The sequence below is a fragment of the Cupriavidus sp. HPC(L) genome, assembly GCF_000307735.3.
Taxonomy (GTDB): Bacteria; Pseudomonadota; Gammaproteobacteria; order Burkholderiales; family Burkholderiaceae; genus Cupriavidus.
Genome location: NZ_AMPR02000455.1, coordinates 1 through 57,297 on the forward strand (window position 1 = coordinate 1; position 57,297 = coordinate 57,297).

Below are 57,297 nucleotides of genomic sequence, written 5' to 3' on the forward strand. Positions count from 1 at the left end.
CTGGGTCCCCGCATGCGCGGGGACGACAGGTTGGCGCTTGCGGTACACTGTGCGGCGCGCGGCCCGTCCATCGTGCTGACCGGCATTCATTGCCGGCGGCGAGCCGCCCCAAGATCCTGTTCGCGATGCGCCGGTTTTTCCTGATCCTGCTGGTCATGCTGTTGCCGCTCCAGTCCGTCTGGGCAGCGGCCGCCGCCTATTGCGGGCACGAACAGCGGCCGGCGGCGCAATGGCACCTGGGCCATCATCAGCATCAACATCGCGGCGAGGGCAGCACCAGCTTCCAGGCTGACAACAAGGCCGATAACAAGGCCAGCGCCAAGGCCGACGCCACCAAGGACACTGACGCCGCAGGCCTGTTCGATCCCGACTGCGGCACCTGCCATCTAGCCTCGCTGCCGTTCGCGCGTCCCGAATCGACCGACGTGCCGGTGTTGCGGCTGCCGCGGACCGTGCTGGTGACGCACGATTTCCACTACACCTCGCTCCATCCCCGCGCCCCCGATCGCCCGCAGTGGCTTCGTCTCGCTTGAGCGGCGAGACGACCGGACCGATCCCTCCCTGATTTCCCGTCTCGCCGAATTCCCTTGGTGTCTTTTCCAGGTGCAATTCGATGCGACGATACATCGTGCCGCTGTGCATGGCGGCCATTCTTTTCGGCCCCGGCCGGGCTGGCGCACAGCCATACCCACAGCCATACCCACAGCCATACCCACAGCCATACCCACAGCCATTCCAGCAGCCATTCCAGCAGCCATTCCAGCAGCCATACCCGCAACCGCCGCTGCCCGCGATCGAACCCTCCGCGCGGCCAAGTGAGGGCGCTGAGCCGCTGAGGCTGGAGACAGCGCTGGCGCTGGCCGCGGCCGGCAATTTCTCTCTTTCCGCCGCAGCCAGGGAGATCGACGCCACCGAAGGCGCGATCCGGCAGGCGCGGACGTTTCCCAATCCCGAAGTGGCGGTCGCCATGGAGGACACGCGGCGCGAGACCCGTGCGACCACGGCGCAGCTCAACCTGCCGATCGAACTGGGCGGCAAGCGCGCCGCGCGGATATCCGCGGCCGAGCGGGGCCGCGACGTCGCCCAGGCGCAGTGGCGCAGCACGCGGGCCGACTTGCGTGCCACGGTGATCGCCGCCTTCTTCGGCGTGGCGGTGGCCCAGGAGCGCGTCAGGCTGGCCACCGCCTCGGTCGACGTCGCGCGCAAGGGCGCCGATGCGGCGGCAAGGCGTGTCGCCGCGGGCAAGGTCTCGCCGCTGGAGGAGACGCGCGCCGCGGTGGAGCAGGCCAATGCCGAGCTCGAACTGGCCGACGCCACGGCGGAACTGCAGTCGTCCCGGCAGGCGCTGGCCGCGCTGTGGGGCAATGCCTCGCCACAATTCACCGAAGTCCGCGGCGACCTCGATGCGCTGCCGTCGCGTCCCGCGCCGGCGCAGTTGCTGGCCGCGCTCGACGACTCGCCGCTGCTGCTGGCAAGCCGTCTCGAAGTGAGCCGCCGGCAGGCGCTGGTCGACGTAGAACGCAGCCGCCGCTATCCGGACATCACCGTCAGCGTCGGCACCAAGCGCGACAACGAGGCCAATCGGACCATGCCGGTGCTCGGCGTGGCGATACCGCTGCCGCTGTTCGACCGCAACCAGGGCAATCTATACGAATCGATCCGGCGCGCCGACAAGGCCGCGGACGAATTCCTGGCCAACCGGATCCGTCTGGCCAACGAACTGCAACAGGCGAGCAACCAGCTGGCCGTATCTCGCAGCTCGGCACAGGCGCTGAAGGAAACGGTACTGCCCGCGGCCCAGCGTGCCTACGACGCCGCGACGCGTGGGTTTGAAGCCGGCAAGTTCGACTTCCTGAACGTGCTCGACGCCCAGAGGACGCTGTTCCAGGCGCGCATTCGCTATCTCGGCGTGCTGGCCCGCGCCTATCAGGCGGCCACCACCATCGACCGCATCGTCGGACGCTAACCAGGACCGATCTCGATCATGGGAATCACATCGAAGCAAAAGGCCGCCATCGCGGCCATTCTCGCGGTCGGCACGCTGGCAACGGCTGCCGTGCTGCTGACCGGCCGCGCCGGTTCTGCGGACCCGCACGGACACCACGGCGACGCGCATGGGCATGGCGCCGAACAGGCATCGGCAGCGGCGGCAACCCCGGCCGCAACTTCGGCCGCGGACAGGCATACCGACCACGACGCCCCGATCGCGCTGACCGACGAACAGATCCAGCGCGCCGGCATCATCATCGAGACCGCAGGCCCCGCGACGATCCAGTCGGGCCTGCAGTTTCCCGGCGAAATCCGCTTCAACGAAGACCGCACCGCGCATGTGGTGCCGCGTCTGGCTGGCGTTGCCGAAAGCGTGCCGGCCACGCTGGGCGAGCAGGTCACGAAGGGGCAATTGCTGGCGGTGATCGCCAGCACCACGCTGTCGGATCAGCGCAGCGAACTGCTGGCCGCGCAACGCCGCATGGAGCTGGCCCGCGCGACCTATCAGCGCGAACGCAAGCTGTGGGAGGAGAAGATCTCCGCCGAGCAGGACTATCTGCAGGCAAAGGCGGCGCTGGAGGAGGCCCGCATCGCCGTGCAGAACGCGCAGCAGAAGCTGACCGCGGTCGGTGCAAAGGCCTCGTCGGCGCGGCTCAACCAGTTCGAACTGCGCGCGCCCTTCGACGGCGTCATCGTCGAGAAGCATCTGGCGCTGGGCGAGGCGGTGGCCGACAACGCCAATATCTTCACGATCTCGGATCTATCGACGGTCTGGGCCGAGTTCGTCGTCTCGGCCAGGGACCTGGATCACGTACGGGTCGGCGAGACCACGCTGATCCGATCGGCCGCGTCGGACGGCAAGGCGGAAGGCAAGGTCTCGTATGTCGGCTCGCTGTTGGGCGAGCAGACCCGCACGGCGAAGGCGCGCATCACGCTGAAGAATCCGAACCTGGCCTGGCGGCCGGGCCTGTTCGTCACCGTCGAGGTGCTGACCGACAAGGCTACGGTACCGGTCGCGGTACAGGCCGATGCGGTGCAGGACGTCGACGGCTACCGCGTGGTGTTCGTGGCCGGCCCCAAGGGGTTTGTCGCGCAGCGCGTCGTGCCCGGACGCAGCGATGGCCAACTGGTCGAAATCCGCGAAGGCCTTCGCCCCGGCACGCGCTATGCCGCGCGCAACAGCTTCGTCTTGAAGTCCGACCTCGGCAAGGACGCTGCCGGGCACCAGCACTGACACCGGAGATCGCCATGTTCGAACGTGTCATCCGTTTCGCCATCGCACAGCGCTGGTTGGTGCTGCTCGCGGTGCTTGGCATGGCGGCATTGGGCGCGTACAGCTACACGCGCCTGCCGATCGACGCCGTGCCCGACATCACCAACGTCCAGGTCCAGATCAATACCTCGGCGCCGGGCTATTCGCCGCTGGAGACCGAGCAGCGGATCACCTATCCGATCGAGACCGCCATGGCGGGCCTGCCGGGCCTTGAGCAGACCCGTTCGCTGTCGCGCTACGGCCTGTCGCAGGTCACCGTGATCTTCAACGAAGGCACGGACATCCATTTCGCGCGCCAGCTGGTCAACCAGCGGATCCAGGAGGCAAAGGAAAGGCTGCCCGCCGGCGTGTCGCCGGCGATGGGCCCGATCTCGACGGGGCTGGGCGAAATCTATCTGTGGACCGTCGAGGCAAAGGAGGGCGCGCGCAAGCCGGACGGTTCGCGCTACACGCCGACCGATCTGCGCGAACTGCAGGACTGGGTCGTCAAGCCGCAACTGCGCAATGTGCCGGGCGTGACCGAGGTCAACTCGATCGGCGGCTTCGACAAGGAATACCTGGTCGCGCCGAGCCTGGAGAAGCTGGCCTCGTATGGCCTGACGCTGGCCGACGTCGTCAGCGCGCTCTATCGCAACAACGACAATGTCGGGGCCGGCTATATCGAGCGCAGCGGCGAGCAGTATCTGGTGCGCGCACCGGGGCAGGTCCGCAGCGAGGCAGAGATCGGCGAGGTGATCGTCGGCAGCGCGCAAGGGCAGCCGATTCGCGTGCGCGATATCGCCGAGGTCGGCATCGGCAGGGAGCTGCGCAGCGGCGCCGCCACCGAGAACGGCAAGGAGGTGGTGCTCGGCACCGTGTTCATGCTGATGGGAGAGAACAGCCGCGCGGTGGCGCAGGCGGTCGGCGAGCGGGTCGAGGCGATCAACCGCACCTTGCCGAAGGGCGTCGGGATCGTGCCGGTCTACGATCGGACCCGGCTGGTCGACAAGGCGATCGCCACCGTCAAGAAGAACCTGCTAGAGGGCGCGGTGCTGGTGATCGTCGTGCTGTTCCTGTTCCTCGGCAATATCCGCGCGGCGATCATCACGGCGCTGGTGATTCCGTTGTCGATGCTGTTCACCTTCACCGGCATGGTGAGCTACCGGATCAGCGCGAACCTGATGAGCCTGGGCGCATTGGACTTCGGCATCATCGTCGACGGCGCGGTGGTGATCGTCGAGAACTGCGTGAGGCGGCTGTCCCATGCGCAGGCGCATCGCGGCAGGCCGCTGACGCGCTCCGAACGCTTCGAGGAAGTGTTCGCCGCCGCGCGCGAGGCACGGCGGCCGCTGCTGTTCGGCCAGCTGATCATCATGATCGTCTATCTGCCGATCTTTGCGCTGACCGGCGTGGAAGGCAAGATGTTCCACCCGATGGCCTTCACCGTGGTGCTGGCCTTGCTGGGCGCGATGCTGTTGTCGGTGACCTTCGTGCCCGCCGCCGTCGCGCTGTTCATCGGCGAGCGCGTCGCCGAGAAGGAAAACCGGCTGATGGCATGGGCGAAGCAGCGCTATGCGGACTGGCTGGAGCGGTCGCTGGCGAACGCGCCGGTCGTGCTGACCTTTGCCAGCGTCGCCGTCGTGCTGTGCCTGGCCATCGCGTCGCGCCTGGGCAGCGAGTTCATTCCGAACTTGAACGAAGGCGATATCGCCATCCAGACCCTGCGCATCCCGGGCACCAGCCTGTCGCAGTCGGTCGAGATGCAGAAGCAGCTCGAAACGACGCTGATGGCGAAATTCCCCGAGATCGAGCGCGTGTTTGCGCGTACCGGCACCGCCGAGGTGGCGTCCGACCCGATGCCGCCCAATATCTCCGATGGCTACATCATGCTGAAGCCGCAATCGGAGTGGCCCAAGCCGGTCAGGACCCGGGAGGCGCTGCTCGAAGCGATGCAGGCGGAGGTCGCGAAGCTGCCGGGCAATCGCTACGAGTTCTCGCAGCCGATCCAGCTGCGCTTCAACGAGCTGATCTCGGGTGTCCGGTCCGACGTCGCGGTCAAGGTGTTCGGCGACGATCAGGCGGTGCTCGACCAGACGGGCGAGCGCATCGCGGCAGTGCTGCGCAACGTGCCGGGCGCGTCCGAGGTCAAGGTCGAGCAAACCACCGGGCTGCCGATGCTGACCGTCGACATCGACCGCCACAAGGCGGCGCGCTACGGGCTCAACCTGAGCGACATCCAGGACGCCGTGGCGATTGCGATCGGCGGCAAGGAGGCCGGCATCTTCTATCAGGGCGATCGGCGGTTCGACATCATCGTGCGCCTGCCAGATGCAGTCCGGCAGGACATCGAGGCGCTGCGCCGGCTGCCGATCGCGTTGCCGAAGGGCGGCGGGGCCGATGCGCGGGTCAGCTATATCCCGCTGGCCGAGGTCGCCACGCTGGAGATCTCGCCGGGGCCCAACCAGATATCGCGCGAGAACGGCAAGCGGCGCGTCGTCGTCAGCGCCAATGTCCGGGGCCGCGATATCGGCAGCTTCGTGCCCGAGGCGCAGGCGGCGATCGACAGCGCGGTGAGGATGCCCACCGGCTATTGGATGAGCTGGGGCGGTACCTACGAGCAGTTGCGCTCCGCCACCGAGCGCTTGCAGATCGTCGTGCCTGTGGCCTTGCTGCTGGTGTTCGTGCTGCTGTTCGTCATGTTCAACAACATCAAGGACGGCATGCTGGTGTTTACCGGCATTCCGTTCGCGCTGACCGGCGGCATCCTCGCGTTGTGGCTGCGCGGCCTGCCGCTGTCGATCACGGCGGCGGTCGGCTTTATCGCGCTGTCGGGCGTCGCGGTGTTGAATGGGCTGGTGATGCTGTCGTTCATCCGCACGCTGCGCGAACAGGGCAAGCCCCTCGACGAGGCGATCCGGCTCGGCGCGCTGACGCGGCTGCGGCCGGTACTGATGACGGCACTGGTCGCCTCGCTCGGCTTCGTGCCGATGGCGATCGCGACCGGCACCGGCGCCGAGGTCCAACGGCCGCTGGCCACCGTGGTGATCGGCGGCATCCTGTCATCGACGGCGCTGACGCTGCTGGTGCTGCCGGTGTTGTATCGCCTGGCACACCGGCGCGATGAGGCTCTGGCGACCGCGGCCGTGTCCCACCCGGCCTGAGCGCGAAGGCGCTCCGTCTTCCTTCTGCGCAAGCCGCCGGCGATCGCCGGCGGCATCTCCGATATCCGTTTCCTGACATCGGCGTCATCCGAGGGCCGCTCGCCATTGTTCGTCCCCATTGAATAGACCTGCCAACGGCAGCCGGATTGTGGGCCCGCGGCGCAGCCGACAGAATGCGCCAACGACGGCAGGGTGCCGCGGCGGAGAACCGAATCATGAAGCTGACGATCAACGACACCGAGCACGACCTGCAGGTCGACCCGGACATGCCCCTCCTTTGGGTCCTCAGAGACGCGGCCGGCCTGACCGGGACCAAGTTTGGTTGCGGCATGGCGCAGTGCGGTGCTTGCACCGTTCACGTCGACGGCGTGGCGCAGCGCAGCTGCGTGTTGCCGGTCTCGGCCGTCCAAGGAGCGCGGATCACCACCATCGAGGGACTGTCCGCGGGCGGCGATCACCCGGTGCAGCGGGCCTGGGCCGAGCTGGACGTGGTGCAGTGCGGCTATTGCCAGTCGGGTCAGATCATGTCGGCGTCGGCGCTGCTGCGTCAGAACCCCGCGCCGACGGACGCGGACATCGACGCGGCGATGTCGGGCAACCTGTGCCGCTGCGGTACCTACCAGCGCATTCGCGCGGCGGTCCATCGCGCCGCCGAGCTGTCGCGGGAGCTGGCATCGTGAAGGCCCCGCTCGACGTTTCGCGGCGCCGTTTCCTGGCCGCTGGCGCGGTGCTCGGCGGCGGGCTGGTGATCGGATTCTCGGTGCCGTCGATGCGCCGGCTGGCGGATGGCGCTGTCGACGATGCCATGGCTGCGGAGCCGGCACCGTGGACACCCAATGCCTTCCTCCGCATCGGTGCCGACGACAGCGTGACGGTATTGCTCGCGCATTCCGAGATGGGGCAGGGCGTCTGGACTTCGCTTGCGCTGCTGATCGCCGAAGAGCTCGATGCGGACTGGACCCGCATTCGCGTCGAACATGCTCCCGCGGCACCGGCCTATGGCATTGCGATGCTCGGTGGCATGCAGGGCACGGTCGGCTCACGCAGCGTGCGCAGCGAATTTCTGCGCTACCGGCAGGCCGGCGCCGCGGCACGCGCGATGCTGGTGCAGGCGGCGGCAGCGCGCTGGCAGGTCCCGGTGGACGTGCTGCGCACCGACAGTGGGGCGGTCGTGCATGACGGCCGGCGGCTGCGCTATGGCGAACTGGTTCACGAGGCCGCGGCACTGCCGGTGCCTGCCGCCGAGGCGCTGCGCTTGAAGAACGCGGGCGATTGGAAGTGGATCGGCAAGGGGGCACGGCGCCTCGATGCCGCCGACAAGATTACCGGCCGTGCCCGCTTCGGCATCGACGTCAAGCTGGACGGCCTGCTGACCGCGGTGGTCGCGCGTGCGCCGATGTTCGGCGCGAAGCTGGTCTCCTTCGACGACAGCGCTGCGCGCGCCGTGCCTGGCGTCCGGCAGGTGCTGGCCGTGCCCAGCGGCGTGGCCGTGCTGGCGGACCATTACTGGGCCGCCAAGCGCGGGCGCGATGCGTTGAAGGTCGAATGGCAGGGCGGCGACAAGGCGCTGGGCAGCGCCGCGCTGATGGCGGACTTCGCGCGGCTGGCGCGCGAGCCCGGGCCGATCGCGCTGGAGGCAGGCGACGTCGACGCCGGCATGGCGCAGGCGCGGCGCACGGTCGAGGCCGAGTACCGGCTGCCGTATCTCGCGCACACCCCGATGGAGCCGCTCAATTGCACCGTGCGGTTCGGGCCCGATGGCTGCGATGTCTGGGTCGGCACGCAGATGCAGACGCTGGCGCAGCGCACGGTGGCGCAGATCGCCGGGGTCGAGCCTGCGCAGGTACGGATCCACACCACGTTTTTGGGCGGCGGCTTCGGGCGGCGGGCGGTGCAGGACTTCATCGCGGAGGCCACGCACGTCGCCCGCGCCGCGGGCGCGCCGGTCAAGACCGTGTGGTCGCGTGAAGACGACGTCCGCGGCGGTTATTACCGGTCCGGCTTCGTGCATCGGATCCGCGTCGGCCTCGATCGCGACGGCCGGCCACTGGCGTGGCGGCACGGCATCGCCGGGCAGTCCAACCATCCCGAACGCGAAGGCGTGCATCCGACCTCGGTCGAGGGCGTGGTCGACTCCCCCTATGTGCTCGGTGCCGCCGCGCACCGCGTCGTCGCGCATTCCCCGCGCACCGCGGTGCCGGTGTGGTACTGGCGTTCGGTAGGTCATAGTCATGCGGCCTTTGCGATGGAGTCGATGGTCGACGAACTGGCGCACGCCAGCGGACAAGACCCGGTCGCCTATCGCCTCCGACTGCTGAAGGACGCACCGCGCCATCGGCGCGTGCTGGAACTTGCCGCGCAGCGCTTCGGATGGGGGCGTCGGCCCCAACCCGGTCGAGGGCACGGTATTGCCGTGCACGCGTGCTTCGGCAGCGTGGCGGCGCAGGCCGTCGAAGTCTCGGTGCGGGACGGCGCCATCCGCGTCCATCGCGTGGTCTGCGCGATCGATTGTGGCGTGGCGGTGAATCCCGACAACGTGCGCGCGCAGATGGAGAGCGCCATCGTCTACGGGCTCAGCGCGGCGCTGCATGGCCGCGTGACGATCGTCGACGGCGCGGTGCGCGAATCCAACTTCCACGACTACCCGGCGCTGCGGATGGCCGAGATGCCGGTAATCGAAGTCCATATCGTCGACAGTGCGGAGAGTCCCGGTGGTGCCGGAGAGCCCGGCACGCCGCCGATCGCGCCGGCGGTTGCCAATGCGGTGTTCCAGCTGACCGGCGCCAGGCTGCGCGAACTGCCGTTGACCTTGCCCCCGCGCGCTCGGACTCGACCGAACGCCTGAACCAGGAGCCTTCCATGTCCAACCAAGTTCCTTCGCATGCCCAGGCGCCCAGCGGCGTCATTGCCAGCCTGCCGGCCTCCCGGCTCGAACCGCTGGCCTACCTGCTGATGCGGACCGTGTTCGGCATCGTGATGATGACGCACGGCCTGCCGAAGCTGCTGGGCACCAGCCACGGTTCGATGGCCGACCCGATGGCCGGGGCGACGCGGCTGATCGCGGACGTGCTGCACCTGCCTGGTGCGCCGGTGCTGGCGTGGCTGGTGGCGGTGCTCGAGACCTTCGGTGGCGCGATGCTGATCGCCGGGGCGTTGACCCGCCCGCTGGCCGCGCTGATGACGCTGCAGATGATCGCGATCTGCTATATCCACCGCCAGCATTTCGCCTGGATCGATCGGGGCATGGAGTACCCGCTGGTGCTGCTCGCGGTGGCCCTGCTGATCGCGGCGCGCGGCGGCGGGCGCTGGTCGGTGGACGCCCTGCTGGCGGCGCGCCGCCGGTCATAGGCTGGCATGGCGGGATTGACGCGGCGCGGATCGATCTGTTAATTCTGCCGGACCTTCAATGCAGATCGATCCCAACGGCATGGACCGCTTCGACGCCTTGCAACTGTTTACCCGCATCGTGGAACTGGGCACCTTCTCCGGTGCCGCCAACGCGCTCAATATTCCGCGCGCGACCGCCACGCATGCGATCAAGGAACTGGAAGCCAGGCTCGGCGTGCGCTTGCTGGAACGGACCACGCGCCAGGTGCGGCCGACGCTCGACGGCCAGGCGTTCTACGAGCGCAGCAAGCGCGTGCTGGCCGAGCTCGAAAATGCGGAGACTTCGCTGAGCAGCCACGTATCGGATCCGCGCGGCACGCTGCGGCTCGATCTGCATGGCATCCACGCGGCGATGATCATCCTGCCGCGCATCGACGACTTCCATCGGCGCTATCCGCATATCGAGCTGGTGGTCAGCAGCGGCGATCGCCTGGTCGATCTGGTCGGGGAGGGCATCGATTGCGTGGTGCGGGCCGGCGTGCCGCGAGAATCGTCGCTGGTCGCGCGGCGGCTGGCCAATCTTCCCGAGATCATCTGTGCCAGCCCGGCCTATCTGGAGCGGCACGGCACGCCGCGCCATCCCGATGAACTCGCGCAGCACCAGGGCGTGGGCTTTTTCTCGCGCAATCACGACTATCGCTACCCGTTCACCGTACGGATCGACGGCGAGGTCGTGGAATACCTGCCGCGAGGCTGGATCACCGTCAGCGACGCCGAGTGCTATACGCAGGCCGGGCTGGCCGGCTGCGGGCTGATCCAGGTGCCGCGCTTCCGCCTCGAGGAGCATCTGCGCGCGGGGCGGCTGGTGCAGGTGCTGGCGGACTGGCCGTGCCCGGAACTGCCGATCTCGGTCATGTACACGTCGCAGCGCCAGCTGGCGCCGCGCGTACGCGCGTTCGTCGATTGGGTCGCGGCGCTGTACGAGGAGCGCTTCGGGCCGCTGAAGTAGCGACGGTTGGCGCGCGGGGCGGCCCTCTCCCCCAGCCCCTCTCCCGCAAGCCGGAGAGGGGAGCACGCAGCGGTCTGCTTGGCGTGTCGCGAATCTGCTCGCGATGACCGCCCCCTTCTCCGGCGCGCGGGAGAGGGAAGCACAGCGGCCTGCTTGGCGCGCGGCCATCCTGGTCGCGATGACGTGCTCCCTCTCCCGCTTGCGGGAGAGGACTGGGGAGAGGGCGCGGCGGTGCAAGCGGCGCAGGCGACGGCATCGCCCCAGGCAAGCCTGGGCCCGGCCTCAGGCCCGATTTACCACCGGCAGCAGCGCGCCGTGAATCGCGCGGGCGGCGTCCGAGGCGAGGAACAGGATCGCGTCGGCCAGCGCCGCGGGGTCGACCCAGCGCGAGGCGTCGGCGTCCGGCATCGCCGCACGGTTTTCCGGGGTATCGAGCACGCTGGGCAGCACCGCGTTGACATGGATGCCCTGGTCGCGCACTTCGGCCGACAGCGCCTCGGTCAGCCGCGCCAGCGCGTCCTTGGACGCGCAGTAGGCACCCATCTGCGCGAGCCCCCGCGCGGCGGAGTTCGCGCCGACATTGACGATCCTGCCGCCGCCGGCCGCGATCATGTGCGGCACCACCGCGCGCGACACGTTCAGCACGGTGCGCAGGTTCAGGTCGAACATCCGCTCCCACTGCGCATCCGCGCCTTCGCCGACGACCGGGCCCATGCCGAATCCACCGGCCAGATTGCACACCACGTCGATACGGTTGGCGCTGCCGATCGCCTGTTCGACCGCGCGCTTGACCGCGGCCGCGTCCAGCAGGTCCGCTTCCACCGCGAGATGCTCGCCGGCCGGAAGGGTGGGGCTGACGCCGGGGCGGTCGACCAGCACCAGACGTGCGCCGGCACGCGCAAAGGCGTCGGCGACGGCGCGGCCGAGGTTGCCGGCCGCGCCGGTGATGAGGACGGTCTTGTCGTGGAAGTCGAATGCCATGTCGGATCTCCTGGATATACGTTGCGTGGCGCCGGCGGCCCGGCGCCGATGCGGTCGGCGCCCAGTGTATGGCGGCGCGCCCAACAGGATGTTGCGATTGCGGCTCGGGCTAACCCTGTGTCGCGGCAGAAAATTGCGGCATGGCGCCGATATTGGGGCCGAGGGCCCGCCTACAGCTCCAGCGGCATCGCACTGGTGCACTTGATCTCGTCGAGGCATACACTGGATCGAACGCCGCTGACGCCGGGAATCCGCATCAGCGTATCGAGCAGGAAATCCGACAGCGACTTCAGATCCCGCGCGACCACCTTCAGTACGTAGTCGATATCGCCGGTCACGGAGAAGCACTCCTGGATCTGGGCCAGCTCGGTGACCAGGCCCTTGAACTTGGACAGGTCGCGGATATGGCCGCGTTCCATCGTCACATGGATGAATGCCACTACGCCGAAGCCGAGCATGGCGCCGTCGAGCCGCGCCTCGTAGCGCTTGATGATGCCGCTTTCCTCCAGGCGCCGGTGACGCCGCAAAGTCTGCGCCGGCGACAGGTTGATGGCCTCGGCCAGTTCCAGGTTGGAGGCGCGGCCGTGCTCCTGCAAAACGTCCAGCAGGCGGCGGTCGGTACGGTCCAGTTCGATCGAATGCATCTTTATTTCTCCAAGGCGCGTATGGATGAAATGTTATCTCACATCCTAGGGTTTCCCTGTGGTTTTAACGAAATCCAATTTGGCGCCCCGAAATATAAACTGCATCGCATCGCTGCATGCCGCCGACTGTTCCGGCTACATGCCGAGGCCCCCGAGGGGCCGACGCGCGCCAGTGCCGCCGGACGCATGCGAAGCCGAAATAATATTTCCCCGGGGGATGCCCCGGCATCCCGGACCCACAACCCACTTGCCAGAAGACGATATGAGCGATCTCTTTGACAACCCGATGCAGCTGATGGGCTTTGAATTCGTCGAATTCGCCTCGCCGACGCCGAACGTGCTCGAGCCCCTGTTCGAACAGATGGGCTTCACGCTGGTGGCCCGCCACCGCTCCAAGGACGTGGTGCTGTATCGCCAGGGCGACGTCAATTTCATCGTCAATCGCGAGCCGAACAGCCTGGCTGCGTACTTCGCCGCCGAGCACGGCCCGAGCGCCTGCGGCATGGCGTTCCGCGTCAAGGACTCGCACAAGGCTTACGCCCGTGCGCTCGAGCTCGGCGCGCAGCCGATCGAGATCCCGACCGGCCCGATGGAGCTCCGCCTGCCGGCGATCAAGGGCATCGGCGGCGCGCCGCTGTACCTGATCGACCGCTTCGAAGACGGCAAGAGCATCTACGACATCGACTTCGAATTCGTCGAAGGCGTGGACCGCCGCCCCGTCGGCCACGGCTTGAAGCTGATCGACCACCTGACGCACAACGTCTACCGTGGCCGGATGGCGTACTGGGCTGACTTCTACGAGAAGCTGTTCAACTTCCGCGAGATCCGCTACTTCGACATCAAGGGCGAGTACACCGGCCTGACCTCGAAGGCGATGACCGCGCCGGACGGCAAGATCCGCATTCCGCTGAACGAGGAATCGCAGAAGGGCGGCGGCCAGATCGAGGAATTCCTGATGGAGTTCAACGGCGAAGGCATCCAGCACATCGCCTTCCTGTGCGACAACCTGATCGAGGTCATCGACAACCTGCAACTGTCGGGCGTGCCGCTGGCGACCGCGCCGAACCAGTACTACTACGACAACCTGGCCAAGCGCCTGCCCGGCCATGGCCAGCCGGTCGACCAGCTGCAGGCCCGCGGCATCCTGCTCGACGGCACCACCGAAGGCGGTCAGCGGCGCCTGCTGCTGCAGATCTTCTCGAAGCCGCTGCTCGGCCCCGTGTTCTTCGAGTTCATCCAGCGCGAAGGCGACGAAGGCTTCGGCGAAGGCAACTTCAAGGCGCTGTTCGAATCGCTCGAGCGCGACCAGATCGAGCGGGGCGTGCTGACCGTCTGATCGTCTGATCGATCGGTCGGGCCGGTCTGATTCCGCGGATCGGCAGCGAGCCCGACGATCGCGTCGGGACGATTCACAGGGTCATATCCACCGACTGCCCGGCGCTACCCGCGCCGCGGCAGCGCACAGCCATAAGCGCCCGTCCGATAGAGGCGCCCGGCTATCATTCCAAAAGAATGGGTAGAGGAAACACTTCATGCATGCAGACAACACGGACCGCGCGCTCCACCGCGGCCTGAAGAACCGGCACATCCAGCTGATCGCGCTGGGCGGTGCCATCGGCACGGGCCTGTTCCTGGGCATCGCCCAGACCATCAAGATGGCCGGCCCTTCGGTATTGCTGGGCTATGCCATTGCCGGCATCGTCGCCTTTTTCATCATGCGCCAGCTCGGCGAAATGGTGGTCGACGAGCCGGTGGCGGGCTCCTTCAGCTATTTCGCCAACAAGTACTACGGCAATTTCGCCGGCTTCATGTCGGGCTGGAACTACTGGGTGCTCTATATCCTGGTCAGCATGGCCGAGCTGTCGGCGGTCGGCATCTACGTCCAGTACTGGTGGCCCGAGATTCCGACCTGGGTGTCGGCGCTGGCCTTCTTCCTGATCATCAACGCGGTCAATCTGGCCAGCGTCAAGTCCTTCGGCGAGGCCGAGTTCTGGTTCTCGATCATCAAGGTCGCGGCGATCATCGGCATGATCGGCTTCGGCGGCTATCTGCTGGTGTCCGGCGAGGCCGGCCCGCAGGCCACGGTGGCGAACCTGTGGCAGCACGGCGGCTTCTTCCCGAACGGCGTGTCCGGCCTGGTGATGGCGATGGCGGTGATCATGTTCTCGTTCGGCGGCCTCGAGCTCGTGGGCATTACCGCTGCCGAAGCCGATTCGCCGGAGAAGACCATCCCCAAGGCGACCAACCAGGTCATCTATCGCATCCTGATCTTCTATGTCGGCGCGCTCGGCGTGCTGCTGTCGCTGTATCCGTGGGAAAACGTCGCCAGCGGCGGCAGCCCCTTCGTGCTGATCTTCCATGCGCTGAACAGCAACTGGGTCGCGAACGTGCTGAACGTGGTGGTGCTGACCGCGGCGCTGTCGGTCTACAATAGCGGCGTTTACTGCAACAGCCGCATGTTGTTCGGCCTGGCGCGCCAGGGCAATGCGCCCAAGGCACTGCTGAAGGTCAATCGGCGCGGTATTCCGGTCGTGGCGCTGGGCGCCTCGGCGGCTGCCACCGCGGTCTGCGTGCTGATCAACTACCTGATCCCGGGCAAGGCGTTCCAGCTGCTGATGGGCCTGGTGGTGTCGGCCCTGATCATCAACTGGGCGATGATCAGCGTGATCCATCTGAAGTTCCGCGCCCACAAGCGCAGCGCCGGCGTGACCACGCGCTTCCAGAGCTTCGGCTACCCGCTGACCAATTACCTGTGCCTGGTCTTCATGGCCGGCATCCTGGTGATCATGTACCTGACGCCGGACCTGCGCCTCTCGGTCTATCTGATCCCGGTATGGCTGGGCGTGCTGGCAGTGTGCTACCGGCTGCGGAACAAGGACGCCGCGCAAGCGCTGCCGCAAGGCGCGCCGGTACGCTGAACCAGTAATGGCGGTGACGGCAATGCGATGCGGCACCCGGCGCCGCTAGCCACGCCGCGCGTCATCACCCAATTTGGATCGGTCTCAAATCTGGCCTGAGGTTTTCATGTTTGCTCATATCGACGCCTACCCCGGCGACCCCATCCTGTCCCTGAACGAAAACTTCGCGCAAGACCCGCGTCAGGACAAGGTCAACCTGACGATCGGCGTCTGCTTCGACGACGCAGGCCGCCTGCCGCTGATGGCCGCGGTGCGCGAGGCCGAAGCCGCGCTGGTCGCCGACCAGGGGCCGCGCCCGTATCTGCCGATGGCGGGCATCCCCGGCTATCGCCAGGCCGTGCAGCAGCTGGTATTCGGCGCGGACAGCGCCGCGCTGGCCGAGAACCGTGTGGCCACGATCCAGACGCTGGGCGGCTCGGGCGCGCTGCGCGTCGGCGCCGACTTCCTGAAGCGCTATTTCCCCGAGGCGCAGGTGTGGATCAGCGATCCGAGCTGGGACAACCATCGCGTGGTGTTCGAGCGCGCCGGCTTCCAGGTCAACAGCTATCCCTACTATGACGACGCCACCGGCGGCCTGCGCTTCGACGCGATGATCGACGCGCTGCGCCAGGTGCCGAAGGGTCATGTAGTGCTGCTGCACGCCTGCTGCCACAACCCGACCGGCGTGGACCTGAACGAATCGCAATGGCGCGAGGTCATCGCCGTGGTCAAGTCGCGCGGCCTGCTGCCGTTCGTCGACATGGCCTACCAGGGCTTCGGCACCAGCCTCGATGAAGACGCCTTCGTGATCCATGAGCTCGTGCGCGAAGGCGTGCCGTGCCTGGTGGCCAATTCGTTCTCGAAGAATTTCTCGCTGTACGGCGAGCGCTGCGGCGGCCTGTCGGTGGTCTGCGCGAACGCCGAGGAAGCCGGCCGCGTGCTGGGTCAGCTGACCGGCGCGGTGCGCGCCAACTACAGCAACCCGCCGACGCACGGCGCCCGCCTCGTCGGCAAGGTGCTGACGACCCCGGCGCTGCGCCAGTCGTGGGAGGCCGAGCTGGCCGCCATGCGCGACCGCATCGCGGCGATGCGCACGGCGATCCACGACAATCTGCAGCGCCTGGCCGGCGGTGCGGACCTGTCGCGCTATCTTGCGCAGCGCGGCATGTTCACCTACACCGGCCTGTCGGCCGAGCAGGTCGATACGCTGCGCACCGAGCATGGCGTCTATCTGGTGCGCTCGGGCCGCATGTGCGTCGCCGGCCTGAACCACGGCAACGTGGCGGTGGTCGCGAAGGCGATCGCCGGCGTGATGGGGGCGAAGGGCTGATCCTGCAGCGCCAGGGAAGGGCCAGCGTACGGAAGTGCGCTGGCCTTTCTTCGTTTACATCACCATCCCGGTCGCGGAAGCCAGCGCCGGAATTGTCCATCCTCTTCCCAGCAGCACCATCCGGGTATGCAGATCGCTGAGCACCGGTTCGCAGACCTCCGGCCCCAGATAGCACAGCGTCTTGCTGCGCAGATCGACATAGCCGCGCTCGTAGTTGTGCGCCAGGGCCTCCCATAGCGCATGCGCGCCGGGCGATTGCCGTGCGCCGGTGATCAGGCAGTGTCCCGCGTCCAGGTATGAGCGATAGATCGCCGAGGCCAGGCCTTGGCGTTGGTAGGGCGGCGCGAACTTCGAATGCGGTGCGCGCAGATGGCGGTCGGCGCGGCGGTCCAGTTCGACCAGCCGGTTGAAGACGGTATAGCCGGCCAGGCAGCGCCGCACCGTGTCTTCGACATAGAAGTAGTACTCGCCATCCGCTTCGCGGTAGCGCACGACGAGGCCGGGCAGCGCGGACGGTGTTGCCGCGATGTCGTGCAGGCAGTCGCCGGGCTGGTAGAGCCGGTCGTACAGCGCCTGCAATTCGGCCTCGAGCGTGTCGGGCGCGTGCTCGACGTCGATGCGCAGCTCGATGGCGCGCAGCAGGCGGGCGAGGGTAGGGCGGCTTGCGTGCCGCCGGCGCGGGGAACCGCGCCATGCAACGGCGCCGAACGCCGCGTGAGCCAGCATCGATGACATGGCGGCGGTCAACCGGTCTGCCAGGCGCCGCTGACCAGGTTCTGCGGCTTGCTGCGGGCAACGATGCGCGCGCTGACGTCCCAGATATCGATCCGCACGTTCAGTCCCGCATGAATGCCGTATCCCGGTCCGGTGACGATCTCTTCGTCGGTCTGCACGCCTTCGCCGGCCTTGATTGCGCTATCGGCGACGATCGACCCGCTTGCCTTGATACCCCAGCCGGCTTCGATATGGTGGCTGCTGCGGATCGTGCCGCCGGCCTCGATGCCCTGGCCGGCGCTGATGCCGTGGCCCTGCAGATCGCCGTCGGCCTTCAGCGTGCCGCCGCAGCGGATCGCGTGCTGCGCGGCGATGCTGTCGCCCGCGCGCAGGTTGCGGCCGACGTGGATATGCTCGCCCGCGCTGATGTCCCAGCCCGCGCGCACGCTGCCCTTGGCATCGAGAAAGGTCGCGACGTCGATGCCCCACGCGGCCTTGATGTCGCCGCCGGCTTCGATCGCGCCGCCGCTGTACAAATTGCCCGCGCAATCGATATCTTCACCGGCGATGATCGCGGTGCCGGCGCGAATGCCGCCGCCGACGCGGATCGTGCGTCCGGCCCGGACCACGGAATCGACATCGATGGCACCGCGCACGACCAGCGTGCCGGCGAAGACCAGCGCGCCGGCGTTCAGCGCATCGAGCGTCAGCACGGCATCGGTGGGACCGAACTGGTCCAGCAGCCAGCATGCGTCGCCGACGCGGCCGGCATCGACCAGCGCATCGAGCAGCCGCTGGTAGTCGCTGCCATCATGCCGGTTGCGCAGGAACCATTTGTAGCCGTCCGCGCAGGGGCGTTTCGCCTTGACGAAATTCTGGGTGAGTTCCATGGACATCGGGATCTCGGTAGTCGGTGAAAGGGAGGCTGGCGTGCTGTGGGCGATGGGGGTTGCCCTCCCCCAACCCTCTCCCGCAAGCGGGAGAGGGAGCAGGCCGGCGCGGTATCAAGGCTTGCGTGTCGGCTGATGACTTCCCGCGCCCGCGAGCGGCAGAGGGAGCCCGGGATCGCGACTGCATTCCTGCGTGCCGATGGCCTGCTCCCCTCTCCCGCCTGCGGGAGAGGGGCTGGGGGGGAGAGGGCAACACGCCCAAACCGCCTACAGCGGATTCAGCACGAGAAATTCAACCGCCAGATAAAGCGCGGCAATCCCGGCCATGGCGAGCACGGCGCGGTAATAGACGGCGGCGGATTTTTTGGTCTTGGCGGACATGCGCTCTCCCATTTGCACGTTGAACAGTGGACCGCCATCGATGGATGGCGATCCCCGGGCAATGTGCCGTGCCAGGGAGACCGGTGTGGGACTGTGGTGTGGCTTAGTCCCTGGCTCCCCGCACGGCTGAGAGAAGCACGGCGGGAATATGGGATGTGCGGGCGACCATGGCCTGACGCGCGGCAAAGCCGCAAGCGTCGCCGTACGCGCGTGCCGCCACAGCATGCAGGGCATGCTGGTAAAGGGCGGTGCGGCGCAGGACGGTTTGCATTCGGTCGCGAATTTGAAGGAAGGAAGATTGGCCAGACGCAGGCGCGAATGGCGGGCTTTCGGTGGAGCGTTTGCTCCATCGGCCCTGAAAAAAGGGGTGAAACCAGGGTAAGTATCCCATAGCCGTTGAGAAGTCTCAACCTTGCGGCGCACCAAGCGTGCGCGACAGGGCTTCAGCGGCAGTACTTCCGGTACTGATTGAAGTGCCGGATCGCGCGATGCGCGTCGCCCAGTTGCTCGTGCAGGCGGGCCGCGTTGAAATGCGCGTCGGCCATGTCGGGCGCGATATCGATGCAGCGGTGATAGCTGCGCAGCGCGTCCTCGTATCGCTCCAGATCCTCGAGCGTGACGCCGAGGTTGAAGTGGAGCAGCGGCTCATCGCCGATGGCGGCGACCGCGTCCCGATACAGCGCTTCGGCCTCCTGCACGCGCCCGGCTTCCGTCAGCAGGCAGCCTAGGTTCAGATAGGGGTCGGCGTAGTCGGGCGCGATCGCGATCGCGCGGCGGTAGGCCTGCTCGGCCTTGCGCATGTCCTGCGCTTCGAGCTGGCAGCCGAGCTGGAACCACGTGCCCGCGTCGGTGCCGGCATCGGTCCCGTCGTTGGCGCGGTCCTCGGCGCAGTTCTCCGACTTCCTCGCCGACTGGATCGACAGCACCGCGCCCGGCTGCGACCGGCTCGGCTGCAGTTCCATCACCAGCTGGCCGGTTTCCACCTCCCACTGGCGATGCGCTTCCGAGACGACCACACCATTGCCGACCGCCGCGATTCGCACGCCCGACAGCGGCCGGTCCTGCGACCATGCCTTCAGGCGCTGCAACGCGCGAGTGACGCGGCGCGGCGGGACATTGGCCTTCTTCAGCGAATCCGCGGTGCGGATCAACACCACGTCCTGGAACGAATACTGGCGCTCGCCGCGGCTGCCCTTGACCGGTTCGAGCAAGCCCGCGCGCGTCAGGCTCGCCACCGTTCCGCGCGAGACGCCGAACGTGCCTTCGATGTCCTTCAGCGTGAAGCTGTCCTTGCCGACGGCGCTCATTTCCTGGCGGTACGTCGAATCGGGGCCGCGGGCTCCGCGGCGCGCTTGGCGCTCTTGCGCGGCGCCGTCTCGCGGGCGGGCTTCTTCGCCGCGGCCTGCGATTTGCTCAGGCTCGCCTTCAGCGCCGCCATCAGGTCGATCACCTCGCCGCCTTCGCTGGGCCGCTCCGCCGTCGCCGATACCGTGATCTTCTTGCCCTCGATCTTCTTGTCGATCTCGGCCAGCACGCGCAGCTTCTCCTCGTCCTGATAGGCCGCGGGGTCGTAGGCCTCCACCGTGCTCTGCTCGATCAGCTGCTCGGCCAGCGTCAGTTCGGCGGGACGGATGTCGGTGCGCTCGACGTTCAGATCGGCCATCGAGCGGACCTCGTCCGCATAGAGCAATTGCTGCAGCACCAGGCCGTCGTCGTTGGCGCGCACCTGCACCATGTACTGCTTGCCTTTCCAGACCCAGGTGGCCAGCGCGCAGGTCCCGGTCTTGCGCATCGCCTCGGTCAGCAGGCTGTACGGCTTGGCGCCGCGCTTGTCGGGGGCCAGATAGTAGGCCTTGTCGAAATAGATCGGGTCGATGGCGCCGGTTGGCATGAAGGCGACGATGTCGATGGTGTGGCGCGCGCCGGTCTCCAGCGCATCGAGCTCCTCGGGCGTGAAGACCACGTAGCGGTCCTTCTCGAACTCGTAGCCCTTGACCATGTCGGCACGCTCGACCACGACGCCCTCGCGCTGGCATATGTACTGCTGCCGCAGCCGCGAGCCGCAGCCCTTGTGCAGCAGGTTGAAACCGACGCCGGATTTGCTTTCGGTCGCGGAAAAGACCCGGACCGGGATGGAAACCAAGCCGAAGCTCAGCGAGAGGGAGGCAATGGAGCGTGCGGCCATGTCGTCACCTTTCGTGTTCGCATTGCTAAAGGATTTAGCGCATTGCTAAAGGATAGACGACGCGGACCGGCGACGCCGGCCTGTGCGCCACATTCTCCGAACGGATCGGTCTTTCGTATAATGGCGGGTTTGCCGCCATCTCACCGTGTCGAAGCGGGATGTCGGATGGCCCCGGGCATCGCCCGCCTTTGCTCTGATCTCTCTCGCTCCGCTCCTCTCACATCATGAAATCACTGAAAGCCCTCCTGATCGTCTCCGCCGTGGCCCTGTTCGCCGCCTGCGGCAAGTCCGAGCAAGCCCCGGCGGCGGCCGGTGCCGCCAGCGCCCCGGCCGCGGCCGCCAGGACCGTCGTGGTCGGCCTGGACGACAACTTCCCGCCGATGGGCTTTCGCGATGCCAACAATGAGATCGTCGGCTTCGATATCGACATGGCCAAGGAGGCCGCGCGCCGGCTCGGCATGACGGTCGAGTTCAAGCCGATCGACTGGAGCGCCAAGGAGGCCGAACTGAACGGCAAGCGCGTCGACGTGCTGTGGAACGGCCTGACCATCACCGAAGAGCGCAAGAAGAACATCAGCTTCACCGCGCCCTATATGAGCAACCACCAGATCATCGTCGTGGGCAGCGCCTCGCCGATCAAGGCCAAGGCCGATCTGGCCGGCCGCATCGTCGGCGCGCAGGACGGCAGCAGCGCGGTCGACGCGATCCGCAAGGAAGCGCAGGTCGCCGCCGGCATCAAGGAACTGAAGACCTTCGGCGACAACGTGACCGCGCTGATGGACCTGTCGGCTGGCCGCCTCGATGCGATCGTCGTCGATGAGGTCGTGGGCCGCTACCTGGTCAGCAAGCGCGCCGGCGAGTACCGCGTGCTCGACGAGAACTTCGGCACCGAGGACTACGGCGTGGGCCTGCGCAAGGACGACGGCGAGCTGCTGGCCCAACTGGACAAGACGCTGGCCGAGATGAAGCAGGACGGCACGGCCGCGCGTATCGCGCAGCAGTGGTTCGGCGCGAATCTGATCAAGTAAGCGCGGCGTTCCGCCGGGCCAACGCAAGAGCCTGTTGGCGTAACATCCTGTCGTCCCCGCGAAGGCGGGGACCCAGCGGCTTCCACAGACGCTGGATTCCCGCTTTCGCGGGAACGACATGATGGTCGTCGAGACCTTGCCGTCTCGATTCTTCCTCCTGTACCCCCGCGCGCCGGGTTTCGATCCATGGACTACGTTCTCTCCCTGCTGGGACCGATGGCGCAGGGCGCGCGGATCACGCTCTCGCTGTTCTTCATCACGCTGGCGCTGTCGGTGCCGCTGGGGCTGGCGCTGGCACTGGCGCGCCTGTCGGCATGGCGGCCGCTGAGCGTCGCCGTCAACGGCTATATCTGGCTGATGCGCGGCACGCCGCTGATGCTGCAGCTGCTGTTCGTCTATTTCGCGCTGCCGTTGCTGCCGGTGGTCGGCGTGCGCCTGCCGGACTTCCCCGCGGCGGTGGTGGCCTTCGCGTTGAACTACGCGGCGTATTTCGCCGAGATCTTCCGCGCCGGCATCCAGTCCGTGGACCGCGGCCAGTACGAAGCCAGCAAGGCGCTGGGCATGACCTACCTGCAGACGATGCGCCGCGTGGTGCTGCCGCAGATGGTGCGGCGCGTGCTGCCGCCGGTCAGCAACGAGACCATCACGCTGGTCAAGGACACGTCGCTGATCTACGTGCTGGCGCTGAACGACATCCTGCGCACCGCGCGCGGCATCGTGCAGCGCGACTTCACCACCACGCCTTTCCTGGTCGCCGCGGCCTTCTATCTGCTGATGACGCTGCTGCTGACCTGGATGTTCCAAAGCCTGGAAAAACGCTATGCCGCACACGATCAATGAGCCGCAGAGCCGCGACGGCGACGGGCAGCAACGCCCGGTGATGATCCGCGCCAGCGACATCGTCAAGTCTTTCGGCGCCAATCGCGTGCTGCACGGCGTCTCGCTGACGCTGCGCAAGGGCGAGGTGGTGGCGGTGATCGGGCCGTCCGGCTCGGGCAAAAGCACGCTGCTGCGCTGCCTGAACCATCTCGAGACGATCGACGGCGGCAGCATCGAGATCGAGGGCGAGACGCTGGCCGAGCCCGGCGCGGACCAGCGCAGCCGTTATGTTTCCGACGCCGAGGTACGCCGCATCTGCCGCAAGATGGGCATGGTGTTCCAGTCGTTCAATCTGTTCCCGCACATGACGGTGCTGCAGAACATCATCGAGGCGCCGATGACGGTCAAGGGCATCGCGCGCGAGGCCATCGTGCCGACCGCCGATGCGCTGCTGCGCAAGGTGGGGCTGCTGGAGAAGCGCGACAACTACCCGTCGCGGCTGTCGGGCGGGCAGAAGCAGCGCGTGGCCATCGCACGTGCGCTGGCGATGGAGCCCGACATCATGCTGTTCGACGAACCGACCTCGGCGCTGGACCCGGAGCTGACCGGCGAGGTGCTGCGCACGATGCGGCAGTTGGCGGACGACCACATGACGATGCTGGTGGTCACGCACGAAATGGGCTTCGCGCGCGAGGTCGCGCACCGGGTCGTGTTCATGGACCAGGGCCGCATCGTCGAGAGCGCGCCGTCCGAGGAGTTCTTCCGCGCGCCGCAGCATCCCCGCACGCGCGAGTTTCTGGCCCATATGCTGTAAGGCACGGCACGGCACGGCACGGCACGGCACGGCACGGCACGGCACGGCACGGCACGGCACGGCACGGCACGGAACGGCACGGCACGGAACGGCACGGCACGGCGAAAGCGAAGCAAGGCGAGGCGAGGCGAGGCGGGCGCTGGCCCGCTACGTCGCAGGATGCAGCCCCTGCACCAGCGCGCGCTTGTTGTCGCGGCTGCGGCGCGCGTGCTCGCGCATCAGCGCTTCGGCGCGCGCCCCTTCATGCGCGACGATGGCCCGCACCACATCCTCGTGATCGAACTGGGCCCGCTGCACGAAGGCCAGTTCGAGCGACGGCTGCACGCCCGCCGCGCCAAGCGCGCCGGGGCCGGCCATCGGGGTCTTGGCGATATGGTCGAGCGCCGAGGCCAGCGCGGGATTGGCCGCGCCTTCCACCAATGCCCGATGAAAGCGCGCATTCATTGCGGCCCAGCGTGCGGTATCGACCGGCGTATCGCGGCCGAGCAGCGCCTGTTCGACCAGCAGGCGCCCTTCGTCGACGCAGGCCTGCAGCTCCGCCAATACCTCTCTGGTGACGCCGTGCTCGGCCAGCAGCCGGGCCGCCATGCCTTCGAGCGTGCCGCGCACGTCGATCGCCATCGCCACTTCGTCCAGCGTGACCTGACGCACGCGGAAGCCGCGCGTGGGCAGCCGCTCCAATAGTCCTTCCTTTTCCAGCTCGCCCAGCGCCAGCCGTAGCGGAGTGCGCGACACGCCCAGTTCGCCGGAGAACTGCACCTCGCGGATCCGTTCGCCGGCCTGCAGCTCGCCCGCCAGGATGCGGCGCCGCAATTCCATCGTCACGCGTTCGATCTGAGAGGCCATCGGTCAAAAGTGCATTAGGGCGAACTTGCCGGGCTTCATTATGACACGGGGACGGCTTGACGCAGTCGTGCGCATCGCCAATACTGCATGCAAAAATAAGGTCGTAACGACAATACGAGGCATACAAATGCGTGTTTGCATGCAAACATCGCCGACATGCCGGACAGGAGACAAGACCGTGCCATCCCGCTTTCCCAGGCGCCGAGCCTCTCGCTCGCCCGCCGTTTCGCTGCGCCGCCGAGCGGTGGCCATCGCCATCGCGTCCGGGCTGCTGGCCGGCGCCGCGCCTTCGCTCGCCGCGTCCGAGCCGTATCCGTCGAAGGCGATCCGCCTGATCGTGCCGTTTCCGGCCGGCGGTGGCGGCGACACGCTGGCGCGCCTGGTGATGACCCGCGTCGGCAAGGAGCTGGGCCAGACGCTGGTGATCGAGAACGTCGCCGGCGCCGGCGGCAATATCGGCTCGCAGGCCGCGTCCAAGGCGGCGCCGGACGGCTACACGCTGCTGTATGGCACCAATGGCACCTTCGCCATCAATCACGCGCTGTACAAGCGCACCGGCTTCGACGCGATGCAGGATTTCGTGCCGGTGGCGCAGCTGACGCGCATTGCGACGATGGTGGTCACGCGCCCCGGTTTTCCGGCGAAGCGCTTTCCCGAACTGCTGCAGGTGTTGAAGGCCAATCCCGGCAAATACACGGTCGCGTCGGCCGGCAATGGCACCACCTCGCATCTGGCCTCCGAGCTGCTGAAGGCGTCGACCGGCGTCTCGATGGTGCATGTGCCGTATCGCGGCGGCGCGCTCGCGCTGACCGACCTGATGGGTGGCCAGGTCGACCTGATGATCGAGGTGATGCCCAACGTCATGCCGGCGGTGCGCGGCGGCAAGTTGCAGGGGCTTGCCGTGACGACGGCACAGCGCGTGCCGAGCTTCCCCAATGTGCCGACCGTGGCGGAGCAGGGCGTGGCCGGCTTCGAGGTCAGCGCGTGGGACGGCATCTTCGTGCCGAAGGGCACGCCACCGGAGGTGGTCGCCAAGGTCGAGGCCGCGATCCAGAAGGCGCTGGCCGACCCGGCGCTGCGGCAGCAACTGCTGGACCGCGGCGCCGAACCGGTGCCGCAGTCAAGCGCCGCCTTCACGCAATTCGTCCGTGCCGAATACGAGCGCTGGGGGGCGCTGGTCAAGCGCTCCGGGGCGAGCGTCGATTGATCGCTGAATGCCGATTGGACGAACCAGGAATCAAGCAGGAACCGAGACAGACATGACCGCCAACATTACTGCCAACGCCAACGCCCGTTCGCCCGCCGCCGACGATCGCAGCGGACTGCCGCACTACGACCGTCCGCCGCTGAAGGACAGCCGCCGTCCGCGCTGCCCGCCGTTCGTCGAGATCGCCGATGCCGACCAGCTGCTGCCGTATCTCGAGCATGTCGCGCGCCGTCCGTACAACCACGGGCTCAATGCCTGCTGGGACCTGAAGGAGGGCGAGCGCGTGCTGCTGCGCGTCGACAACTGGCACAGCGAGCTGACGATCCAGGCGTGCCAGCGCATCCTCGATAAGTACAAGGTCAAGTACGAGATCCAGAAGGTCGATCGCGGTCCGATCCCGACCTGGGTCGGCGCCGACGAGGTCGACTACTACCTGTTCCGCACGCGCGAGCTGGCGCAGTGGATGGACATGTGGGAGGAGGAAGAGAAGAAGCAGCAGTACGACAAGATCCTGATGGGCTACGGCGGCCCGGTGCTGGCCGAGCGCTTCATCAAGATCCAGCGCATGCCGTTCATCACGCCGGAAATCCTCGCCTCACCGGCGCACGCGATGCCGATCGAGGTGATCAACGCGATCGACCGCTGGACCTGGGATCGGATCCGTACCGCGCGGCGGGCGCGCATTACGGACCCCGAAGGCACCGACATCAGCTTCACCAATCACGACGACTACTGGGACGCGCGGCGCGAGTTCTATCACCCCGACCTGACCGCGGCGACCTGGCGCGGCAACGAGCATTTCGGCAAGACCTATCTGCCGGGCCATATCACCGGGCGTCCGTGGATGTTCCATCCGTTCAAGGAGGACGGCTGCGGCGTGATCGCCGGCACCACCAACCATATCGCCCCGTGCGACTGGACCCAGCTCGTCGTCGAGAATTCGAGGATCACGCGCATCAACGCCGGCGGCGACTTCGGCGACAAGCTGCGCAACGTGATGGAGCAGACCAGGGACATCCAGTATCCGACCTTCCCGGGCAAGGGCCTGATGTACTGGTGGGAGGCGTCGATCGGCACCAATCCGCATATCCATCGGCCGCGCAAGGACTTCCCGTCGGGCTTCGTCAATTGCCTGTATGAACGCGTGCGCTCCGGCGTCATCCATATGGGCTTCGGCACCATCATCTCGTCGATGGCCGAGCGCGAGGCCGCCAGGATGGGGCACCTGGTCGGCCATTGGCACCTGCACCTCTACTTCCCGACGTACACGACCGAACGGTCCGGCGACAACGAGAACATCATCGAGAACGGCCGGCTGCTGGCGCTCGACGATCCCGCGATCCGCAAGCTGTGCGCGAAGTACGGCGACCCCGACCTGTGGCTCGACGAGAGCTGGAACCCTGCCGTGCCCGGCATCAATATGCAGGGCGACTACTGGTCGCACTATGCGAAGGACCCGGTGCACTGGGTCAAGACCGAGCTGGAGGTCTGCCGCAACTACCACCCGATGTTCATGCGGATGGTCGATGCCGATGCCAAGTACTGCGAAGGCGAGGGCGCGCGCTGGTGGAAGGGCGGATGCTGCAACCACAGCGGCGTGCAGGCGCCGGTGCTGCCTGGCAACTGCTGCGGCACGGAGGGCTCGGCGGTACAGGATGCCGCGCCGGCTCAGGCCGGCCACTGCTGCCATGGCGGGGCGGCATCGGATTGAGGGCTCGCTTGTCCCTCGCCATTGCCATCGCGGCCGGCGCGATGGCCGCCGATCTCGCGCTCGATGGCCTGTGGCACGGCGCCACGCTCTATCTGCAGCGCTGCGCCACCTCGGGGCCGTGGATCGACCCGACCGTCTTCGGGCAATGGACGGTGGACCACCTGCGCGCCTTTCCGGTCAGCAGCGCCGCAATGATGCTCGGTTGCGCACTGCCGCGTGCGCCGACACGCGACGGGACGATCGGCTTGGCACGGCGGTTCGCCGCGATGGTCGTGGCGATGCCGGCGCTGTGCGCGCTGGGTTTGCAGGCCGCCGCCGCGATGCCGCCGAATTTGCAGGTAGCGGCCTATCTGGCGACGATGTGGCTGCCGATGCTGGCCATCGACGGCGGCCTGCCCGCGTTACCGGCCGGACGAGGGCTTACTTGTCGTTACCGACCTTCTTGTTCAGGTCGCGCGCCATTTGCAGATGCTGCTCCAGATCCGGCACGTGCTTGGCGGCAAAGGCCTTGATATCGGGGTCCTTCGCATTCTTCGCGGCTTCCTGGAACAGCTTGACCGTCTTTTCATGCGCGGCGACGCCGATCCGGCTGGCGTACATCTTGTCGAAGCGCTCGCCGTCCAGGGCGCTGAGTCCCTTTAGCTCGGTGCGCTGCACGACCGACGGTTCGGTCGGCGGCGTATAGCCCTTGCTCGAGGCCAGCTTGGTCAGCTCCTCGTTGACCGTGGTGTGGTCCTTGACCATGCGGGCCGCGAAGGTTTTGACGTCGGCGCTGGAGGCCTTCTGTTCGGCCAGCTTGCTGCCTTCGACCTCGGCCAGGCCGCCTTGTGCTGCGTTCTCGAGGAAGCTGCGGTCGGCGCGCACCAGCTTGCTGGTATCGCGGGCGGTGCCCCGCGTGCCGCTCTCATCCGTTGCGGTCGTGGCGGGCATATTGCCGGGCGCCGTGTTCTTCGGCGCGGTGCTGGTGCCCTGCGCCATCACCGCCGAGGACAGCAGCAGGGAGCAGGCGGCGGTACCGAGGGCGCTGAGTGCTTTGGTGCGAATGATACGAATGGGCATGGCATGTTCTCCCTTGATCGTGGATGGGTATGCCTCGTTCAGCAATATCCACGCCCAGCTCGGTCCCGCGCGCCGCCAGGCGGTGCAACGAGGCCCGCGAACGCAGGGCGCCCGCGACGACCGCCTGCGCGAACGTGCCCGCCGGCGAAAAAATTGCATGCGGCGGTAAAAACGCTCGAACCGTGGAATCCGCTGTGTACGGAGCGGCTTTCTTCTGCTCCGTACACACAACGCGGCGCAGTGCATGCAAAAAAGCCGTTTTCGAGGGGCGCCGTAGTAGAATTGGCCCCACTCAAACCGATGTCCCTGCCGCATGCCCGAAGAGCGAACGAGTCTGGCGGAAACGATCCGCGCCACCATCGAACAGGAGATCCTCTCCGGCAAGCTGGCCAGCGGCGCCCAACTCGACGAGCAGCAATTGCTGTCGCGTTTCTCGGTATCGCGTACGCCGGTGCGGGAGGCATTGATCCGGCTGGCGTCGGCGGGGCTGGTGGACCTGGTGCCGCGCCGCGGCGCGATCGTATCGGCGATCACGCTGCGCGAATACGTCGCGATGAGCGAGATCCTGGTCCAGCTCGAGGCATTGGCGGCCCAGCTGGCGGCGCGGCGCATCACCGAATCCGAACGGGAGGCACTGCGCGAGGCCTACGCGGCTTGCCAGCAGGCCGCGGCGCAGGCCAGCGCGGACCGCTATCGTGAGGCCAACGACGGGTTCCACGCGGTCATCTACGATGCCTGCCGCAACGAGATCCTCAGCGCGCAGATCCGCACGATGCGGGCCCGCATGCGCGGCATGCGCGACTACCGCTTCGAGAAGCCCGCGCGCATTCGCGCCTCGCTCGAAGAGCACGGCGCGGTGATGGAAGCGATCCTGCGCGGCGATGAAGAAGCGGCGGCCCGCGCGATGGTCGAGCATATCTCGACCGGCGGCAACGTCTATGCGGACATGATCGCGTCGATGCCGGACGAGGCGGTCGGCGCCAAGGCGCCGCGCTGAAGGAGGGCGTGCCTGGATGCGCGCCGCGATTCAGTCGACCATTCAGTCGACGTTCAGTCGATCTTCACACCGGCCTGCACCGTGCGTTGCAGCGCGACCTTGCCATCCTGCTGTGCCCATTGCTTGAACTCCGCCGGCGAGCGCGACGGCGCGGGCTCGCTGCCGTTGTCGACAAGACGCGTGCGAATCGCCGGGTCGGCCAGCACCTTGGTAGCGGCCGCATAGAGCTTGTCTGTCACGCCCTTGGGCAGTCCCGCCGGTCCGAACAGCCCGAACCAGAAGGTGTAGTCGAAGCCCGGCAATCCCAACTCCGCAATGGTCGGCAGGCCCGGCGCCACCGCGGAACGCTGCGGCGTGGTGACGCCGATCATCTTGACCACACCCTGCGTGCCGAGCGGCAGCACCGACGATGCCGTGCCGAAGGAAAACTCCACTTCGCCCGCGGCCACCGCCTGCAAGGCCGGCGCGCCGCCCTTGTACGGCACGTGCGTCATGTCGACGCCGATGGCGTTTGCGAACGACAGGCCCGCGACATGCGGCGAGCCGCCGATGCCTGACGACGCATAGTTGAACTTGCCCGGATTCGCCTTGGCCTTGGCGGCCAGCGTCTTGACATCGGCGATGCCGAGGTCCTTGTTGACGGCCAGGATCAGCGGCGAGATGGTCAGCCGGGTAATCGGCGTGAAGCTGTCGGGCTTGTACTTGACCTTGTACAGGTGCTGGTCCATGCCATAGATCGTCGCGGTAGCGAGCCCGAGGGTATAGCCGTCCGCCGGCGCCTGCGCCAGCCATGCCGATGCGAGCGTGCTGCCGGCGCCGGGCTTGTTCTCGACGACGACCGGTTGCCCCAGCTCTTTGGACATCGCCTCGCCGACGACGCGTGCAACGAAGTCGGCCGCGCCTGCCGGCGTGTAACCAATCACCAGCCGGATCGGCTTGTTCGGATAGCCGTCGGCCATCGCGTGGCCGGATGCGGCGGTGCCGATCAGCCCCACGGCCGCCAGGGCCGCGAAGGACGTGACAGTCCGGGTGGAATGGCTGTGCATCGGTGTCTCCTTGTCGTGTTGTATGGGTCGATCGGGCTCTGCGGCCCCACATCGATCGTCAGGGCGATCGTCAGGCCTATTCGTCAGGCCTATTCGTCAGGCAATCGCGCCCTTGCCGCGCCACTGCGCGATCAGCTCCGGCGCAAAGCCCAACTCGCCGAGCAGCTCGTCGGTCTGCTCTCCCGGGTCCGGCGCAGCGCGCGCAAAGCGCTCCGGGTGGGGCGCGGCGGACAGATTGATCGGCGAGCGCAGCAGGTCCAGTTCGCCGAGCACCGGATGACGCACGGACCGCGTCATGCCGAGATGGCGTACCTGCGGGTCCTCGAACGCCTGGCCGATATCGAGGACGGGGCCGCAAGGCACGCCGGCCGGATTGAGCCGCGCCATCAGTTCCGCGCAGGTAAAGCGCGAGGTGTAGGCGTCGATCGCTTCGTCGAGCCGCGTCCGGTGGCGGGCACGCGATCGCGCGTCGCGATAGTCGGCGTGGTCGAGCAGATCGTGCGCCTCCAGCGCCTGGCAGAAGTTGGCCCACATCCGCTGCGTGCTGGCCGCGATATTGACGAGCCCGTCGCTGGCGCGATAGGTGCCCATCGGCACCAGCGTCGGATGCGCGTTGCCCTGCTGCGTGGGGACTTCGCGGTCGACCGTGTAGCGCGCCGCCTGGAAATCCAGCTTGTTCAGCATCGATTCGATCAGCGAGGTATGGACCCATTGGCCTCGCCCGGTCCGTTCGCGGTGGAACAGCGCCAGCAGAATCCCCTGGCCCAGGAACATGCCTGCCGTCGTATCGGAGATCGCGATGCCGACACGGACCGGCCCGCGCCCGGGCTCGCCGGTCACCGAGCTCAGGCCGCACATGCCCTGGACGATCTGGTCGACCCCGGGCCGTTCGCTGTACGGGCCGTCCTGGCCGAAGCCCGAGATGCTGGCCAGGATTACGCGCGGATTGCGCGCGCTCAGCGCCTCGTACGTCAGCCCGAGCCTGGCCTTGACCACCGAACGGAAGTTCTCGACCACCACGTCGGTGTTCTCGAGCAGTCGCGCCAGGATCTGCGCCCCTTCCGGCGTTTTCAGGTCCACGCACATGCTGCGCTTGTTGCGGTGAAGGTTCTGCTCGTCCGAGCCGCGGCGCTGGCCGGTCACCGAACCGTGGTCCTTCGGCGGCGGCGGCTCGAGGCGAATGACATTGGCGCCCCAGTCGGACAGCAGCCGAACCGCGGCCGGGCCGGCGCGGGCGACCGTCAGGTCGAGGACGTTGATGCCGTGCAGAGGCAGTTGGGAATCGGATGGGGGCATGGTTGGGGGAGGCGGTGATTGAGCGGAGACGGAGTGCAAGCGAGTATACGCACACAAATCATCTGTATACGAATAGGGGGTTATATGGATGCGGATGAAAGAATGGTGTCCTAGACTTTGCGCTGGACAGGGCTCCGGGCAGGCCGTGGATCGCGCGTTTCGACAGCGACCCGATCGCCAAATGTGCCTTGTACGCTATGGCCGCGCTTCCACTATCAAGGAAACGTATGCAGACATTGGCAATACAAATACAGAAGAACGGCGGCCCGGACGCGCTGGAATTCATCGAGGTCGCGGTGCCGCCGCCGGGCGAGGGCGAAGTCCAGATCCGGCAGAGCGCGATCGGCGTCAATTTCGCGGACATCTATCAACGGCGCGGCAGCCATGGTCCCCATCAGCCGACGTCGTTCCCCGTCATCCTCGGTTCGCAGGGGGTGGGGCGGATCGAAGCGCTGGGACCGGGGGTCAGCGGGCTGGAGGTTGGCCAATCGGTCGGGTGCTTTCAGCCGGGGGCGTATCAGGTGGTGCGCAACGTCCCCGCGGCGCGCGTGGTGCCGTTGCCGCCGCAGATCCCCGAAGACGTGGCCGGCGCCACGCTGCTGCGTGGCCTGACCGCGGAATATCTGCTGCGCCGGATTTCACCGGTTCAACCGGGCGATGCGGTGCTGGTGCATGCGGCCGCCGGCGGCATGGGCGTGATCCTTTGCCAATGGGCGAGGGCGCTGGGTGCAACCGTGATCGGCACGGTCGGCTCGGAGGCCAAGCGCGAAATGGCGCTGGCCCATGGCTGCCATCACGCCATCGACTACCGCCGCGAGGATTTCGTCGCGCGCACGCTGGAGCTGACCGATGGCCGCGGCGTCGCGGTGGTCTATGACGCGGTCGGCAAGGACGTGTTCGTGCCGTCGCTGTCGTGCCTGCGGCCGCTGGGCATGGCGATCAACTACGGCACCGCATCGGGCGACGTCGAGGCGTTCGACCTGCAGTTGCTGCATGCGAAGTCGCTGATGGTCTGTCGTCCCACGCTGCGCACCTTCATCGCCGATGCCGCCTCGTTACGTAACGGCATGGCGGCGCTGACCGAAGCGGTTGCCGCCGGCCATGTCCGGCTCGAAGTGGGGCAGCGCTTTGCCTTTGCCGATGCGCGCGAGGCCCACCGGCAGCTCGAGGCCCGGCAGACCAGCGGCGCCGTGGTGCTGATTCCTTAGACCCAACGATCAATCGAACCGGCATCGCCGGTGGTGCCAGGAGAATCGGCATGAAGCTCTATCACAGCTGGCTGTCCAGCGCGTCGCGGCGGGTGCGCCTGTGCCTTGCGGAGAAAGGCATCGGCTACGACAGCGTGCCGGTCGACATGCGCCGGCAGGAGCATCATTCCGCGGCTTACCTGGCCGTGAACCCCAACGGCGTGGTGCCGGGGCTGGTGCTGGACGACGGCAGGGCGCTGCACGAAAGCAGCACCATCTGCGAATACCTCGACGACACGCATCCGCAGCCGCCGCTGCGGCCGGACGATCCCTACGGGCGCGCCGTGATGCGCAACTTCATTCGCTGGACCGACGAGCGCGCGTTGCCGAACCTGCTGATTCTGAACTGGAGCCTCGTGTTCCAGGCGCAGGCGTCGCAATGGACCGATGCCGAGCTGGCCGAACGGCTGGGCCGCGTGCCGACCGCGCAGCGGCGCGAGGCGTGGCTGCGCGTCGCGCGACAGCCCTATACCGACGACGAGAAGCGCGCCGCGCTGGACCAGCTGAAGGCCATCGTGCCGAAGATGGAGGCGATGCTGGCGGATGGCGGTCCTTGGTTGCTTGGCGATCGCTACACGCTGGCCGATATCGCCGCCGTGCCGTTCGTCGCGCGGCTCGCCGAACTCGATGTCAATGCGCTGTCAGCGGATTCCGCTCCCGCCGTGGCCGACTGGTGGCGGCGCGTGCAGGCCCGTCCCGCCTTTGCACAGGCGCGGATCGACCGTTTCGACGCTGCGCTGGCAAGCGCATAGGCGGCATTCTTTTCCCCTTGATTCGATCATTCCCTCTCATTACAAGGTCAGCCATGTCAGACACAGGATCGCTCCCCATCCTCGAGATCGAAGACCGTATCGCCACCATCACGCTGAGCCGGCCGGACGTCGCCAACCGGCTGGGGCCGGACGACCTGGCTGCGCTGCGCCAGCATGTCGACACGGTCAATGAGGCCGACGTGCTGGTGCTGCGGATTCGCGGCAGCGGCAAGTACTTCTGCAGCGGCTTCGATATCGGCAAGCTGGCCGCAGGGCAGCGCGGCGCCGGGTTCGAGCCACTGGTCAATGCGCTGGAAGACTGCCGCCCGGTGACGATTGCCGAGATTCACGGCGGAGTCTATGGCGGCGGCACCGATCTCGCGCTCGCCTGCGACTTCCGCATCGGCACGCTTGCCACCGAGATGTTCATGCCGGCCGCCCGGTTGGGCCTGCATTTCTACCAGCGCGGCATGGAGCGCTATGTCACCCGGCTGGGACTGAACGCCGCCAAGCATCTGTTCCTGACCGCCGAGAAGATCGATGCCGAGGCGATGTTCCGATGCGGCTTCCTGACTGAGCTGGTGCCGGCCGGCGCGCTGCGCGCGCGCGTCGAGCAGCTGTCTTCCACCATCGCTTCGCTGGCGCCGATCTCGGTGTTCGGCATGAAAAAGCATTTGAACGCGATCGCGCGCGGCGTGCTGGACGTCGAGGCGTTGACCGCCGACATGCAACGCTCGGTGCAATCGGAGGACATCAAGGAGGGCGCGCTCGCGTGGAAGGAGAAACGCGTGCCGCGCTTTGTCGGACGATAGGGACTAGTGAAGCGCGCTGGGCCGAAGGACCGGGTTTCAAGCCGCCAATTCCTGTCCCAACGTTTCGTCGTTGAATTCGGTCAGGCAATTGAGATCCAGCGCGCGGATCTGCTCGGTCATGAAGTCGATAAAGACGCGGATGCGCGTTGGCAGGTGCTGCCGGCTGAGGTAGCAGATGTAGTGGCCGCGATCGTCCGGCGCATGCCGGCCCAGCGCGACGACCAGTTCCTTGTTCGCGAGGTGGCCGCAGATCTGGTATCCGGCCATCTGCGCGATGCCCCAGCCCTGCAGCACCGCATCGAGCACCAGATCGGCGTCGTTGAAGGTCAGCCGGGCCGTCGGCATGAGCTTGCGCACATTGCTGTCGACCTTGAACTCCCATTCGAATATCCGCCCGCTGGCAAAGCGGAAATTGATGCAGTCGTGCTCCGATAATTGTTCGAGCGTCTGCGGCAATCCGCGCGCGGCCGCATAGGCGGGCGATGCGCACAATGCCATCTGCATCGGAATCAGTCGTTTGGCGATGATGCTCGAGTCCTCGATGCGGCCATTGCGAAATGCCACGTCGATCTGCTCGGAGGCGAAATCCGTCGGTTTGTCGTCGAGCAGCAGATCGATCGCGATATCCGGATAGGCCTTGATGAAGCGCTCCAGCAACGGGGCGACGATCTTGCGGCCGAATCCCACCGTCGAACTGATGCGGATCAGGCCGCGCGGCGGGCCCTCCCGTAGCTCCAGCATGTCGTTCATCGCTTCGACGATATGCGTGACGCCCTGATGGCAGTTTTCGAAGAATCGCTGACCTTCGCGGGTCAGCTGTGTGGTACGGGTCGTACGAAGAAACAGCCGCGTGCTGAGCTGGGTCTCCAGCTTCTGCACGTTGCGGCTGACGGCCGAGCGGCCGATGCCCAGGCGCTCGCCGGCCTTGGCAAAGCTGCCCTCGCTGGCCACCGCCATGAATGCCATGATGCCGGCATAGCTGGCCGCGAAGCTGGTGGAGAGCGCGTCCGCGCGATTGGGCAGGCTGAGGCGAAAGGCGCGTTCCGCTGTTTCCGATTGGTTCATTTCAGCACTCCCTGAATGCATGGCCGCGCAGAGATATGGCGTGCCTGGATGCTAATCAGGCGTCGCTGTACCGTAAATGACAGCGTTCCCTGAATTTCTGCCAGGCTGCCATCCCGTTTCCAGGCGATTTGCGATGCGCGCTCGCGATTGGTGCAGGAATGGAAACGGCGTCGCTTTGCCGCATTGCCGCATTGATGCGATCTTGCACGCGATCGTCGGCGGGACATAACATCCGGTGTCTCTTTCCCGGTTGCCATGGAATTGAATTCTTCTCTCCCCGTCTCCGCGGCCATCGAACCAACGCCGCGCAACGTCGTGTTCGTGCTGTATCCCGATGTCAGCCTGCTCGATTTCGCCGGTCCGCAGACCGTGTTCTGGGCCGCATCCCAGTACGCGCGCGAGCGCGGCATGACGGAGTATCGCTGCCATGTCGCCAGCGAGTTCGGCGGTGCCGTGCCGGCGGTCGAGGGCACGGCGATGCAGACGGTGGCGCTCGACAGCCTGGACCCGCGCACCGTCGATACGGTGATCGTGCCCGGCTCGCCGAAGATCCTGCAGGTGGCGAAAGAATCCGGCTCGCTGATCGAATGGCTGCGCACGGTGTCCGGCAAGGTCCGGCGCACGGCCTCGGTCTGCAGCGGGGCATTCCTGCTGGCACACGCCGGGCTGCTCGATGGCAAGCGCGCCACCACGCATTGGGCGATGCTGGCCCGGTTCCACGAGATGTTCCCCATGGTCGATCTGGACGCCGATGCGATCTTCGTCCAGCAGCAGAACCTGTGGACGTCCGCGGGCGTTACCACCGGCATCGATCTGGCGCTGGCCATGGTCGAGGCCGATTGCGGCCACGAGGTCGCGCTCAGTGTCGCCAAGGAGCTCGCGGTCTACATGAAGCGCCCAGGCGCGCAGCCGCAGCTCAGCGAAATGCTGATCGCGCAGAGCCGGCAGGTGCCGGTCTTCGAGACGCTGCATTTGTGGATCGCCCAGAATCTGTCGCGAGAAGACCTGTCGGTCGAACAACTGGCCGATCGCGTCGGCATGAGCCCGCGCAACTTCGCGCGGGTCTACAAGGAAAAGACCGGGCGCACGCCGGCCAAGGGCGTCGAGCACTTCCGCATGGAAGCGGCGCGCGGCATGCTGCAGGACATCGACAAGCCCGTCGACCAGATTGCGCGCGAATGCGGCTTTGGCAGCGAGGAACGCATGCGGGTCGCTTTCCACCGGCACTTCGGGCTCTCGCCCAGCGAATACCGGTTGAAGGTCAATCGCTGATCCGCGCATTGCTTTCGAGCGGTCTGCCTGCTCCGGTCTGCCCGCTCCGATTGGTGCCGATCGGGAAACACCGTGGTTTCGGCATCGGTCTGGTGCGCGCGATGCGCGACCCCTAGCATGAGCGTGAAGTTGTTCCACTTCCACTCACAGCAGGGAGAAGCATCATGAAGATCGTTGTCATTGGCGGCACGGGCCTGATCGGCAAGAAGGTCGTGGCGAGGCTATCGAGCGAGGGGCATCAGGTACTCGCCGCGGCGCCGCAAACCGGCGTCAACGCCTTGACCGGCGAAGGGCTCGCGCAGGCGCTGGCCGGCGCGCAGGTGGTGGTGGACGTCGCCAATTCGCCATCGTTCGAGGATGCCGCGGTACTGCATTTCTTCGAGACATCGGGGCGCAACCTGGCTGCCGCCGAGAAGGAAGCGGGCGTCGCACACCACGTTGCGTTGTCGGTGGTCGGCACCGACAGGCTTCCGCAGAACGGTTACTTCCGCGCCAAGCTCGCGCAGGAGACCCTGATCCGCGAGTCCGGCGTGCCCTATACGATCGTCCGCTCGACGCAGTTCCTGGAGTTTCTCGGCGGCATCGCGCAAGCGGCGGCGCAGGGCGACACGATCCGGTTGTCGCCCGCGCTGATCCAGCCGATTTCGTCGGAAGACGTCGCGCAGGCCGTGGCCGATCGCGCGCTGGCCGCGCCCGCGAACGGCATCGTCGAGATCGCCGGCCCGGAACCGTTCAAGATGAGCGACATCGTGCAGCGCTATCTGCAGGCGATCGGAGATTCGCGCACGGTCAAGGTCGATCCCGCTGCTCGCTATTTCGGCGCCGAGCTGCAGACGGGTTCGCTGGTGCCGGAGGGACAGGCCCATCTGGGGCGCATCAGCTTCGAGGACTGGATGCGCCAATCGCAGGTCAAGTAGGCGCGGAGGCCCTATGACAACCAAGGGGCTGAAGCCGCCGCCGCTGACGCTGCTCGACCGATATCGCGGCAGCGACTTCGCCGCGCTGTACACGACCACCGTGACGGTGTCGGGAGGCGAGGCAGGGCATGGCCGCGCATCGGGCGTCGCGCGATCGGACGATGGCAACCTGCATCTGGACCTGCGCTTGCCGGCGGCACTCGGCGGGCCGGGCGGCGGCACCAATCCCGAACAGCTTTTCGCGGCAGGCTTCGCGGCGTGCTTCCACGGCGCCTTGAGCCTGCTCGCCCAACGCGAGCAGATCGACATTGCCGCGGCGACGGTCGCCGTCAAGGTGTCGTTTGGCCGCGATCCCGCCGACGGAGGCTATGGGCTGATTGCCGACATCCACATCCGGATGCCGGGTGTCGACAAGCCGGTCGCCGAAGAACTGGTCCGCCATACCGAGCGGCTTTGCCCCTACGCAAAGATCGCCCGCGAGGGTATGCATACCGTCATTACCGTGTCGGTTTGAGGAACTGTCCAAGAATCTGGAGTGAAACCATGAAACCAGTCACTGCCTTTGCGGCAACGCTGCTGCTCTCGTCGCTGATGGTGGGACAGCCCGCCGCCGCGGCCGGGGAAGGCGTCTCGGTCAAGCCGCTGCTGACGCAGCCGTTGCCCGAATACCCCGGCAAGGAAGTCGAGATGATCGTCGTCGATTACGCGCCCGGCGGCGCCGACCCCGTGCATCGCCACGACGCCCACGGCTTCGTCTATGTGCTCGAGGGCAGCATCGTGATGGGCGTCAAGGGCGGCAAGGAGGTCACGCTGAAGGCCGGCGAGACCTTCCACGAAGGGCCGAACGATATCCACACGGTCGGGCGCAACGCCAGCAAGACGCACCCGGCGAAGTTCGTCGTGTTCCTGATCAAGAAGCAGGGTGCGCCGATTCTGACGCCGATCGATTAGGGCGCGCGAATATCGACATACGTTTTACTTCGTTCTCCTGGCGGAATGGGGCCCATACCATTGTCTGGTCCCATTCATTGCCACGGAGAACCGATGAGCGCCGTCATCCAGGATCGCCCTGAAACCACGTCCACCGAGCTGGACATCGTTCCGGTTTCGCCTCGCATCGGGGCCGAAGTTCGCGGGCTGCGCCTGTCGGGCTCGCTGGCCCCAAGCACGCTGGCGGCGCTGAAGGCCGCCTTGCTGCGACACCGCGTGCTGTTCCTGCGCGGGCAGCAGCATCTCGACGACGCGACCCACCAGGCGTTCGGGCGGCTGTGGGGCGAAATCGAATCGCATCCTACTGTGCCAGCCCCGGACGGCACGGCTTTTCTCGAACTCGACTCCCGCCACGGCGGCCGCGCTGATTCCTGGCATACCGACGTGACCTTCAAGGTTGCGCCGCCCAAGGTCTGCATCCTGCGGGCGGTGGTATTGCCGCCGGTTGGCGGCGATACCGTCTGGGCCAACACGGTGGCCGCCTATGACGCGCTGCCGGAAGAACTGAAGGCGATCGCGGACCGGCTGTGGGCCGTCCACGGCAACGACTTCGACTATGCGGAAACGCGCGTCGACGACGGCGCCAGCGAACAGGAGGCCGAAGGGCGCAAGAAATACCGCGCGGTCTTTACGCGCAAGGTCATCGAGGCCGAGCATCCCGTTGTGCGGGTCCATCCGGAAACGGGTGAACGCGCGCTGCTGCTCGGCCATTTCATCAAGCGGCTGTCGCGGCTTTCGACCAGCGAATCGCGGCATCTGTTGGAGGTGCTGCAAAACCGCGTGGTGCGGCTGGAGAACACGGTGCGTTGGCGCTGGTCGCCCGGCGACGTGGCGATCTGGGATAACCGCGCCACGCAGCACTACGCGCTGAACGATTATGGCGACCAGCACCGGGTGGTGCGGCGCGTGACGGTGACCGGCGACGTACCGGTCGGCGTCGACGGCCGCCGCAGTGTCGATCTGACTGCCGCCGCGCAGCAGTGATTCATGCCATTGCATCAGGACAGGACATGACCACTGCATTCGAAGCTGACAATTCCGCGGCTGCGCCGACCTTTGACGCCGAGAAGGGCGCACTCGCACCGGACCCGGGCCGCCGCCGCGTGCTGCGCGCCGGTGCGGCATTGGGTGCCGGTGCGTTGCTGGGAGCGCCGGCCTTCGCCCAAGGTGCCAGGAAACACGCCGGCGTCGTGCTCAACGTTTCCGCATTCAGCGCGCCATACCAGAAGCTGCTGCGGCAATGGCTGCCCGAGTTCGAGGCGCAGACCGGCATCAAGGTCAATTTCGACACGCCGTCCTTCCCGGTCTACAACCAGCGCGTCGATCTGGAGCTGTCGACCAAGGGCTCGGGCTTCGACGTGGTGAACGTGACGTTCATCTATTCGAGCCGCTGGATCCAGTCCGGCTGGCTGACGCCGCTCGACGATTTCATCAAGGACCCCAGCCGGACGCCGGCCGAGTTCGACATCAACGATTTCCTGCCCGGCGCCCGCGCGCCGGAGACCGGACGCGATGGCAAGCTCTATGGCGTGCCCTGGACCGCCGAGGTGACCATCAGCGCCGCGTCCCGTTTCGACCTGGTCAAGGCCGCGGGACTCGCCTACCCGGATACCACCGACGATCTGGTCAAGACGCTGAAGGCCGTCAATCGCAAGGATCGCGTGGCCGGCTTCGTGACCGACAACCACTACGGCTGGACGTTTCCGCCATATCTGCATGCGTTCGGCGGCGACGTATTCCGCAAGGCGCCGGACGACCTCTATCCCACGCTCGATACGCCGGAGGCGATTGCCGCCGCCGACTACTTCGCGCGCTTGCTGCGCGAGTTCGGCCCCGATGGTGCCGTCTCGTATACGCCGGACCAGGCCGTGCAGGCACTGAAGGCCGGCCGCAGCAACTTCAGCACGCTCGGCCAGATCTATCTGTCGCAGGTCGGCGACCCCGCCTCCAGCAAGGCCGCGCAAACGGCCGCGTGGGGCCTGGTGCCGAAGGGGCCGGCCGGCCGCTTCCCGGGCACCGCGGTGCATGGCTATGGCATACCGGTCGGCAGCAAGAACAAGGATGCGGCCTGGCAGTTCATCGTCTGGGCCACGTCGAAGACGATCACGCGGCGTGCGGTTGCCGCTGGCTATGGCTCGCCGTCGCGCCGCTCGGATATCGACGCCGACGTGTTCCGCAAACGGCAGGTCGTCAACGGCTATGACATCGCGAAGCTGTGCACGGATTCAATCGAGCTGTCGGGCAAACAGGGCCACATGAAGTACCGGACCGTGTCGGTCTATCCGCAGGTCGACCAGCAGCTGAACAAGGCAATCGAGCTGATCGTTTCGGGCCAGCAGAGCGCCGCCGGCGCAATGAAGCAGGCGCAGGCCGCGGCGATCGCGGAACTGAAGCGGGCGGGTGTGGCTGTCTGATGGCGAACTCCGTTTCGATCCGGCACGCCGCGCCGGCGCCTGGCTGGGAAGTCGAGCGGCGCCGTGCCTTCCTGTTCGGGCTCGCGCCGTCGCTGCTGATCCTGGGCGCCATCACGCTGGTGCCGGCCGCCACGTTGCTGGTGATCAGCCTGACGCCGCTGAATCTGCTCGACCCGGTGGGGACGTTCCGCTTCGACGATCCGCTGGTCAACTACCGGCAACTTCTCGACGACCCTCGCTTTCTCGGCTCGTTGTGGGTGCAGCTGCGGCTGTCGCTGTCCAGCGTGACCCTGCAGCTCGTCCTGGGCCTTGCCATCGCGCTGCTGCTGAACGCGAATTCCCGCGTGCTGGTGGCGATCCGCTCGGTCTTCCTGATTCCGATGGTGCTGCCGCCGATCGTCGTCGCGCTGATCTGGAAGATCCTGTACACGCCGGATGTCAGCCCGCTGCACCGCGCGCTGGAGCAGATCGGCCTGCCATTGCGCTCGCTGATCGCCAATCCCGATACCGCGCTGTGGGCGATCAGCATCGCCGAGACCTGGCAGTGGTTTCCGTTCACGATGCTGATGGTGCTGGCGGCATTGCAGATGATCCCGGACGAGCCGCTGGAAGCGGCACGCATCGACGGCGCCAACCGCTGGCAGCTGTTCCGCTACATCGTGCTGCCCTATATCCGGCCGGTGCTGGTGGTATGCGCGCTGTTCCGCCTGATCGACAGTTTCAAGGCGTTTCCGCTGATCTATGTGCTGACCAATGGCGGGCCGGGCACGGTGACTGAGGTCACCAACTTCTATGGCTTTATCCAGGCGTTCAATTTCTCGTACTGGGGCTACGCGAGTGCGATTGCCGTGGTGATGCTGGCCGCGGTCTTCGTCATCAGCTGGTCGATCAGCCGGTTCAAGGGGAGCGAGGAGAATGAACGCGACGACTGACACGCTGCGATTGCCGCGTCAGCGCGACGCGGCCCATACCGATACGCGCGGGCTGCGACGGTCGACGGCCACGCCGGCGCGATGGTGGCGCCGCCACGCCCGTGTGGCCCTGGCGCTGGCGTTGCTGCTGGTGCTGATGTTCCCGTTCCTGTGGCTGGTGCAGATCGCGTTCCGGCCGGCCGAGGGCGCGTTCGACGACAGCCTGCTGTTTGCGCCGACGCTCGAGGCATTCCGTGCGCTGCTCGAAGGCAACTTCGCCCGCTCGTTCGGCAACAGCCTCCTGGTCAGCACGCTGTCCACCGTGCTGTCGCTGGTGTTCGGCGTCCCGGCTGCGTATGCGCTGACGCGCTGGCGTTTCCGCTCGCGTGGCCGCGTGGCGCTGTGGATCCTGATCACGCGGATGGCGCCGCCGATCGCCTTCACGATCCCGTTCTTCCTCGCGTATCGCTGGATCGGCCTGCTCGACACCGTCTGGGGGCTGGCCCTTGTCTACCTGACGTTCAACCTGGCCGTGGTGATCTGGCTGATGCAGGGCTTCTTCGAGGCGGTACCGGCCGCGCTGGAAGAGGCGGCCTGGATCGACGGCTGCGGCGTCTGGAGCGGGTTCTGGCGCGTCACGCTGCCGCTCGCGGCCCCTGGCGTGGCGGCCACCGCCGTGCTGTGCTTCATCTTCTCGTGGAACGACTTCTTCTATGCGCTGATCCTGACCCGAACCAATGCGGTGACCGCGCCGGTCGCGATCGTCAATTTCCTGCAGTACGAGGGCTGGGAATGGACCAAGATCGCCGCGGGCGGCACGCTGGTGATGCTGCCGGTGGTCGCGTTCACGCTGCTGGTGCGTAAATACCTGGTGCGTGGGCTGACGGCCGGCGGCGTCAAGGACTGACGGCAGGCTCGCATTTCATTTCGACGGACTCATGGCTTCCATCTCTCTCCGACATCTGCGCAAGGCCTACGGCGGCACCGAGGTCATTCACGACCTGTCGATCGATATCCACGACGGCGAGTTCGTCGCGCTGGTCGGTCCGTCCGGCTGCGGAAAATCTACGCTGCTGCGCATGGTGGCGGGGCTCGAGCCGATCAGCGGTGGCGAGATCCGCCTGGGCGACCGCGTGATCAATGACGTGGCGCCGCGCGACCGCAATATCGCGATGGTGTTCCAGAACTACGCGCTGTATCCGCATATGACGGTGGCGCAGAACCTGGGCTTCGCGCTGAAGCTGCAGGGCCTTGCCAAGGACGAAATCGAGCGGCGCGTGCAGGCGGTCGCGGAAACGCTCGGCCTTTCGGCGGTGCTCGACCGCACGCCGCGCCGCCTGTCCGGCGGCCAGCGGCAGCGGGTCGCAATGGGACGCGCCATCGTGCGCCAGCCCGAAGCGTTCCTGTTCGACGAGCCGCTGTCGAACCTCGACGCCAAGCTGCGCGTGCAGATGCGTACCGAAATCAAGGCGCTGCATCAGCGGCTGGGCACCACCACGCTGTACGTGACGCACGACCAGGTCGAGGCGATGACGATGGCGGACCGCATCGTCGTGCTCAAGGACGGTGTGGTCGAACAATCCGGCGTGCCGCTGGAACTCTACGATCGCCCGCGCAATGCCTTTGTCGCCGGCTTCATCGGCTCGCCGGCAATGAACTTCTTCCGGGGCCGTGTGCAACGCGACGGTGCGCCGTCGATCTTGACCGACGACGGGCTGCGGCTGCCGCTGGATCGCGCTCCCGAGGCAATGCATGGGCATCAGGTGCTGTATGGCGTGCGGCCCGAGCATTTCACGCTCGACGCGGCCGACTCGCTGGAGGCTGGAGTCGTGGTGGTCGAACCGACCGGCTCGGAAACGCTGATTGCGGCCAAGGTCGGGGGCCATCAACTGGTGGCGGCATTCCGTGAACGCGTTGAGGCGCGGCCCGGCAGCGCACTGAAGCTCAGGCCGCGGGTCGAGCATGTCCATTTGTTCGATGCTGCATCGGGGCAGCGCTTGAACTGAGGCCCGGATTCCCCTTGGCCGATTTCGGTACCATGGCGCGTTCATGGCGCAGCCGCCCTTGCTGCCGCGGGAGCCACTACAGCTCGAACGGCAAGACGGCGCGTATTCGCCGGTGGAATTGGCGATCCAGCACGGGCTGAGCGGATAGGGCTACGTCGTCGGTTATCGCGCCGCCGCCAATTGAAGCGACGGCTCCCGCGACGCCGACATCGGGGCAGGGCCGGCCTCCAGCCGGAATCGCGCCACCACGCTTTGCAGCTCGCGGGCTTCGTCGGCCAGCGCATTCGACGCCGCGGCGGCCTGTTCGACCAGCGCGGCATTCTGCTGCGTCACGGTATCCATCTGCGTGACCGCCTCGGCGACCTGCGCGATGCCGCTGCTCTGATGCTCGGACGCGGTACCGATCTCGCCGAGCAGCGTTGTCACATGCCGAACGGCCCCAACAATTTCCTGCATCGTCTGACCGGCCTTTCCGACCAGCGTCGAGCCGCTGCCGACCTGCTGGACCGAGTCGTCGATCAGGTCCTTGATCTCGCGCGCCGCGGCGGCGCTGCGCTGGGCCAGCGTGCGCACTTCACCGGCGACCACCGCGAACCCGCGGCCTTGTTCGCCGGCGCGCGCCGCTTCCACGGCCGCGTTCAGCGCCAGGATATTGGTCTGGAAGGCGATGCCCTGGATCACGTCGACGATATCGGCCACCTTCTTGGAACTGGTATCGATCGCCTGCATCGTGTCGACCACCGCGGTCATCACCTCGCCGCCGCGCTCGGCGATGCCGGATGCCGACTGCGCGAAACGGTTGGCTTCGCGGGCGCGCTCGGTGTTCTGCTGCACCATCGCGGTCAGCTCGCTCATGCTCGACGCCGTTTCTTCCAGCGTCGCGGCCTGCTGTTCGGTGCGCTGCGACAGGTCGGTATTGCCGGCCGCGATCCGGTGCGAGGCCTCGGTAATCGAGTCGGTGGACGTCTTGATCCGGGTAATCAGGTCGGTCAGCATGTCCTCCATCCGGCCGAGCCCGCCGAGCAGGGGGCCGAAGGGACCGCTGCGCTCGGTCTCGAATTCCTGGCTGAGGTCGCCGGCTGCGACCGTCTCGGCGATCAGCTCGGCCTCGGCCAGCGGCTGCTGGATGCCCCTGGACAGCGCGTGGACGCTTGCCACCGCCAGCAGCAGGGCCGCAATGCCGAGCCCGGCCATCCATTCGGTGGTGGTGGTGATTTGTTGATCCAGCTGGGTCAGGGCGGCTGGGCCCTTGGCCGCGGTAACGGCCCCGGCCTCGGCCGAATGCGCTGCCTCGCCGATGGCCCGCAACTGCGTGACGCCCATGCCCAGTGCGATTGCCAGTACCAGCAACACCGCGCCGAAGCACGCGGTCAGCCTTGCCCGGATGGACCAGTTCCCGATATGCATTTCTCCCTCCGCTCCCCTGTTGTTGTGGATTGGCGCCCCGCGTCAGGGCGAGTTGGCGGCCGGACTGCAATGGTCCGTTTTTTACCCCCAACGCGGATTGACGGCAGGGAAGAGGGAAACTTTAGGGGGAAAGATCTAAGGAAAAACCTTAGAGGAAAAGAGGGCGCCGTTTCAGGCCTCGATCGCGTCGGCTTCCGCCATTTCGACCCGGTTGCCGCCCATGGACTTGGCCCGATACAAGGCGCGGTCCGCGGCCGCAAGGCGATCAACCAGCGCGGGCGCCTCGTCGTGGAACTGCGCGCCGCCAACGCTGACCGTGGTCCGAATCGCCGCGCTGCCGCTGCGGCCCGGGATAGCCTCGGCAAAACGCCGGACGACGGTCTCTGCCAGTGCCTTGGCGCGCCCTGCGTCGGCGCCATACAGCAGCGCGGCGAATTCCTCCCCACCGATGCGCGCCAGAACCGCATCCGGCCCTAGCACGCCCTGCGCAATCTCGGCGAAGGACTTCAGCACCCGGTCGCCCGTCTCGTGCCCGTGTCGGTCGTTGATGGCCTTGAAATGATCCAGGTCGAAAGCCAGGACGGACACCGGCCCCTCCTTGCAGCGATCGACGATCCGCGCGCCGTGTTCAAAGAACCATCGGCGATTGCCAAGCCCGGTCAAATAGTCGGTCTGCGATTGCCGCAACAACTGCCCGTGCGATTCGTCGCGGATCAATTTCAGCAGCGCCATCGGCAGGATGACCGAATACAGCACGCCCTCGTAGATCGTGATCTTGCTGGCAATCGACTGTACCGAAGGGCCGTACGCGGCCACCAACCAGGGCAGCACGAAGCTCCTGGCCGCGTATATCGCCGTGTGGATGCCGGCAACGGCCACGACGATGCGCCGCGACTGCAACGACTTCATCGCCTCGCATCGCCACATCTCCCAGGCCGTCAACCCGCTGACAATGGCGATCGGCATCGAACTGACGTGGCTCCACACGAATTCCCGATGTTGCGGACCCCATCCGGCCCACACCAGGGCCATGACGACCAGCAGCCAGATCGAGCCTGCGCGATATTCGCGACCGTTCAACGATGCGACGCCACGCAGCACCAACAGATAGCCGCTGAGAACAAGCAGGTTGCTGATTGCCGAACCGATGGCGCCGGGCAGCTCGCGACGGAACAGCACAGCCGCGCAGCCAATGGCCAACGTCGCGAATCCTGATGCCAGTATCCGCAATTCCCTGCTGCGCCTGGGGTTCGCCCGGCGCTCCCAGAAGATCATTCCGGCACTGACGAGCAGCGTTCCGATGGCTAGGTGGTAAAGGGTGAGGAGATCGACGAGCATGCCAAATGTAGAGACATTGCGCCGATACATGGCGGCGGCCGCCAATTCTACGTGGGAAAGGCATTCGTCGATGACCAACTTTCGGGGCTGCGGGGAAAGCCCCGATTGATCGATTCGATGGATTGCAGCAGTGCCGCAGTGCTTCAGTGCCGTGCTATTCCTGCTCGATTCCCGCCTGCTTGACTACCTTCCCCCATTTGGCGAGGTCGGACTTGATCAGCGCCGCGTAGTCCTGCGGCGTGCCGCCCTGGACTTCGATTCCCGCCGCCTCCAGCTTGGCGCGCACCTCGGGCAGCTTCAATGCGGCATTGATCTCGGTATTGAGCTTGGCGACGATCTCCTTGGGCGTACCCGCGGGCGCCAGGAAGCCGCCATTCGTATTGGCGTCATAGCCCTTCAGTCCTTGCTCTTCCGCGGTCGGGACATTGGGCAGCGCCTTGGAACGGTTCCGGGTCGAAACGGCCAGCGCGCGGACATTGCAGGCTTTCACCTGTTCCTGGATCGCGCTGATGGTGTCGATGAACAGCACCGTGCGTCCGGCCACCAGGTCCGGATGGGCGGCGGACGAGCCCTTGTACGGAATCAGCAGCATGTTGGCGCCGCTGACCATGCGGAACATTTCCGCGGCCATCTCCTGGGCGCTGCCGCGTCCGGAAGTCGCGACCTTGGCCTCGCCCGGATTGGCCTTCATCCAATTGACCAGTTCGGGCACCGATTTGGCGGGAATTTTCGGATTGACCGCGAACACCAGCGGAATCACGTGGGTATAGACGATCGGCTCGAAGCTCTTTTCCGGATCCCAGCCGAGATTCTTGAACAGGTATTTATTGATGTTGTGGCTGCCGCCGACGATGCCGATCGTGTAGCCGTCCGGCTTGGCATTGGCCAGCACGGCGGTGCCCAGATTGTTCGATGCGCCGGGGCGGTTCTCGACGATAAAGGGCTGCCCCAGCTTGACCGCCAGCTTCTCTCCGACCACGCGGGCAATCAGATCGATGCCGCCGCCGGCCGGTGCGGGCACGATGATGGTGACGGGGCGGGTGGGGTAGTTCTGTGCCTGTGCCGATGACAGGCCGGGGGCCATGACGAGGGCGGCCGGGACGGCCAGGGTCCTGATCAGCTTGGTGAATGGCATGGTTGTCTCCTCTGTTTCTGGTCAACTGTTGTGTCAACTCTGATGCCGCGCGTCCCCGCGGCGCAAGCGAGCCGGGGCGCGGGAACGACGTGAGATGCCGAGCGATATCAGCCGCGCCCGACGAACGGCATGGCACTGGCCATGACGGTCATGGTCAGCACGTTCGCCTCCAGCGGCAGCGATGCCATATGACGCACGGCATTGGCGACGTGCGTGGCGTCCATCATCGGTTCCGGCGCTGTCGTGCCATTGGCCTGCAGCACGCCGCGCGTCATCCGCTCCGACAGTTCCGTCAGCGCGTTGCCGATGTCGATCTGGCCGGCCACGATGTTGAACGGGCGGCCGTCCAGCGCGAGTGCCTTGGTCAGGCCGGTGACGGCGTGCTTGCTGGCGGTGTAGGGGGCGGTGTAGGGGCGCGGCGTGTGCGCCGAGATGGAGCCGTTGTTGATGATGCGTCCGCCCTGCGGCGACTGCCGGCGCATCAAGCCGAAGGCCGCCCGCGCGCAAAGGTAGACGCCGGTGACGTTCGTGTTGATCACGTTGAACCATGCGTCCAGCGGCAGTTCGTCCATCGGCACGGCAGGGGCATTGACGCCGGCGTTATTGAACAACAGGTCCAGCCGACCGAACTCTTGTTCGATGGTGTCGAACAACGCGTGCACGCTGGTGGGATCGGTGACATCGGCAGGCACGGGCACTGCGTGCTGGCCGCGCTCAGCAGCCTCGGCGGCCAGCGCTTGCAGCGGTTCGGCGCGGCGGCCGGCCAGCACCACCGTCCAGCCGTCCTCCAGCAAAGCCATCGCGCTGAGGCGGCCAACACCGCTGCCGGCGCCGGTGACGAGGGCGATTTTTCGGGAAGCGTTCAAGGGCGAGTCTCCTTAATGGGGCGTTAGGCTGGAAGGCTTCTGCGCGCACAGGCGCCCGGGCGTTCGTGCATTCGCCTGCGCGTGCGCTCGTGCGGTGGGGCGTGAAACGGATAGTCCTGCGCTCAGGTGGTCAGGCTCATCGTCGGAAGGCCGCCGGCCAGCGCCTGCGCCACGCTTTCGAGCACCATCTGCGCCATCGCGGTACGGGTCTCCCAGGTCGCGCTGGCGCGATGGGCCTGCAGCGTCGTGCGACCGGATTCGCGCAAGGCCAGCGGTACGCGCGGCTCGTCGACGAAGACGTCCAGACCCGCGCCCGCGATGCGGCCGGCCGCCACGGCTTCGGCCAGGTCGGCCTCATTGACCAACCGGCCGCGCGCCACGTTGACGAGATAGCCACGCGGGCCCAGCGCGTCCAGCACCGCGGCATCGACGATGCCCTCCGCCTTGTCCGCCGCTGCGCAGAGCACCAGCGCATCGCTGCGGCGCGCCAGCTCGCGCAGGTCGGCCACGAATTCGTGGGGCACGTCATCCATGAAGCGCAGGTCGGTGTAGCGGATCGAGCAGCCAAAGGCCGCCGCCCGCGTCGCCACCGCCCGACCGACACGCCCCATGCCGACGATGCCGACATTCATGCCGCTGAAGCGTCGGGCAAGCGGAATCGCGATCGGCTGCGGATATAGCTCCCACTGGCCATCGCGCACGAAACGATCCCCCGCGCAGATATTGCGGCAGGCCGCGATCAGCAAACCGATCGCGAGGTCGGCCACATCTTCGGTCAGCGCGCCGAGGGTGGCGGTGACCGGCAGATTGCGGCCACGACAATATTCAAGATCCACCGCATCGGTGCCCACGCCATTGATGGCCACCACCTTCAGCGCAGGCAACTGTTCCAGCATCGCCCGTGAAATCCCCGTGTGTCCGCCGGTAATGACCGCCTGGATGGAAGGCCCGTGCTCGCGCAACCATGCCGCCTGATCGGCGATCTCGAAGTACTTGTGAACGTGGTACAGCGAGGCGAGCTCGTCGTTAATCGCAGGAATCAGGATCGGATTCAGTTGCAGGATTTGCGGCTTCATGTGCGTCAGCGTTTGGTGTTTGAGCGAGGCGTTGAACGTTGACGGCATAGTAGGTAATACTTGATCGTCATGGCAATATTGATCTATAAAATCAACATATAAACATTGACGACCACCCCCATGAGCTCCTGGATATCGATGGACGAGGCATGCCGACAGCTCGGCGTGCGGCCGCAAACGATCTATGCGTATGTCAGCCGCGGCAAGCTTGAGGTGATGACCGACCCGGCCGACACGCGCCGCAGCCTGTACCGCGCAGAGGACGTGGCGAGCCTCGCCAAACGCAAGCAGGCCGGCCGGAAGCACGAAACCCTCGCTACCAATACGCTGTTCGGAGCGGAACCCAGCATCCCGACCGCGCTTTCCACCTTCGTTCGCGAGCGGCTGTACTACCGAGGGCAGGACGCAGTGCCCCTAGCCGGCTCGGCCACCCTCGAGGACGTGGCGCAATTACTGTGGGACGCGCAACAACCGGTGGACTTTTCATGCTCTACCCGCGTCGCCAAGCCCGGACGTGTCGCGGCATTCAAAACCCTTGCTACGCTCGCCGCCACGGGCCACTCCACGCATGGACGCATGACAAGGGTGCTGCATGTCGAATGCCAAAGCCTGGTCGGCCAACTGGCCAATGCCTTCGGCGCACAACCGGGCCAACAACCGCTGCACCTTCGCTTTGCACAAGCGTGGAAACAGCCGACGCGCGTGGCCGAGCTTCTGCGAACGGCCATGGTCCTGCTGGTGGACCACGAACTGACGAGCTCGGCCTTTGCCGCCCGCATCACGGCATCCACGGGCGCATCGCTGCCGGCCTGCCTGCTCGGAGGGTTGGCGACGCTCTCCGGCCCGCTGCACGGCGATGCCTCGGGCCGCGTCAAGGCGCTATTCGATGAAGTGGAGCGGCAGGGCGAGGAACAGGTGATTGCACACCATCTGTCGACCGGATTGCCGTTGCCTGGGTTTGGGCATCACCTGTATCCCGATGGGGACTCGCGGGCGGCGGCGTTGCTGGCGTTGCTTGACCCGCCGGAGGTCATTGCGCGGTTTATCCAGAAGGCGACTAGGCTGACGGGCTTGCAGCCGAATATCGACGTGGCGCTGGCGGCCATGGTCATTCATTACGGACTGCCGGATGATGCGGCATTCGCGATGTTTGCCACGGCGCGGAGCATTGGGTTGCTGGCGCACAGTCTCGAGCAAATGGGAGTAGGGCAGGTGATACGGCCGCGGGGGCGGTATGTTGGGGTTATGCCGGACAGGGCGGGGAAAAGATGAGGTCTTGCGGGCAGGCAAGGCAGTCGCAGCGCTTGTATCGCAGAGGCGGTTATGCGGGGCGGTGTAGTCGGATGGAGGGCGCAAATGGCAGAGCGTGACTAAATGGACAGATGCGGGTGGCGGTCCAAGCGAATTCCCCGATTTCACTTGTCGACCCTGCGCGGACAGTTGAAGGCCGCACTTCGGTGTCCGCTTTGGTGAAAGCTTTATCCGTTGCGGTGAGTCGTCCTCAGGGACACTTTGGCGTTCGTGTCGTTCGTGTTGTCAGAGTGCCCACGTACGTTTCGGCGGGTTCAAGTAAGCTCGTGGAAGCGGGTAGTCAGTCCTGCGTTCAGAGCCGGTAATAGGCCTCGCCGAGATGTCTCGGCGCGATGAACATAGGCGAAACGCAAGTCGGAGTTCGGCGCAAGTGCAGGGGATCAATATGAATGGGCAGATCTATGATTACCGTTTGGAGTCAAACCGGTAATGCAAAAAATAGGCACGACATCTTGTGCGAGCTGAGCTTGCATACACAATATGTAGTATGATGTCCCATGTACCGACTACCCGTAGGGGTCCGGATGACTGGTTTGCTGGGTTGGTTTCTAGGTCAGGCCGAAAAATTTATCAATTGGATATGCCGGCCGGCTAACATTGGACTGCGCGTCATGGCTGCTGGGGCGGGCCTTTTTGCGGTGTCCATGGCCGGAAATTGGGTGACCAACTTCAGCGCGTCCCAAAGCCCTTGGGGCAACCTCTCATTTCAGCTTTCCAATCCGTCCGGGGCATCTGAGTTTATTTCAACGCTGGGCGCGGTATTCGGACTGATTGCTTTCTTCGTTGGCGCGGCTCTTGCCATCCACAATAACCGTACAAATTGTCTGTCTGCAACGAAGCGCGTCATAGCCTTGGAGTTGCGCGGTCTCGCGGATACCTCCGATGCACCTCTTAAGGACGCCGTCCCTGGGCGGCTAGTCGGAGCGCCAGAAAGCGTGCTTGTAGATGTCCGCCACCACATGCAAGCAGCAGGCTGTGCGGCGCTGGATCGCGTGCTTGAAGAACTGAATGCCATCCCGCGGGACGTCAAGGCTCGCTGCAAGGACTTCGCCCGTTCAGATATCTCCACAGTCGTTGGCGGGATTCTCCAAGTTCCATTCCTATTCCATGTCGGAATGCTGCTGGACGACGAAGCGCAAATCACGCTCATGGACTGGGAGCGTACCGGGAAGGCTTGGCGGGAACTGAGTGAGGCCGACGACGGTGTCCGTTTCAGAGTGATCGGTCTTGAAGAAGCTGCTCAGGATAGATCTCGTCAGGTCGTCGTTGCGGTGTCAGCGAGCTACGCGGTGGATGAAGAAGGCATCGCGCGGACGTTCGCCGGCTTGCCGGTCGTCCATCTTAGTCTTCCTGTGCCGGTACCAAACTCGCTCTGGTCTGAGGCCAAACAACAGGCGCTGTGCCATCAGTTTCTGCAGACCATCGCACAACTCGCTGGAGGCGGCGCGGAATTGATCCATCTTGTCGTTGCTGCACCGGCAAGCCTAGTGATCCGCCTTGGTGCCGCTTATGACGTGCGCAACTTTCCATCTGCCGTAATCTACCAGTACGAAAGAACGCATGGAAACAAATATCCATGGGGTGTTCGCTTGAAAACCCATGGCGTTGTGAAAGCAGAGGTTGTCGAAACAGGTCGTGAAGTCACGACTGCCTGAGGGTCCACCACATTGGAGCAATGCAGTGAATCAGAAGCTTTCTCTTTCGAAGTCCGTAATGGCCTCCCTGCTTGCTCGACAGCAAGCAGAGCAGTGGGAGAGCTTCATCGTCTCTATGCTTCAGCGGCTTGAGCTAGACGCGAAGGAACTGGCGAGGGCCAAGATGCACTATGACCTACTGGCTCGACAAATTGCCCATAAACTTCACGTGGCGGACACCGACGTGCACGTTGTTGTACAGGGGTCAATGAGGACGCAGACAACCATCTCGCCTCGAGGCAATGCAAAGTTCGACCTGGACATCGTTGTCAAACTTACGGGTGGTGCGTTTGATAAGCTCGATTCTGAGACCTTCTTCTCGCGTTTCGGTGATGCATTGCGGGGGTTGAACGACGCAGCAGGAGATCCGAAGCCGAAAGCTCGTTGCTGGCGACTGGACTACGCAGGGGAGCCGTTCTATTTCGACGTGACGCCCGCACTTCCTGGTAGCCAGATAATTACGGGAACGGATCTTCGCGTAAGAGACCCGAAAACCAAGTGGAGTCCGTCCAATCCTGAGGAGTTCGCCGACTGGTTCTGTAAGATCGCCGGTCTGTGCTTTAGCTTTGAGAGTCAGATGGCAAAAGCGCTTGTTTTCGACCATGCGCAAGTGGACCCGATTCCGTCCACGCCGGTCGGGATTGATGATGTACTTCGTCGAACGGTTCAGCTTATTAAGCTACACCGCGACAACTACTACTACGGCTCGATTGTCTCGGATGCTAGGAAAGAGGCCAAGCCAATCTCTGTTATTTTGGTAACCCTTGCGACGCACGCGTACAACGACCTCTGGCTCACGAAGAGGAGCGCGTTTGCGTCGCCCATTGAATTAGTGCTGGAACTTGTGGAGCAGTTACCGAAGCGTATAGAGCGACTGAACGGCAAGCATTGGGTTGCTAACCCGGCGCTGCCGAAGGAGAACTTCGCTGAACGTTGGAACGAAGACGGTGGGCTGCGCGCAAAGGAATTTGCGATCTGGCACGAGCAACTCACAAGCGATCTCGAACTGCTTTTCAACGAGGACTACAACGCGAAGTCCGAGGAGCGCATCCGCCGGGTGTTTGGCCGGCATGGCGTGGACTCCTGGCAAGCCAGTACAAAGAGCTCCGGCTTGGGCGTGCTCGGCGGTCTGCGCAAGACGGTGCCCGCGCAGCCGCGCTCGAATCCCAGCTCGCCAACCGCCGTTGGCTCTAGGAACACGCTGGCATAGAGCGCCTTGATTCAAGTCTCTCCAATTGCCGCTGCATCGTCTGCCGTAGAGGCATGGCTTGACGGTGCAGGTTCCGCCTTCGCCAAGCGCGTCGCGACATCGGGTTCAGCACGAAAGGTTAGAACCTGGATCGTCTCACCCACCCATCCCGCGTTAAAGGGTAAGCCGATACGAATCCGGCTTCCAAGGGATTTTCCGTCGACGCCGGCACAGATCGAGGTGGACAAGAGTCTCTGCTTGGTCCTGCCCCACGTGGAGGAGGACGGGAGGGTCTGTCTGGGAGTTTCTTCGAGTCCTTTGGACTTTGAGGACCCATGCGGTGCCGTCGACCGCGTCCTAGAAGCATTTGAGGACTTTCTCATCAAATGTGAGGACCCAGGTTGGGTCGAGAGCGAGTTCCAAGCCGAGCGGCTCGCGTACTGGTATCGCTTCACCTTGCAGAATAGGAAAAGACGTACCGCACGTCCGTCGTTGCAAAAGACCTACGTTGTACTGGAGCCTCTTGAGCAGGTTGTTGAAGGGACTGTTGCCTCCTTCAATAAAGGAAAGACTGCGGTCGCTTGCATGCGCTCCCGAGATGCCAGTGCCTTTGCGCGTCGGCATGAGCTTGCTCGCGGTACCATGTCGAGAGGGCATGCGTTGTTTGTGCCGTTGCCTGTAGACGAGGCTTGGACACCCACTGCATGGCCGAAGAGTTTTGCCGACCTTGAGCAGCTTGTACAGCGTCTGACTTCAGGTGACGCGTCTGTCGGCGCTTGGTTGAAAGATAAAGCTACCGAAAGCCATGGGCCGTTCGTTGTAGTGTTTTTACAAGGCACCGTGCTTTATGGCTACCAGATTTTTGAACCAATGGTTTCGCTCGTTGCCCAGCCCGCTATTGAGCCACTTCGCTTGGATAGGATGGATGCCGCATGGAGTCTCTCCCGAGACTACAAGTCGGAGAGGCTGAAGGCGCGGCAGAAGGCGAGGGTGCTTGTCCTCGGATGTGGATCGCTTGGGAGTCCGCTTATTGAGTCCTTAGCAAGGGCTGGTGTAGGTAATATCGACATCGTTGACGTGCAGTCCTTCGAGACCGAAAACTGTTCACGACATGTTTTGGGCCTCACTTCCATTGGAAATGGAAAGGCGGTGAGTCTCGGGCGTAAGCTTCTGAGGGAGATACCGGAACTCAAGGTGCGCGCGTATCATGCCTTCGCAAGCTCCTTCATCTCGGATTGCTGCCTGCCAGGGGCATATGACTTAATTGTCGAATGCACTGGGGAGAGTTCAGTACGGAGCTTTCTGAGCATGTATCGTGATAGCACTGTTGCGAATGTACCGCTCGCGCTCTGCTGGCTTGAGCCATATTGTGCGGCGGCCCACGTTGTTGGCGTGGCGGCACAAGAGAATTGGCCGCAAACCGATCCTGCGGATACGCTGGTGAATGTCGCGGATTGGCCTGCCGATAGTCGAGTGAATCTGCCAGCGTGCAGTGCGGGATTCCACCCTTATGGCGTGGCCGATGTCTGGCAGGCCGCAGGGTTCGCTGCGGAGCGGGTGCTCTCTATCCTGGATGATGGGCTGGCCAGGTCAATTATCTGGAGTTGGGTGCGGTCGAAGGCGTTCTTCGATGAAATCGAGAGGAGTGCAGTCCCTCGGGACGTGGTTCCGGCGGAAGGGTCGCGTTTTGATTCCAGAATGATTACGCGTCCTTACCTTCTGGTCGAAGCCTCATGAATGTGCAGACGTTCAGAGTACAAGGGGCGACTTGGCGCATTGTATTTCCCACGGAAGGATTGAAGGTTCTAGAGGATCACCGGCAACTCCGCAAGGGAAGCTCGGAAGCTGTGGGGCAACTCTTTTCGGCAGACCTCACTGGTGAAGACGTCATGATTGACTTGGTGACGGTCTTACCCCCAACGCGAGCGTCTTCACACGGGGTTGTCTTCAGTCCTGAGTCTGCGAAAATCGAGCGGGAGCGACTTTTTGCGAATGGCTTACATTTCGTAGGGTTATGGCACTCCCATCCCCAGAAGCATCCCTCACCGTCCAGTACGGACTTGCGGCTCGCAGCTGAGCACGCCCGGGCGGCACTTCATAACCTGACCGGAATTCTCTTCGTCATTGTTGGGACAGACGCGTTTCCAAAGGGACTCTTCGTCGGAGTTCACGATGGAAGCCGGCTACATGGCGCACGCTTTGAATACTAGCGGGTCCCCGTAGGGGCAGCTTCCTCTGGTGCCCCCTACAAGAAATTAGATGTTTCCCTAGCGACGAGTCCACAAGGAGAATTCGCATGGCAACTTTTGTGTCATCTTTGGCATATTCAAGTAAATCGGCCTCCGCCATAAAGAAGCCACATCCTCTTTAGCTCAACCCGGGACGTGTAGCGGCGTTCAAACCCTCGCTACGCTGGCCGCCACCGGCTACTCAACGCATGGGCGCATGACCAGGGTCCTGCATGTCGAATGCCAAAGCCTAGTCGGCCAACTCGCCAATGCGTTCGGCGCAAAGCGGCCAACAACCGTTGCACCTTCGCTTTGTGCAAAGGTGGAACAGCGGGTGCACTTGGCCGAGCTTCTGCGGACGGCCATGGTCCTTCTGGTGGATCACGAGTTGACCAGCTCCGCCTTTGCCGCACGCATCACGGCGTCCACCGGCGCATCGCTGCCCGCTTTGCCTTCTTGGCGGACTCGCCACGATCTCCGGCCCCTTGCACGGCGACGGCTGGGGCCGCGTCAAGGCGCTAATCGATGAGCGGAGCGGCAGGGTGAGGAGCACGTTATTGCGCACCCTCCGTCCACGGGATTGCCTTTACCGGGTTTCGGGCATCACTTGTATCCCGATGGCGATCCGCGGGCCGTTGCGTTGCTGCGATGTTCGAGCCGCCGGAAGCGATAGCGCGCTTTATCGAGAAGGCGACAAGGTTGACGGGGCTGCAGCCAAATATCGACGTCGTGTCGGTGCCATTTCGGAGGTGAATACTATGAACGCCGCCCGGGAAGGGGAAGGCCGCTTGGCATATCGCAGGATAATCGATGGAGAGCATGCCGGAATCAGGGACGGAAAATCCGCAGCGTAGCAGAATGCTGCGTTTGCGTGACGGGTGGCGTCCCGCCTACCCGTGCCGCGTGCCCATACCGCGTGTCCAGAGCGGATCCCTTGCGTGTCGAGAACCGTCCGCGCCAGCGCAGCGCCCGCCGACGTGGCCCAGCCTATACGGACTGGCATGCTGGACACCCTTGACGCGGTCACTCTGCTACACAGCCCAAGCACAGGGAGGGAGGTGCAGATGGTCCGATCCCGCGTGCT

General features: G+C 65.6%; 52 protein-coding genes and 1 pseudogene. 37 read left to right on the forward strand and 16 right to left on the reverse strand.

Going from position 1 to position 57,297, the window contains the following annotated elements; all coding sequences use genetic code 11:
- The 8 genes from czcI to B551_RS23060 all read left to right on the forward strand — a co-directional run.
- On the forward strand, positions 1–533 hold a 533-nt coding region (gene czcI / locus B551_RS26785; protein WP_253281407.1), incomplete at its 5' end, for a cation efflux protein, CzcI family.
- A gap of 80 nt (positions 534–613) precedes the next feature.
- The gene (locus B551_RS23030; protein ID WP_023265101.1) at positions 614–1,966 is read left to right on the forward strand and encodes a TolC family protein; all 1,353 of its coding nucleotides are present in this window, start codon (positions 614–616) and stop codon (positions 1,964–1,966) included.
- An 18-nt stretch (positions 1,967–1,984) separates the two neighbouring features.
- Positions 1,985–3,223, forward strand: a complete 1,239-nt coding sequence (locus B551_RS23035) for an efflux RND transporter periplasmic adaptor subunit (RefSeq protein ID WP_006576323.1) — start codon at positions 1,985–1,987, stop codon at positions 3,221–3,223.
- A gap of 14 nt (positions 3,224–3,237) precedes the next feature.
- Entirely contained in the window at positions 3,238–6,402 is a 3,165-nt protein-coding gene (locus B551_RS23040) for a CusA/CzcA family heavy metal efflux RND transporter (protein WP_006576324.1), read from the forward strand.
- Between the two features lie 212 nt (positions 6,403–6,614).
- Positions 6,615–7,082, forward strand: coding sequence for a (2Fe-2S)-binding protein (locus B551_RS23045; protein WP_043442397.1), 468 nt, complete (start codon positions 6,615–6,617; stop codon positions 7,080–7,082).
- Positions 7,079–9,247, forward strand: a complete 2,169-nt coding sequence (locus B551_RS23050) for a xanthine dehydrogenase family protein molybdopterin-binding subunit (protein ID WP_006576326.1) — start codon at positions 7,079–7,081, stop codon at positions 9,245–9,247. The genes B551_RS23045 and B551_RS23050 overlap by 4 nt, the downstream gene beginning before the upstream one ends.
- 14 nt (positions 9,248–9,261) lie before the next feature.
- Positions 9,262–9,750, forward strand: coding sequence for a DoxX family protein (locus B551_RS23055; RefSeq protein ID WP_006576327.1), 489 nt, complete (start codon positions 9,262–9,264; stop codon positions 9,748–9,750).
- 79 nt (positions 9,751–9,829) lie between these two features.
- Positions 9,830–10,738, forward strand: coding sequence for a LysR family transcriptional regulator (locus tag B551_RS23060; protein WP_006576328.1), 909 nt, complete (start codon positions 9,830–9,832; stop codon positions 10,736–10,738).
- Positions 10,739–11,020: 282 nt separating this feature from the next.
- On the opposite strand, the gene B551_RS23065 is transcribed toward B551_RS23060, so the two are convergent.
- Together B551_RS23065 and B551_RS23070 are read right to left on the reverse strand one after the other, a co-directional pair.
- Positions 11,021–11,719 carry an SDR family NAD(P)-dependent oxidoreductase gene (locus B551_RS23065; protein WP_006576329.1) on the reverse strand — a complete coding sequence of 233 codons (699 nt, stop codon included), beginning with the start codon at positions 11,717–11,719 and terminating at the stop codon, positions 11,021–11,023.
- A gap of 170 nt (positions 11,720–11,889) precedes the next feature.
- Positions 11,890–12,363: an Lrp/AsnC family transcriptional regulator gene (locus B551_RS23070; RefSeq protein ID WP_006576330.1), complete on the reverse strand. Its 474-nt coding sequence runs from the start codon at positions 12,361–12,363 to the stop codon at positions 11,890–11,892.
- Positions 12,364–12,625: 262 nt separating this feature from the next.
- Between B551_RS23070 and hppD the strand changes: the two genes are divergently transcribed.
- From hppD to B551_RS23085, 3 genes are all read left to right on the forward strand, one after another.
- On the forward strand, positions 12,626–13,699 hold the full coding sequence (gene hppD / locus B551_RS23075; RefSeq protein WP_023265103.1) for a 4-hydroxyphenylpyruvate dioxygenase: 1,074 nt from the start codon (positions 12,626–12,628) through the stop codon (positions 13,697–13,699).
- A gap of 196 nt (positions 13,700–13,895) precedes the next feature.
- A complete protein-coding gene (locus B551_RS23080; RefSeq protein WP_006576332.1) occupies positions 13,896–15,281 on the forward strand; it encodes an amino acid permease in 1,386 nt (461 codons plus the stop codon).
- Positions 15,282–15,387: 106 nt separating this feature from the next.
- A complete protein-coding gene (locus B551_RS23085; RefSeq protein ID WP_023265104.1) occupies positions 15,388–16,590 on the forward strand; it encodes an amino acid aminotransferase in 1,203 nt (400 codons plus the stop codon).
- A gap of 54 nt (positions 16,591–16,644) precedes the next feature.
- Here the strand turns inward: B551_RS23085 and B551_RS23090 are convergent, their stop codons facing one another.
- From B551_RS23090 to B551_RS23105, 4 genes are all read right to left on the reverse strand, one after another.
- On the reverse strand, positions 16,645–17,316 hold the full coding sequence (locus B551_RS23090) for a hypothetical protein (RefSeq protein WP_023265105.1): 672 nt from the start codon (positions 17,314–17,316) through the stop codon (positions 16,645–16,647).
- Positions 17,317–17,333: 17 nt separating this feature from the next.
- Positions 17,334–18,194 (reverse strand): hypothetical protein, encoded by an 861-nt coding sequence (locus B551_RS23095; RefSeq protein WP_006576335.1) that lies wholly within the window; start codon positions 18,192–18,194, stop codon positions 17,334–17,336.
- Positions 18,195–19,018: 824 nt separating this feature from the next.
- On the reverse strand, positions 19,019–19,882 hold the full coding sequence (locus tag B551_RS23100; RefSeq protein WP_006576336.1) for a tetratricopeptide repeat protein: 864 nt from the start codon (positions 19,880–19,882) through the stop codon (positions 19,019–19,021).
- On the reverse strand, positions 19,879–20,760 hold the full coding sequence (locus B551_RS23105) for a Ku protein (protein ID WP_006576337.1): 882 nt from the start codon (positions 20,758–20,760) through the stop codon (positions 19,879–19,881). Before B551_RS23105 ends, B551_RS23100 begins: the two co-directional genes overlap by 4 nt.
- Positions 20,761–20,984: 224 nt before the next feature.
- On the opposite strand from B551_RS23105, the gene B551_RS23110 reads away from it, so the two are divergent.
- The 3 genes from B551_RS23110 (at position 20,985) to B551_RS23120 (ending at position 23,421) form a co-directional block, all read left to right on the forward strand.
- A complete protein-coding gene (locus B551_RS23110; protein WP_006576338.1) occupies positions 20,985–21,788 on the forward strand; it encodes an amino acid ABC transporter substrate-binding protein in 804 nt (267 codons plus the stop codon).
- Between the two features lie 186 nt (positions 21,789–21,974).
- Positions 21,975–22,628: an amino acid ABC transporter permease gene (locus B551_RS23115; protein WP_006576339.1), complete on the forward strand. Its 654-nt coding sequence runs from the start codon at positions 21,975–21,977 to the stop codon at positions 22,626–22,628.
- A gap of 40 nt (positions 22,629–22,668) precedes the next feature.
- Positions 22,669–23,421: an amino acid ABC transporter ATP-binding protein gene (locus B551_RS23120; protein ID WP_006576340.1), complete on the forward strand. Its 753-nt coding sequence runs from the start codon at positions 22,669–22,671 to the stop codon at positions 23,419–23,421.
- 147 nt (positions 23,422–23,568) lie between these two features.
- Here B551_RS23120 and B551_RS23125 read toward each other — a convergent pair whose 3' ends face one another.
- Positions 23,569–24,267: a GntR family transcriptional regulator gene (locus B551_RS23125; protein ID WP_006575577.1), complete on the reverse strand. Its 699-nt coding sequence runs from the start codon at positions 24,265–24,267 to the stop codon at positions 23,569–23,571.
- Between the two features lie 244 nt (positions 24,268–24,511).
- Between B551_RS23125 and B551_RS23130 the strand changes: the two genes are divergently transcribed.
- From B551_RS23130 to B551_RS26320, 3 genes are read left to right on the forward strand one after another with little or no spacing between them, the layout of a single operon-like run.
- The gene (locus tag B551_RS23130) at positions 24,512–25,474 is read left to right on the forward strand and encodes a tripartite tricarboxylate transporter substrate binding protein (RefSeq protein WP_006575578.1); all 963 of its coding nucleotides are present in this window, start codon (positions 24,512–24,514) and stop codon (positions 25,472–25,474) included.
- Between the two features lie 52 nt (positions 25,475–25,526).
- Positions 25,527–27,185, forward strand: coding sequence for a hypothetical protein (locus B551_RS23135; protein WP_006575579.1), 1,659 nt, complete (start codon positions 25,527–25,529; stop codon positions 27,183–27,185).
- A 41-nt stretch (positions 27,186–27,226) separates the two neighbouring features.
- Positions 27,227–27,697, forward strand: coding sequence for a hypothetical protein (locus B551_RS26320; protein WP_006575580.1), 471 nt, complete (start codon positions 27,227–27,229; stop codon positions 27,695–27,697).
- On the opposite strand, the gene B551_RS23140 is transcribed toward B551_RS26320, so the two are convergent.
- On the reverse strand, positions 27,606–28,244 hold the full coding sequence (locus B551_RS23140; protein ID WP_023265108.1) for a DUF4142 domain-containing protein: 639 nt from the start codon (positions 28,242–28,244) through the stop codon (positions 27,606–27,608). The two genes, B551_RS26320 and B551_RS23140, sit on opposite strands and share 92 nt — an antisense overlap.
- A gap of 313 nt (positions 28,245–28,557) precedes the next feature.
- Between B551_RS23140 and B551_RS23145 the strand changes: the two genes are divergently transcribed.
- On the forward strand, positions 28,558–29,241 hold the full coding sequence (locus tag B551_RS23145; RefSeq protein WP_023265109.1) for a GntR family transcriptional regulator: 684 nt from the start codon (positions 28,558–28,560) through the stop codon (positions 29,239–29,241).
- A 53-nt stretch (positions 29,242–29,294) separates the two neighbouring features.
- Here the strand turns inward: B551_RS23145 and B551_RS23150 are convergent, their stop codons facing one another.
- Entirely contained in the window at positions 29,295–30,287 is a 993-nt protein-coding gene (locus tag B551_RS23150; protein ID WP_006575583.1) for a tripartite tricarboxylate transporter substrate binding protein, read from the reverse strand.
- A gap of 96 nt (positions 30,288–30,383) precedes the next feature.
- On the reverse strand, positions 30,384–31,583 hold the full coding sequence (locus B551_RS23155) for a CaiB/BaiF CoA-transferase family protein (protein WP_006575584.1): 1,200 nt from the start codon (positions 31,581–31,583) through the stop codon (positions 30,384–30,386).
- 227 nt (positions 31,584–31,810) lie between these two features.
- Here B551_RS23155 and B551_RS23160 point away from each other — a divergent pair, with 227 nt between their 5' ends.
- From B551_RS23160 to B551_RS23170, 3 genes are read left to right on the forward strand one after another with little or no spacing between them, the layout of a single operon-like run.
- Entirely contained in the window at positions 31,811–32,791 is a 981-nt protein-coding gene (locus B551_RS23160; RefSeq protein WP_006575585.1) for a quinone oxidoreductase, read from the forward strand.
- Between the two features lie 50 nt (positions 32,792–32,841).
- Complete coding sequence (locus tag B551_RS23165; RefSeq protein WP_006575586.1) at positions 32,842–33,582, forward strand: glutathione S-transferase family protein; 741 nt, start codon at positions 32,842–32,844, stop codon at positions 33,580–33,582.
- Positions 33,583–33,635: 53 nt separating this feature from the next.
- Positions 33,636–34,394 carry an enoyl-CoA hydratase/isomerase family protein gene (locus B551_RS23170; protein ID WP_006575587.1) on the forward strand — a complete coding sequence of 253 codons (759 nt, stop codon included), beginning with the start codon at positions 33,636–33,638 and terminating at the stop codon, positions 34,392–34,394.
- A 36-nt stretch (positions 34,395–34,430) separates the two neighbouring features.
- On the opposite strand, the gene B551_RS23175 is transcribed toward B551_RS23170, so the two are convergent.
- Entirely contained in the window at positions 34,431–35,459 is a 1,029-nt protein-coding gene (locus B551_RS23175; protein WP_006575588.1) for a LysR family transcriptional regulator, read from the reverse strand.
- A gap of 255 nt (positions 35,460–35,714) precedes the next feature.
- Here B551_RS23175 and B551_RS23180 point away from each other — a divergent pair, with 255 nt between their 5' ends.
- From B551_RS23180 to B551_RS23220, 9 genes are all read left to right on the forward strand, one after another.
- A complete protein-coding gene (locus B551_RS23180; protein ID WP_006575589.1) occupies positions 35,715–36,731 on the forward strand; it encodes a GlxA family transcriptional regulator in 1,017 nt (338 codons plus the stop codon).
- Between the two features lie 164 nt (positions 36,732–36,895).
- Complete coding sequence (locus B551_RS23185; protein WP_006575590.1) at positions 36,896–37,648, forward strand: SDR family oxidoreductase; 753 nt, start codon at positions 36,896–36,898, stop codon at positions 37,646–37,648.
- A 13-nt stretch (positions 37,649–37,661) separates the two neighbouring features.
- Entirely contained in the window at positions 37,662–38,162 is a 501-nt protein-coding gene (locus tag B551_RS23190) for an Ohr family peroxiredoxin (protein WP_023265110.1), read from the forward strand.
- A 29-nt stretch (positions 38,163–38,191) separates the two neighbouring features.
- Complete coding sequence (locus B551_RS23195) at positions 38,192–38,599, forward strand: cupin domain-containing protein (RefSeq protein ID WP_006575591.1); 408 nt, start codon at positions 38,192–38,194, stop codon at positions 38,597–38,599.
- 93 nt (positions 38,600–38,692) lie between these two features.
- Positions 38,693–39,622, forward strand: coding sequence for a TauD/TfdA family dioxygenase (locus B551_RS23200; RefSeq protein WP_023265111.1), 930 nt, complete (start codon positions 38,693–38,695; stop codon positions 39,620–39,622).
- Between the two features lie 26 nt (positions 39,623–39,648).
- Positions 39,649–41,052: an ABC transporter substrate-binding protein gene (locus tag B551_RS23205; RefSeq protein WP_006575593.1), complete on the forward strand. Its 1,404-nt coding sequence runs from the start codon at positions 39,649–39,651 to the stop codon at positions 41,050–41,052.
- Positions 41,052–41,984 carry a carbohydrate ABC transporter permease gene (locus B551_RS23210; protein WP_006575594.1) on the forward strand — a complete coding sequence of 311 codons (933 nt, stop codon included), beginning with the start codon at positions 41,052–41,054 and terminating at the stop codon, positions 41,982–41,984. Before B551_RS23205 ends, B551_RS23210 begins: the two co-directional genes overlap by 1 nt.
- Positions 41,968–42,870 (forward strand): carbohydrate ABC transporter permease, encoded by a 903-nt coding sequence (locus tag B551_RS23215; protein ID WP_006575595.1) that lies wholly within the window; start codon positions 41,968–41,970, stop codon positions 42,868–42,870. The genes B551_RS23210 and B551_RS23215 overlap by 17 nt, the downstream gene beginning before the upstream one ends.
- Positions 42,871–42,901: 31 nt before the next feature.
- Entirely contained in the window at positions 42,902–43,969 is a 1,068-nt protein-coding gene (locus tag B551_RS23220) for an ABC transporter ATP-binding protein (protein WP_006575596.1), read from the forward strand.
- 162 nt (positions 43,970–44,131) lie between these two features.
- Here B551_RS23220 and B551_RS23225 read toward each other — a convergent pair whose 3' ends face one another.
- The 5 genes from B551_RS23225 to B551_RS23245 form a co-directional block, all read right to left on the reverse strand.
- Positions 44,132–45,376 carry a methyl-accepting chemotaxis protein gene (locus B551_RS23225; protein ID WP_006575597.1) on the reverse strand — a complete coding sequence of 415 codons (1,245 nt, stop codon included), beginning with the start codon at positions 45,374–45,376 and terminating at the stop codon, positions 44,132–44,134.
- A 171-nt stretch (positions 45,377–45,547) separates the two neighbouring features.
- On the reverse strand, positions 45,548–46,714 hold the full coding sequence (locus tag B551_RS23230; protein WP_043442415.1) for a diguanylate cyclase: 1,167 nt from the start codon (positions 46,712–46,714) through the stop codon (positions 45,548–45,550).
- 154 nt (positions 46,715–46,868) lie between these two features.
- Positions 46,869–47,849 (reverse strand): tripartite tricarboxylate transporter substrate binding protein, encoded by a 981-nt coding sequence (locus tag B551_RS23235; protein ID WP_023265114.1) that lies wholly within the window; start codon positions 47,847–47,849, stop codon positions 46,869–46,871.
- Positions 47,850–47,956: 107 nt separating this feature from the next.
- Positions 47,957–48,715, reverse strand: a complete 759-nt coding sequence (locus B551_RS23240; RefSeq protein WP_006575599.1) for an SDR family oxidoreductase — start codon at positions 48,713–48,715, stop codon at positions 47,957–47,959.
- A gap of 122 nt (positions 48,716–48,837) precedes the next feature.
- Positions 48,838–49,791 carry a 2-hydroxyacid dehydrogenase gene (locus B551_RS23245; protein WP_006575600.1) on the reverse strand — a complete coding sequence of 318 codons (954 nt, stop codon included), beginning with the start codon at positions 49,789–49,791 and terminating at the stop codon, positions 48,838–48,840.
- Between the two features lie 138 nt (positions 49,792–49,929).
- Between B551_RS23245 and B551_RS23250 the strand changes: the two genes are divergently transcribed.
- The 7 genes and pseudogenes from B551_RS23250 (at position 49,930) to B551_RS27390 (ending at position 56,742) form a co-directional block, all read left to right on the forward strand.
- Positions 49,930–51,063, forward strand: coding sequence for a citrate/2-methylcitrate synthase (locus B551_RS23250; RefSeq protein WP_172682493.1), 1,134 nt, complete (start codon positions 49,930–49,932; stop codon positions 51,061–51,063).
- Between the two features lie 563 nt (positions 51,064–51,626).
- Positions 51,627–52,757: an SAVED domain-containing protein gene (locus tag B551_RS26330; RefSeq protein ID WP_172682494.1), complete on the forward strand. Its 1,131-nt coding sequence runs from the start codon at positions 51,627–51,629 to the stop codon at positions 52,755–52,757.
- 25 nt (positions 52,758–52,782) lie between these two features.
- Positions 52,783–54,006, forward strand: coding sequence for a nucleotidyltransferase (locus B551_RS23260; RefSeq protein WP_157072087.1), 1,224 nt, complete (start codon positions 52,783–52,785; stop codon positions 54,004–54,006).
- 6 nt (positions 54,007–54,012) lie between these two features.
- Positions 54,013–54,423, forward strand: a pseudogene (locus tag B551_RS27385) (E2/UBC family protein); the annotation flags it as partial.
- Positions 54,424–54,477: 54 nt separating this feature from the next.
- Positions 54,478–55,722 (forward strand): ThiF family adenylyltransferase, encoded by a 1,245-nt coding sequence (locus tag B551_RS25840; protein WP_253281409.1) that lies wholly within the window; start codon positions 54,478–54,480, stop codon positions 55,720–55,722.
- Positions 55,719–56,195, forward strand: coding sequence for a Mov34/MPN/PAD-1 family protein (locus tag B551_RS25280; RefSeq protein ID WP_083492724.1), 477 nt, complete (start codon positions 55,719–55,721; stop codon positions 56,193–56,195). The genes B551_RS25840 and B551_RS25280 overlap by 4 nt, the downstream gene beginning before the upstream one ends.
- Positions 56,196–56,430: 235 nt before the next feature.
- Positions 56,431–56,742 (forward strand): citrate/2-methylcitrate synthase, encoded by a 312-nt coding sequence (locus B551_RS27390; RefSeq protein ID WP_371259339.1) that lies wholly within the window; start codon positions 56,431–56,433, stop codon positions 56,740–56,742.
- Positions 56,743–57,297 lie beyond the last annotated feature (555 nt).

Coding starts and splice junctions, on each gene's coding strand:
- B551_RS23205 (WP_006575593.1), top strand. CDS start 39,649: ATGACCACTGCATTCGAAGCTGACAATTCCGCGGCTGCGCCGACCTTT.
- B551_RS23135 (WP_006575579.1), top strand. CDS start 25,527: ATGACCGCCAACATTACTGCCAACGCCAACGCCCGTTCGCCCGCCGCC.
- B551_RS27390 (WP_371259339.1), top strand. CDS start 56,431: ATGACCAGGGTCCTGCATGTCGAATGCCAAAGCCTAGTCGGCCAACTC.
- B551_RS23140 (WP_023265108.1), bottom strand. CDS start 28,244: ATGCCCATTCGTATCATTCGCACCAAAGCACTCAGCGCCCTCGGTACC.
- B551_RS23065 (WP_006576329.1), bottom strand. CDS start 11,719: ATGGCATTCGACTTCCACGACAAGACCGTCCTCATCACCGGCGCGGCC.
- B551_RS23225 (WP_006575597.1), bottom strand. CDS start 45,376: ATGCATATCGGGAACTGGTCCATCCGGGCAAGGCTGACCGCGTGCTTC.
- B551_RS23175 (WP_006575588.1), bottom strand. CDS start 35,459: ATGAACCAATCGGAAACAGCGGAACGCGCCTTTCGCCTCAGCCTGCCC.
- B551_RS23155 (WP_006575584.1), bottom strand. CDS start 31,583: ATGCCCCCATCCGATTCCCAACTGCCTCTGCACGGCATCAACGTCCTC.
- B551_RS23220 (WP_006575596.1), top strand. CDS start 42,902: ATGGCTTCCATCTCTCTCCGACATCTGCGCAAGGCCTACGGCGGCACC.
- B551_RS23250 (WP_172682493.1), top strand. CDS start 49,930: ATGGACGAGGCATGCCGACAGCTCGGCGTGCGGCCGCAAACGATCTAT.
- B551_RS23215 (WP_006575595.1), top strand. CDS start 41,968: ATGAACGCGACGACTGACACGCTGCGATTGCCGCGTCAGCGCGACGCG.
- B551_RS23040 (WP_006576324.1), top strand. CDS start 3,238: ATGTTCGAACGTGTCATCCGTTTCGCCATCGCACAGCGCTGGTTGGTG.
- B551_RS23120 (WP_006576340.1), top strand. CDS start 22,669: ATGATCCGCGCCAGCGACATCGTCAAGTCTTTCGGCGCCAATCGCGTG.
- B551_RS23070 (WP_006576330.1), bottom strand. CDS start 12,363: ATGCATTCGATCGAACTGGACCGTACCGACCGCCGCCTGCTGGACGTT.
- B551_RS23180 (WP_006575589.1), top strand. CDS start 35,715: ATGGAATTGAATTCTTCTCTCCCCGTCTCCGCGGCCATCGAACCAACG.
- B551_RS23110 (WP_006576338.1), top strand. CDS start 20,985: ATGAAATCACTGAAAGCCCTCCTGATCGTCTCCGCCGTGGCCCTGTTC.
- B551_RS23035 (WP_006576323.1), top strand. CDS start 1,985: ATGGGAATCACATCGAAGCAAAAGGCCGCCATCGCGGCCATTCTCGCG.
- B551_RS23055 (WP_006576327.1), top strand. CDS start 9,262: ATGTCCAACCAAGTTCCTTCGCATGCCCAGGCGCCCAGCGGCGTCATT.
- B551_RS23245 (WP_006575600.1), bottom strand. CDS start 49,791: ATGAAGCCGCAAATCCTGCAACTGAATCCGATCCTGATTCCTGCGATT.
- B551_RS23145 (WP_023265109.1), top strand. CDS start 28,558: ATGCCCGAAGAGCGAACGAGTCTGGCGGAAACGATCCGCGCCACCATC.
- B551_RS23160 (WP_006575585.1), top strand. CDS start 31,811: ATGCAGACATTGGCAATACAAATACAGAAGAACGGCGGCCCGGACGCG.
- B551_RS23235 (WP_023265114.1), bottom strand. CDS start 47,849: ATGCCATTCACCAAGCTGATCAGGACCCTGGCCGTCCCGGCCGCCCTC.
- B551_RS23100 (WP_006576336.1), bottom strand. CDS start 19,882: ATGAGCGCCGTCGGCAAGGACAGCTTCACGCTGAAGGACATCGAAGGC.
- B551_RS23230 (WP_043442415.1), bottom strand. CDS start 46,714: ATGCTCGTCGATCTCCTCACCCTTTACCACCTAGCCATCGGAACGCTG.
- B551_RS23080 (WP_006576332.1), top strand. CDS start 13,896: ATGCATGCAGACAACACGGACCGCGCGCTCCACCGCGGCCTGAAGAAC.
- B551_RS23150 (WP_006575583.1), bottom strand. CDS start 30,287: ATGCACAGCCATTCCACCCGGACTGTCACGTCCTTCGCGGCCCTGGCG.
- B551_RS23095 (WP_006576335.1), bottom strand. CDS start 18,194: ATGGAACTCACCCAGAATTTCGTCAAGGCGAAACGCCCCTGCGCGGAC.
- B551_RS23060 (WP_006576328.1), top strand. CDS start 9,830: ATGGACCGCTTCGACGCCTTGCAACTGTTTACCCGCATCGTGGAACTG.
- B551_RS23165 (WP_006575586.1), top strand. CDS start 32,842: ATGAAGCTCTATCACAGCTGGCTGTCCAGCGCGTCGCGGCGGGTGCGC.
- B551_RS23200 (WP_023265111.1), top strand. CDS start 38,693: ATGAGCGCCGTCATCCAGGATCGCCCTGAAACCACGTCCACCGAGCTG.
- B551_RS25280 (WP_083492724.1), top strand. CDS start 55,719: ATGAATGTGCAGACGTTCAGAGTACAAGGGGCGACTTGGCGCATTGTA.
- B551_RS23030 (WP_023265101.1), top strand. CDS start 614: ATGCGACGATACATCGTGCCGCTGTGCATGGCGGCCATTCTTTTCGGC.
- B551_RS23170 (WP_006575587.1), top strand. CDS start 33,636: ATGTCAGACACAGGATCGCTCCCCATCCTCGAGATCGAAGACCGTATC.
- B551_RS23085 (WP_023265104.1), top strand. CDS start 15,388: ATGTTTGCTCATATCGACGCCTACCCCGGCGACCCCATCCTGTCCCTG.
- B551_RS23105 (WP_006576337.1), bottom strand. CDS start 20,760: ATGGCCGCACGCTCCATTGCCTCCCTCTCGCTGAGCTTCGGCTTGGTT.
- B551_RS23125 (WP_006575577.1), bottom strand. CDS start 24,267: ATGGCCTCTCAGATCGAACGCGTGACGATGGAATTGCGGCGCCGCATC.
- B551_RS23190 (WP_023265110.1), top strand. CDS start 37,662: ATGACAACCAAGGGGCTGAAGCCGCCGCCGCTGACGCTGCTCGACCGA.
- hppD (WP_023265103.1), top strand. CDS start 12,626: ATGAGCGATCTCTTTGACAACCCGATGCAGCTGATGGGCTTTGAATTC.
- B551_RS23195 (WP_006575591.1), top strand. CDS start 38,192: ATGAAACCAGTCACTGCCTTTGCGGCAACGCTGCTGCTCTCGTCGCTG.
- B551_RS23090 (WP_023265105.1), bottom strand. CDS start 17,316: ATGCTGGCTCACGCGGCGTTCGGCGCCGTTGCATGGCGCGGTTCCCCG.
- B551_RS26320 (WP_006575580.1), top strand. CDS start 27,227: ATGGCCGCCGATCTCGCGCTCGATGGCCTGTGGCACGGCGCCACGCTC.
- B551_RS23185 (WP_006575590.1), top strand. CDS start 36,896: ATGAAGATCGTTGTCATTGGCGGCACGGGCCTGATCGGCAAGAAGGTC.
- B551_RS26330 (WP_172682494.1), top strand. CDS start 51,627: ATGACTGGTTTGCTGGGTTGGTTTCTAGGTCAGGCCGAAAAATTTATC.
- B551_RS23115 (WP_006576339.1), top strand. CDS start 21,975: ATGGACTACGTTCTCTCCCTGCTGGGACCGATGGCGCAGGGCGCGCGG.
- B551_RS23210 (WP_006575594.1), top strand. CDS start 41,052: ATGGCGAACTCCGTTTCGATCCGGCACGCCGCGCCGGCGCCTGGCTGG.